This is a genomic window from Kocuria sp. CH-021 (assembly GCF_049716185.1).
GTDB lineage: Bacteria > Actinomycetota > Actinomycetes > Actinomycetales > Micrococcaceae > Kocuria > Kocuria cellulosilytica.
Genome location: NZ_JBNAFK010000008.1, coordinates 56,913 through 111,971 on the forward strand (window position 1 = coordinate 56,913; position 55,059 = coordinate 111,971).

The 55,059-nt window shown below is 73.2% G+C and carries 56 protein-coding genes (1 of these 56 cut by a window edge); 28 read left to right on the top strand and 28 right to left on the bottom strand.

The genetic code is table 11. The annotated features are described in order from the left end of the window. The 7 genes from rapZ to secG form a co-directional block, all read left to right on the top strand. A protein-coding gene (gene rapZ, locus ACPYN7_RS07795; RefSeq protein ID WP_058874525.1) for an RNase adapter RapZ crosses the window boundary here: on the top strand, positions 1-588 show its 3' portion. Its footprint begins 339 nt before the window's first position; only the last 588 of its 927 coding nucleotides appear in the window; its start codon lies beyond the left edge, outside the window; its stop codon occupies positions 586-588. Positions 589-619: 31 nt separating this feature from the next. Next, positions 620-1,687, top strand: coding sequence for a gluconeogenesis factor YvcK family protein (locus ACPYN7_RS07800; RefSeq protein WP_424347260.1), 1,068 nt, complete (start codon positions 620-622; stop codon positions 1,685-1,687). A 47-nt stretch (positions 1,688-1,734) separates the two neighbouring features. Beyond that, positions 1,735-2,715 carry a DNA-binding protein WhiA gene (gene whiA, locus ACPYN7_RS07805; protein ID WP_424347261.1) on the top strand — a complete coding sequence of 327 codons (981 nt, stop codon included), beginning with the start codon at positions 1,735-1,737 and terminating at the stop codon, positions 2,713-2,715. A 220-nt stretch (positions 2,716-2,935) separates the two neighbouring features. Next, on the top strand, positions 2,936-3,940 hold the full coding sequence (gene gap / locus ACPYN7_RS07810; protein ID WP_424347262.1) for a type I glyceraldehyde-3-phosphate dehydrogenase: 1,005 nt from the start codon (positions 2,936-2,938) through the stop codon (positions 3,938-3,940). A 40-nt stretch (positions 3,941-3,980) separates the two neighbouring features. Continuing rightward, complete coding sequence (locus ACPYN7_RS07815; RefSeq protein WP_424347263.1) at positions 3,981-5,204, top strand: phosphoglycerate kinase; 1,224 nt, start codon at positions 3,981-3,983, stop codon at positions 5,202-5,204. Positions 5,205-5,330: 126 nt separating this feature from the next. Next, positions 5,331-6,146 (top strand): triose-phosphate isomerase, encoded by an 816-nt coding sequence (gene tpiA / locus ACPYN7_RS07820; protein WP_058874530.1) that lies wholly within the window; start codon positions 5,331-5,333, stop codon positions 6,144-6,146. 69 nt (positions 6,147-6,215) lie between these two features. Then, positions 6,216-6,470: a preprotein translocase subunit SecG gene (gene secG, locus ACPYN7_RS07825; protein ID WP_058874531.1), complete on the top strand. Its 255-nt coding sequence runs from the start codon at positions 6,216-6,218 to the stop codon at positions 6,468-6,470. A gap of 119 nt (positions 6,471-6,589) precedes the next feature. Here the strand turns inward: secG and pgl are convergent, their stop codons facing one another. From pgl to tkt, 6 genes are all read right to left on the bottom strand, one after another. Beyond that, positions 6,590-7,339 carry a 6-phosphogluconolactonase gene (gene pgl / locus ACPYN7_RS07830; protein WP_424347264.1) on the bottom strand — a complete coding sequence of 250 codons (750 nt, stop codon included), beginning with the start codon at positions 7,337-7,339 and terminating at the stop codon, positions 6,590-6,592. Continuing rightward, a complete protein-coding gene (locus tag ACPYN7_RS07835) occupies positions 7,336-8,457 on the bottom strand; it encodes a glucose-6-phosphate dehydrogenase assembly protein OpcA (RefSeq protein ID WP_424347265.1) in 1,122 nt (373 codons plus the stop codon). Before ACPYN7_RS07835 ends, pgl begins: the two co-directional genes overlap by 4 nt. Beyond that, on the bottom strand, positions 8,454-9,965 hold the full coding sequence (zwf, locus tag ACPYN7_RS07840; RefSeq protein WP_424347345.1) for a glucose-6-phosphate dehydrogenase: 1,512 nt from the start codon (positions 9,963-9,965) through the stop codon (positions 8,454-8,456). The genes ACPYN7_RS07835 and zwf overlap by 4 nt, the downstream gene beginning before the upstream one ends. A 160-nt stretch (positions 9,966-10,125) precedes the next feature. Beyond that, positions 10,126-11,742, bottom strand: coding sequence for a glucose-6-phosphate isomerase (locus tag ACPYN7_RS07845; protein WP_424347266.1), 1,617 nt, complete (start codon positions 11,740-11,742; stop codon positions 10,126-10,128). 55 nt (positions 11,743-11,797) lie between these two features. Further along, positions 11,798-12,904, bottom strand: a complete 1,107-nt coding sequence (tal, locus tag ACPYN7_RS07850; RefSeq protein ID WP_424347267.1) for a transaldolase — start codon at positions 12,902-12,904, stop codon at positions 11,798-11,800. 82 nt (positions 12,905-12,986) lie between these two features. Then, a complete protein-coding gene (gene tkt, locus ACPYN7_RS07855; RefSeq protein WP_424347268.1) occupies positions 12,987-15,122 on the bottom strand; it encodes a transketolase in 2,136 nt (711 codons plus the stop codon). Positions 15,123-15,532: 410 nt separating this feature from the next. Here tkt and ACPYN7_RS07860 point away from each other — a divergent pair, with 410 nt between their 5' ends. Together ACPYN7_RS07860 and ACPYN7_RS07865 are read left to right on the top strand one after the other, a co-directional pair. Then, positions 15,533-16,429 (top strand): heme o synthase, encoded by an 897-nt coding sequence (locus ACPYN7_RS07860; protein ID WP_058874554.1) that lies wholly within the window; start codon positions 15,533-15,535, stop codon positions 16,427-16,429. 71 nt (positions 16,430-16,500) lie between these two features. Beyond that, entirely contained in the window at positions 16,501-17,418 is a 918-nt protein-coding gene (locus ACPYN7_RS07865; protein WP_424347269.1) for a dihydrodipicolinate synthase family protein, read from the top strand. A 19-nt stretch (positions 17,419-17,437) separates the two neighbouring features. Here ACPYN7_RS07865 and ACPYN7_RS07870 read toward each other — a convergent pair whose 3' ends face one another. The 3 genes from ACPYN7_RS07870 to ACPYN7_RS07880 form a co-directional block, all read right to left on the bottom strand. After that, positions 17,438-18,463: a COX15/CtaA family protein gene (locus ACPYN7_RS07870; protein WP_424347270.1), complete on the bottom strand. Its 1,026-nt coding sequence runs from the start codon at positions 18,461-18,463 to the stop codon at positions 17,438-17,440. A 122-nt stretch (positions 18,464-18,585) separates the two neighbouring features. After that, on the bottom strand, positions 18,586-19,368 hold the full coding sequence (locus ACPYN7_RS07875; RefSeq protein WP_424347271.1) for an ABC transporter permease: 783 nt from the start codon (positions 19,366-19,368) through the stop codon (positions 18,586-18,588). Beyond that, positions 19,365-20,372: an ABC transporter ATP-binding protein gene (locus ACPYN7_RS07880; RefSeq protein WP_424347272.1), complete on the bottom strand. Its 1,008-nt coding sequence runs from the start codon at positions 20,370-20,372 to the stop codon at positions 19,365-19,367. Before ACPYN7_RS07880 ends, ACPYN7_RS07875 begins: the two co-directional genes overlap by 4 nt. 274 nt (positions 20,373-20,646) lie before the next feature. Here ACPYN7_RS07880 and ACPYN7_RS07885 point away from each other — a divergent pair, with 274 nt between their 5' ends. The 7 genes from ACPYN7_RS07885 to ACPYN7_RS07915 all read left to right on the top strand — a co-directional run bounded on the left by ACPYN7_RS07885 (position 20,647) and on the right by ACPYN7_RS07915 (position 27,299). After that, on the top strand, positions 20,647-21,432 hold the full coding sequence (locus ACPYN7_RS07885) for a helix-turn-helix transcriptional regulator (RefSeq protein ID WP_424347273.1): 786 nt from the start codon (positions 20,647-20,649) through the stop codon (positions 21,430-21,432). Beyond that, positions 21,425-22,879 (top strand): Fe-S cluster assembly protein SufB, encoded by a 1,455-nt coding sequence (gene sufB, locus ACPYN7_RS07890; protein WP_368825465.1) that lies wholly within the window; start codon positions 21,425-21,427, stop codon positions 22,877-22,879. The genes ACPYN7_RS07885 and sufB overlap by 8 nt, the downstream gene beginning before the upstream one ends. Positions 22,880-23,045: 166 nt before the next feature. Beyond that, positions 23,046-24,245, top strand: coding sequence for a Fe-S cluster assembly protein SufD (sufD, locus tag ACPYN7_RS07895; protein WP_058874555.1), 1,200 nt, complete (start codon positions 23,046-23,048; stop codon positions 24,243-24,245). A gap of 60 nt (positions 24,246-24,305) precedes the next feature. Next, complete coding sequence (gene sufC, locus ACPYN7_RS07900) at positions 24,306-25,067, top strand: Fe-S cluster assembly ATPase SufC (RefSeq protein ID WP_058874543.1); 762 nt, start codon at positions 24,306-24,308, stop codon at positions 25,065-25,067. Between the two features lie 38 nt (positions 25,068-25,105). Further along, a complete protein-coding gene (locus ACPYN7_RS07905; protein WP_058874544.1) occupies positions 25,106-25,462 on the top strand; it encodes a metal-sulfur cluster assembly factor in 357 nt (118 codons plus the stop codon). Between the two features lie 168 nt (positions 25,463-25,630). Next, entirely contained in the window at positions 25,631-26,422 is a 792-nt protein-coding gene (locus ACPYN7_RS07910) for a ZIP family metal transporter (protein WP_058875045.1), read from the top strand. Between the two features lie 154 nt (positions 26,423-26,576). Further along, positions 26,577-27,299, top strand: a complete 723-nt coding sequence (locus ACPYN7_RS07915) for an NYN domain-containing protein (protein ID WP_424347274.1) — start codon at positions 26,577-26,579, stop codon at positions 27,297-27,299. 172 nt (positions 27,300-27,471) lie between these two features. On the opposite strand, the gene ypfJ is transcribed toward ACPYN7_RS07915, so the two are convergent. The 9 genes from ypfJ to ACPYN7_RS07960 all read right to left on the bottom strand — a co-directional run bounded on the left by ypfJ (position 27,472) and on the right by ACPYN7_RS07960 (position 36,155). Then, positions 27,472-28,386 carry a KPN_02809 family neutral zinc metallopeptidase gene (gene ypfJ / locus ACPYN7_RS07920; protein WP_424347275.1) on the bottom strand — a complete coding sequence of 305 codons (915 nt, stop codon included), beginning with the start codon at positions 28,384-28,386 and terminating at the stop codon, positions 27,472-27,474. Positions 28,387-28,428: 42 nt separating this feature from the next. Further along, positions 28,429-29,040 carry an energy-coupling factor transporter transmembrane component T family protein gene (locus ACPYN7_RS07925; protein WP_424347276.1) on the bottom strand — a complete coding sequence of 204 codons (612 nt, stop codon included), beginning with the start codon at positions 29,038-29,040 and terminating at the stop codon, positions 28,429-28,431. Then, positions 29,037-29,774 (bottom strand): energy-coupling factor ABC transporter ATP-binding protein, encoded by a 738-nt coding sequence (locus ACPYN7_RS07930; RefSeq protein WP_424347277.1) that lies wholly within the window; start codon positions 29,772-29,774, stop codon positions 29,037-29,039. The genes ACPYN7_RS07925 and ACPYN7_RS07930 overlap by 4 nt, the downstream gene beginning before the upstream one ends. 3 nt (positions 29,775-29,777) lie before the next feature. Further along, positions 29,778-30,401 carry a biotin transporter BioY gene (locus ACPYN7_RS07935; RefSeq protein WP_424347278.1) on the bottom strand — a complete coding sequence of 208 codons (624 nt, stop codon included), beginning with the start codon at positions 30,399-30,401 and terminating at the stop codon, positions 29,778-29,780. A 10-nt stretch (positions 30,402-30,411) separates the two neighbouring features. Further along, complete coding sequence (locus ACPYN7_RS07940) at positions 30,412-31,857, bottom strand: AI-2E family transporter (protein WP_082697188.1); 1,446 nt, start codon at positions 31,855-31,857, stop codon at positions 30,412-30,414. Positions 31,858-31,988: 131 nt separating this feature from the next. After that, positions 31,989-33,083, bottom strand: coding sequence for a zinc-dependent alcohol dehydrogenase (locus ACPYN7_RS07945; RefSeq protein ID WP_424347279.1), 1,095 nt, complete (start codon positions 33,081-33,083; stop codon positions 31,989-31,991). Beyond that, positions 33,080-34,057 carry a Gfo/Idh/MocA family protein gene (locus ACPYN7_RS07950; RefSeq protein WP_424347280.1) on the bottom strand — a complete coding sequence of 326 codons (978 nt, stop codon included), beginning with the start codon at positions 34,055-34,057 and terminating at the stop codon, positions 33,080-33,082. Before ACPYN7_RS07950 ends, ACPYN7_RS07945 begins: the two co-directional genes overlap by 4 nt. Then, positions 34,054-35,193, bottom strand: coding sequence for a glycosyltransferase (locus tag ACPYN7_RS07955; RefSeq protein ID WP_424347281.1), 1,140 nt, complete (start codon positions 35,191-35,193; stop codon positions 34,054-34,056). The genes ACPYN7_RS07950 and ACPYN7_RS07955 overlap by 4 nt, the downstream gene beginning before the upstream one ends. Continuing rightward, complete coding sequence (locus ACPYN7_RS07960; protein WP_424347282.1) at positions 35,190-36,155, bottom strand: glucosyl-3-phosphoglycerate synthase; 966 nt, start codon at positions 36,153-36,155, stop codon at positions 35,190-35,192. The genes ACPYN7_RS07955 and ACPYN7_RS07960 overlap by 4 nt, the downstream gene beginning before the upstream one ends. A 165-nt stretch (positions 36,156-36,320) precedes the next feature. Here ACPYN7_RS07960 and ACPYN7_RS07965 point away from each other — a divergent pair, with 165 nt between their 5' ends. Continuing rightward, on the top strand, positions 36,321-37,031 hold the full coding sequence (locus ACPYN7_RS07965; RefSeq protein WP_424347283.1) for a histidine phosphatase family protein: 711 nt from the start codon (positions 36,321-36,323) through the stop codon (positions 37,029-37,031). Positions 37,032-37,130: 99 nt separating this feature from the next. Next, the gene (locus ACPYN7_RS07970) at positions 37,131-38,729 is read left to right on the top strand and encodes an ABC-F family ATP-binding cassette domain-containing protein (protein WP_424347284.1); all 1,599 of its coding nucleotides are present in this window, start codon (positions 37,131-37,133) and stop codon (positions 38,727-38,729) included. Between the two features lie 21 nt (positions 38,730-38,750). On the opposite strand, the gene ACPYN7_RS07975 is transcribed toward ACPYN7_RS07970, so the two are convergent. Genes ACPYN7_RS07975 through ACPYN7_RS07985 form a run of 3 tightly spaced genes read right to left on the bottom strand, consistent with a single transcriptional unit; the run spans position 38,751 to position 40,563 of the window. Then, positions 38,751-39,737 (bottom strand): SURF1 family protein, encoded by a 987-nt coding sequence (locus tag ACPYN7_RS07975; protein WP_424347285.1) that lies wholly within the window; start codon positions 39,735-39,737, stop codon positions 38,751-38,753. Then, positions 39,734-40,012 (bottom strand): hypothetical protein, encoded by a 279-nt coding sequence (locus ACPYN7_RS07980; protein WP_082697186.1) that lies wholly within the window; start codon positions 40,010-40,012, stop codon positions 39,734-39,736. The genes ACPYN7_RS07975 and ACPYN7_RS07980 overlap by 4 nt, the downstream gene beginning before the upstream one ends. Positions 40,013-40,068: 56 nt before the next feature. Next, positions 40,069-40,563: a DUF3099 domain-containing protein gene (locus ACPYN7_RS07985; RefSeq protein ID WP_424347286.1), complete on the bottom strand. Its 495-nt coding sequence runs from the start codon at positions 40,561-40,563 to the stop codon at positions 40,069-40,071. Positions 40,564-40,737: 174 nt separating this feature from the next. Here ACPYN7_RS07985 and ACPYN7_RS07990 point away from each other — a divergent pair, with 174 nt between their 5' ends. The 3 genes from ACPYN7_RS07990 (at position 40,738) to ACPYN7_RS08000 (ending at position 43,071) form a co-directional block, all read left to right on the top strand. After that, complete coding sequence (locus tag ACPYN7_RS07990) at positions 40,738-41,466, top strand: beta-ketoacyl-ACP reductase (RefSeq protein WP_058875031.1); 729 nt, start codon at positions 40,738-40,740, stop codon at positions 41,464-41,466. 44 nt (positions 41,467-41,510) lie between these two features. Next, positions 41,511-42,269, top strand: a complete 759-nt coding sequence (locus tag ACPYN7_RS07995; protein WP_424347287.1) for an SDR family oxidoreductase — start codon at positions 41,511-41,513, stop codon at positions 42,267-42,269. 292 nt (positions 42,270-42,561) lie between these two features. Further along, the gene (locus ACPYN7_RS08000) at positions 42,562-43,071 is read left to right on the top strand and encodes an SRPBCC domain-containing protein (RefSeq protein ID WP_368825441.1); all 510 of its coding nucleotides are present in this window, start codon (positions 42,562-42,564) and stop codon (positions 43,069-43,071) included. Between the two features lie 43 nt (positions 43,072-43,114). Here ACPYN7_RS08000 and ACPYN7_RS08005 read toward each other — a convergent pair whose 3' ends face one another. Both ACPYN7_RS08005 and ACPYN7_RS08010 read right to left on the bottom strand, forming a co-directional pair. After that, entirely contained in the window at positions 43,115-43,507 is a 393-nt protein-coding gene (locus tag ACPYN7_RS08005; protein WP_424347288.1) for a VOC family protein, read from the bottom strand. A gap of 32 nt (positions 43,508-43,539) precedes the next feature. Beyond that, positions 43,540-43,956, bottom strand: a complete 417-nt coding sequence (locus tag ACPYN7_RS08010) for a VOC family protein (protein ID WP_058875027.1) — start codon at positions 43,954-43,956, stop codon at positions 43,540-43,542. 106 nt (positions 43,957-44,062) lie between these two features. Between ACPYN7_RS08010 and ACPYN7_RS08015 the strand changes: the two genes are divergently transcribed. Beyond that, the gene (locus tag ACPYN7_RS08015; protein ID WP_231738427.1) at positions 44,063-44,617 is read left to right on the top strand and encodes a dihydrofolate reductase family protein; all 555 of its coding nucleotides are present in this window, start codon (positions 44,063-44,065) and stop codon (positions 44,615-44,617) included. A gap of 111 nt (positions 44,618-44,728) precedes the next feature. Next, positions 44,729-46,153, top strand: coding sequence for an FAD-binding oxidoreductase (locus ACPYN7_RS08020; RefSeq protein WP_424347289.1), 1,425 nt, complete (start codon positions 44,729-44,731; stop codon positions 46,151-46,153). Positions 46,154-46,189: 36 nt separating this feature from the next. Here ACPYN7_RS08020 and ACPYN7_RS08025 read toward each other — a convergent pair whose 3' ends face one another. The 5 genes from ACPYN7_RS08025 to serB all read right to left on the bottom strand — a co-directional run bounded on the left by ACPYN7_RS08025 (position 46,190) and on the right by serB (position 50,923). After that, positions 46,190-46,948, bottom strand: a complete 759-nt coding sequence (locus ACPYN7_RS08025) for an amidohydrolase family protein (protein WP_424347290.1) — start codon at positions 46,946-46,948, stop codon at positions 46,190-46,192. Positions 46,949-47,062: 114 nt separating this feature from the next. Next, positions 47,063-47,338, bottom strand: coding sequence for a hypothetical protein (locus ACPYN7_RS08030; protein WP_424347291.1), 276 nt, complete (start codon positions 47,336-47,338; stop codon positions 47,063-47,065). Between the two features lie 42 nt (positions 47,339-47,380). After that, complete coding sequence (locus tag ACPYN7_RS08035) at positions 47,381-48,046, bottom strand: response regulator (protein ID WP_424347292.1); 666 nt, start codon at positions 48,044-48,046, stop codon at positions 47,381-47,383. Then, positions 48,043-49,836 (bottom strand): ATP-binding protein, encoded by a 1,794-nt coding sequence (locus tag ACPYN7_RS08040; RefSeq protein ID WP_424347293.1) that lies wholly within the window; start codon positions 49,834-49,836, stop codon positions 48,043-48,045. Before ACPYN7_RS08040 ends, ACPYN7_RS08035 begins: the two co-directional genes overlap by 4 nt. Positions 49,837-49,993: 157 nt before the next feature. Continuing rightward, on the bottom strand, positions 49,994-50,923 hold the full coding sequence (gene serB, locus ACPYN7_RS08045; protein WP_424347294.1) for a phosphoserine phosphatase SerB: 930 nt from the start codon (positions 50,921-50,923) through the stop codon (positions 49,994-49,996). A 91-nt stretch (positions 50,924-51,014) separates the two neighbouring features. Here serB and ACPYN7_RS08050 point away from each other — a divergent pair, with 91 nt between their 5' ends. From ACPYN7_RS08050 to ACPYN7_RS08070, 5 genes are all read left to right on the top strand, one after another. After that, positions 51,015-51,800, top strand: coding sequence for an ABC transporter ATP-binding protein (locus tag ACPYN7_RS08050; RefSeq protein ID WP_058875021.1), 786 nt, complete (start codon positions 51,015-51,017; stop codon positions 51,798-51,800). Between the two features lie 104 nt (positions 51,801-51,904). Beyond that, positions 51,905-52,741 (top strand): sulfite exporter TauE/SafE family protein, encoded by an 837-nt coding sequence (locus ACPYN7_RS08055; RefSeq protein ID WP_424347346.1) that lies wholly within the window; start codon positions 51,905-51,907, stop codon positions 52,739-52,741. Between the two features lie 166 nt (positions 52,742-52,907). Next, positions 52,908-53,729 (top strand): TrmH family RNA methyltransferase, encoded by an 822-nt coding sequence (locus tag ACPYN7_RS08060; protein ID WP_424347295.1) that lies wholly within the window; start codon positions 52,908-52,910, stop codon positions 53,727-53,729. Positions 53,730-53,934: 205 nt separating this feature from the next. Further along, complete coding sequence (locus ACPYN7_RS08065) at positions 53,935-54,480, top strand: AMIN-like domain-containing (lipo)protein (RefSeq protein WP_424347296.1); 546 nt, start codon at positions 53,935-53,937, stop codon at positions 54,478-54,480. A 227-nt stretch (positions 54,481-54,707) separates the two neighbouring features. Continuing rightward, a complete protein-coding gene (locus ACPYN7_RS08070; protein ID WP_058875018.1) occupies positions 54,708-54,968 on the top strand; it encodes a type B 50S ribosomal protein L31 in 261 nt (86 codons plus the stop codon). Positions 54,969-55,059: the final 91 nt, after the last annotated feature.

The window sequence follows — 55,059 nt, forward strand, 5'->3', positions numbered from 1 at the left end:
GCCGACGAGGTCCTGGTCTCCCGCTACGAGCACCAGCGCCGGCCCCACCCGCTGCAGGCCGGCGGACGGATCCTCGACGGCATCCGCGCCGAGCGCGCCCTGCTGACCGACCTGCGGGAGTCCGCCGACGTGGTCCTGGACACCTCCGGGTTCAACGTGCACGCGCTGTCCCGCGCCGTGGCCGACCTGTTCTCCACGAACGGGCCCGTGGTCCTGCGCCTGACCGTGCTCAGCTTCGGCTTCAAGTACGGTGTCCCCGCGGACGCGAACTACGTGGCCGACGTCCGGTTCATCCCGAACCCGCACTGGGTGCCGTCGCTGCGCCCCCGCACCGGCAAGGACGACGAGGTCCGGGACTACGTCTTCCAGGACGAGGGCCCCCGGCAGTTCGTGGACCGGTTCGTCGCCATGCTCGAACCCGTCTTCGCGGGATACCGTACGGAGAACAAGCACTACGCCACCATCGCGATCGGCTGCACGGGCGGGAAGCACCGCTCGGTGGCCATGAGCGAGGAGGTGGCCCGCAGGCTCGCCAAGCTGCCGCTCGTGACCGTCAGCATCCAGCACCGGGACATGGGCCGGGAGTGACCGGCTCGCCCTCATCCGCATTGGACCCCCGATGACCCTTCCTCCCACCGGCGCCTTCCCCCGGCTGCCCCTCAGCAGCGGCGCCGACGTCGACCCCCACCACTCCCCGGACCCCTCCCACCGGCGGCCCGGCGGGGACAGCCCGTCCGTGGCCGCCCTCGGCGGCGGGCACGGGCTCGCGGCGAACCTCGCCGCCCTGCGCCGGATCACCCCGCTGCTCACGGCGGTCGTGACGGTGGCCGACGACGGCGGCTCCTCCGGCCGGCTGCGCGACGAGCTCGGCGTCCTGCCCCCGGGGGACCTGCGGATGGCGCTGGCCGCGCTGTGCGACGACTCCGAGTGGGGCCGGACGTGGCGGGACGTCATGCAGCACCGCTTCAGCGCCTCGGACGGCCGCTCCACGACCCTCGACAACCACGCGCTGGGCAACCTGCTGATCGTCACGCTGTGGGAGCTGCTCGGGGACCCCGTGGCGGGCCTGGAGTGGGCGGGCGCCCTGCTGGGCGCCCGCGGCCGGGTGCTGCCGATGTCCACGGAGCCGCTGGTCATCGCCGGCGACGTCCCCCCGTCCGGCGGCGACTGCGCCCCGGGCACGCCCGGCGCGGGGCGCACCATCACCGGCCAGGCGCTCCTGGCCAAGCAGGCCGACGTGTGCAACGTCCGGCTCGTGCCCCCCGACGCCCCGGCGTGCCCGCAGGCGGTCGAGGCGGTCGGGCTCGCCGACTGGGTGATCATGGGGCCGGGCTCCTGGCACACCTCCGTGCTGCCGCACCTGCTGCTGCCCGAGCTGCGGGAGGCGATCTGCGGGTCCCGGGCACGGCGCTGCGTCACCCTGAACCTCTCGCCGGACACCGAGACCCGCGGCAAGACGGCCGCCGACCACCTGCGGGTCCTGCACGCCTACTGCCCCGAGCTCACCCTGGACGTCGTCCTCGCCGACCCCACGGCCACCGAGGACAGCGCGGACCTCGAGGAGGTGGCCCGCGGCCTGGGCGCCGAGGTCTTCTACGCCGACGTCCGGGCCCACCCCGGCACCGCCGTGCACAACACGCTCCGGCTCGCGGCCGCCTACCAGGAGATCTTCGAGCGCCACCGCTGAGCTCCGCACCCACATCGACCCCCCGACATCCCCAGGAAAGGAACCGCGTGGCCCTGACGTCATCGGTCAAGGAAGAACTGTCCCGTCTCGAGATCAAGAAGTCCTCGGAACGGCGCGCGGAGCTCTCCGCCCTGCTGCGCTTCGCGGGCGGGCTCCACATCGTCTCGGGACGCATCGTCGTCGAGGCGGAGGTGGACCTCGGCGCCACGGCGCACCGGGTGCGCCGCGCCGTGCACGAGGTCTTCGGCCACGAGAGCGAGATCGTGGTGGTCTCCGGCGGGGGACTGCGCCGCGGCAGCTCCTACGTGGTGCGCGTCGTCGAGGACGGCGAGGCCCTCGCCCGCCGCACGGGCCTGCTCGACTCGCGCGGGCGCCCCGTGCGCGGGCTCCCGCCCGCGGTGGTCAACGGGGCCGTGGCCGATGCCGAGGCCGTGCTGCGCGGGGCCTTCCTCGCCCACGGCTCCCTCACCGAGCCCGGCCGCTCCGCCGCGATGGAGTTCACCTGCCCCGGCCCCGAGGCCGCGCTCGCGCTCGTGGGCGCGGCCCGCCGGCTCGGCGTGCTCGCGAAGGCCCGCGAGGTGCGCGGCGTGGACCGCGTGGTGGTGCGGGACGGGGACGCGATCGCCGCGCTGCTCACCCGGATGGGCGCCCACCGCACGCTCCTGCAGTGGGAGGACCGGCGGATGCGCAAGGAGGTGCGCGCCACCGCCAACCGCCTCGCCAACTTCGACGACGCCAACCTCCGCCGCTCCGCGCAGGCCGCGGTGGCCGCCGGCGCCCGGGTCGAGCGCGCCCTGGAGATCCTCGGCGACGACGTCCCGGAGCACCTGCGGCAGGCGGGGGAGCTGCGCCTGGCCAACAAGCAGGCCAGCCTCGACGAGCTCGGCCGGCTCGCGGACCCCCCGCTCACCAAGGACGCCGTGGCCGGCCGGATCCGCCGGCTGCTGGCCATGGCGGACCGCCGGGCGGAGGAGCTGGACCTCCCCGGCACCGACGCCGGGGTCGCCGCGGAGACCCTGCCGTCCTGAGCCGGGCCCGGGGGCGCCCGCCGCGGCGCCTCCGGGCTCCCCGGAAAGCCACGACCCGGTCCGTGGGTTCCGGGGGTTCCATGTCCACCGATGTTGGTTTGTGTGGGTTTGGCGATGAATTGGGGATGAATCTTTCATGACCCCAAGACATCCCAGGGATAACCACGTAGAATGGTACGTGGTTCAACGATCCAGACCCCGACCAACACAGGAGAACCCAGTGACCATTCGAGTGGGCATCAACGGTTTCGGACGCATCGGACGCAACTTCCTCCGCGCGGCGCGCGAGCAGGGCGAGAACATCGAGGTCGTGGCCGTGAACGACCTCACGGACCCGGAGGCCCTGGTCCACCTCTTCAAGTACGACTCCATCATGGGCCGGTTCCCCGGCGAGGTGACCCTCGAGGGCGACACCATGCGCGTGGACGGCCACGAGGTCAAGTTCCTCGCCGAGCCCGACCCCGCCAAGCTGCCCTGGGGCGAGCTCGGCGTGGACGTCGTGGTCGAGTCGACCGGCCGCTTCACCAACGGCTCCAAGGCCAAGGCCCACCTGGACGGCGGCGCCAAGAAGGTCGTCCTGTCCGCCCCCGGCAAGGAGATCGACGGCACGTTCGTGCCCGGCGTCAACCTCGACGGCTACGACGCCGCGTCGATGAACATCGTCTCCGCGGCCTCCTGCACCACCAACTGCCTCGCGCCCATGGCGAAGGTCCTCAACGACGCGTTCGGCATCGAGCGCGGCCTGATGACCACGATCCACGCCTACACCGCGGACCAGAACCTGCAGGACGGCCCGCACAAGGACCTGCGCCGCGCCCGCGCCGCCGCCCTCAACATGGTGCCGACCACCACGGGTGCCGCCGCCGCCGTGGGCCTCGTCCTGCCCGAGCTCAAGGGCAAGCTGGACGGCTTCGCCGTGCGCGTGCCCGTGCCCACCGGCTCCGTCGTGGACCTCACCTTCGACGCCCAGCAGGAGGTCACCGTCGAGTCGGTCAACGCCGCCATGAAGGAGGCCGCCGAGGGCCCCATGAAGGGCATCGTCAAGTACACCGAGGACCCCATCGTCTCCTCGGACATCCAGGGCGACAGCATCTCCACGATCTTCGACGCCCCGCTGACGAAGGTCATCGGCAACCAGGTCAAGGTCATCGCCTGGTACGACAACGAGTGGGGCTACACCTCCCGTCTCGTCAACGTCGTCTCCCACGTCGGCGCGCAGCTCTGAGGCTCCGGCCCCGCACCGCCGCCGGGGTAGGGTGAGTGACATGGCTCATGCACTTGACGAACTGATCGCCGACGGCGTCGCCGGGCGCCGCGTCCTGGTCCGCTCCGACCTGAACGTCCCCCTGGACGGCTCCACCGTGACCGACGACGGACGCGTCCGCGCGTCCCTGCCGGTCCTGGCGAAGCTGGCCGAGGCCGGGGCCCGCGTCATCGTGATGGCGCACCTCGGCCGGCCCAAGGGGCAGGTCGACCCGAAGTACTCGATCGCGCCCGCCGCGCGGAGACTGGCCGAGCTGGCCGACTTCCCCGTGGTGGTCGCCACCGACGTCGTCGGGGAGGACGCGCAGGCCAAGGCCGAGGCTCTCTCCGACGGCGAGGTGCTCGTGCTCGAGAACGTGCGCTTCGACCCCCGCGAGACCGCGAAGGACGACGCCGAGCGCGGCGCCTTCGCGGACGAGCTCGCCGCCCTGACGGGCGAGAACGGGGCCTACGTCGACGACGCCTTCGGGGCGGTGCACCGGAAGCACGCCTCCGTGTTCGACATCGCGCACCGGCTCCCGGCCTACCTGGGCGACCTGGTCAAGCGGGAGCTGGACGTTCTCACGAAGGTCGTCCAGGACCCCGAGCGGCCCTTCGTGGTCGTCATGGGGGGCTCCAAGGTCTCCGACAAGCTCGCGGTCATCGAGAACCTCATCGGCAAGGCCGACTCGCTGCTCATCGGCGGCGGGATGGTCTTCACGTTCCTCGCCGCCCAGGGGCACTCCGTGGGCGGGTCCCTCCTGGAGAAGGAGCAGATCGGCACGGTCAAGGACTACCTCGAGAAGGCCGCCGCGGCCGGCACCGAGATCGTCCTGCCCGTGGACGTCGTCTACGCGGCGGAGTTCGCCGCGGACGCCGCGCACGAGGTGCGCCCGGTCGACGCCATCGAGGACGGCGAGATCGGCTCCTCGGGCCTCGGCCTGGACATCGGCCCCGAGTCCGCGAAGCTGTTCGCCGAGCGGATCAGCGGCGCGAAGACCGTGTTCTGGAACGGCCCCGCCGGCGTGTTCGAGATGGAGGCCTTCGCCGGAGGCACCCGGGCGGTGGCCGAGGCCGTCGTCGCCTCGGACGCGATGAGCGTGATCGGCGGCGGCGACTCCGCCTCGGCGGTCCGCAACCTCGGGTTCTCCGACGACCAGTTCGGGCACATCTCCACCGGCGGCGGCGCCTCCCTCGAGTTCATCGAGGGCAAGGAGCTGCCCGGGGTCGTGGCCCTGGGCGCCTGACCCGCACCCTCCACCACTGGATCAGGGGCGTCCCGGAGCGTCACGCCCCGGGGCGCCCCTGACGCCCAGCTCAGCACTGCCGAAACGCACGACGAGCGGCGCACCCGCCGCGGACAGGAGTTCCTGATGACCTCGCAGACCAACGGAGAGTTCGACCGCACGCCGCTGATCGCCGGCAACTGGAAGATGAACATGGACCACGCCCAGGCGATCACGCTGGTGCAGAAGCTCGCGTGGACCCTGAACGACGCCAAGCACGACTACTCCCGCGCCGAGGTGGCCGTCTTCCCGCCGTTCACCGACCTGCGCTCCGTGCAGAGCCTCGTGGACGGTGACGACCTGCGCGTGGTCTACGGCGCCCAGGACCTCTCCGACCAGGACTCCGGCGCCTACACCGGCGACATCTCCGGGCAGTTCCTGGCCAAGCTCGGCTGCACCTACGTGCTGGTGGGGCACTCCGAGCGCCGCACCGTCCACGGCGAGTCCGACGAGCTGTGCAACGCGAAGATCGCCGCCGCCCACCGCCACGGGCTGGTCCCGGTGCTGTGCGTCGGCGAGGGCCTCGAGGTCCGGCAGGCCGGCGAGCACGTCGCGTTCACCCTCGAGCAGCTGCGCGGCTCCATCGCCGGCCTCGAGGCGGACCGGGTGGCCGAGCTCGTGGTGGCCTACGAGCCCGTCTGGGCGATCGGCACCGGCGAGGTCGCCGGCCCCGAGGACGCCCAGGAGATGGCGGCCGCCATCCGCGCCGAGCTCGCCGGGCTCTACGACGCCGACACCGCGGCGAAGACCCGCATCCTCTACGGCGGCTCCGCCAAGGCGGCCAACGCCGGGTCGATCCTCAAGGGCAAGGACGTGGACGGCGTGCTCGTCGGCGGCGCCAGCCTGGACGCCGAGGAGTTTGCTAGCATTGCCAGGTTCGAGCAGCACCTCGTGACCGACTGATCACGACCCCCTGACCGTCCGCGCCGCCCGGGCGCGGCTGCTCGACGGACACCTCGAGGGAAGGCCCCAGTGGAAATTCTGCAGAACGTGCTCCTGGCCGTCATCGTGCTCACGAGCCTGCTGGCCGTCCTGCTCGTGCTCCTCAACAAGGGCAAGGGCGGAGGACTCTCCGACATGTTCGGCGGCGGCATGACCCAGTCCCTCAACACCTCCGGCGTGGCGCAGAAGAACCTGGTCCGCCTCACCACCGCCACGGCCGTGGTGTGGGCCCTGTGCATCGCGGCCTACGCGCTGACCATGCGCTTCGCCGAGACGGCCGTCTGACCCACCGCGTCACCGGACGACCCCGGGTTCCTCCCGGAGGCCACGGCCTCCGGGAGGAACCCGGGGTCGTCCGCGTCGGAGGGCGGCCCCTCGGCGGCCCCCGACCGGATCCGGCCCGGTCAGCCGTCGAGGGCGTCCCGCGTGACGAGCAGCAGCGTCTCCTCGGTCCCGCGCACCCCGGCGCCGGGCGTGCGCTCGAGCGGGGCGCCGCCGCGGACGGCCGCGACCGCCGCGGCCTTGTCCGCGCCGGCCACGAGGAACCAGACCCGCTGCGCGGCGTTGATCATCGGCAGCGTCATGGTCACCCGCTCCGGCGGGGGCTTGGGGGAGTCGTGCACCCCCAGCACGGTGGCGTCCTGCTCGTGCACGTGCGGCAACCCCGGGAACAGGGAGGCCACGTGGCCGTCGGGGCCCAGGCCCAGCAGGCAGAGGTCGAAGCGCGGGAAGGGCTCCGTCCGGTGCTGCGCGTCGGCCGCGGCCGCGAGCTCGCGCCGGTAGTCGAACGCGGCGTCCTCGGCGGTGCCGAAGTCGTCCGTGCTGCCCACGGGGTGCACCCGGTCCGGGTTCAGGCCCAGCGCCCCGCCCACGGCCCCGACGGCCTGCACGAAGTTGCGCTCCGGGCTGTCCTCGGCCACGAAGCGCTCGTCGGACCACCACACGTCGACGCGCGACCAGTCGACCTCGCCCCGGCGCGGGGAGGCGGCGAGGGCCGCGAGCACCGCGCCGCCCATGCTCCCTCCGGTGAGCACGAGGCCCGCCTCGCCCCGCTCCTCCTGCGCCTCGACGAGCACGTCCAGGACCCGCTCCGCGGTGTCCGCGGCGAGCGACTCCTTGTCCGGGTGGGCGACGGTCTCCAGCTCGGCGCTCATGCGCGCTCCTCCCCGGAGGCCGGGACGGAAGGATCGGCCGGCGGGGCCTCGGCGGCCCCGGTCAGCTCGGCGACCGTGCCGGCGGCGTCCTCGAGCGCCGGCGGCTGCGGCCGGTCGAGGGCCGGGCGGCCTCCGCCGTGGGCGGCCAGGAACCGTGCGGCGCCGGGGGTGTGCTCACCGGTGGTGTCGACCACCTGTGCGACGCGCACGTCCCGCAGCCCGCTGGTGATGACCTCGCCGTAGACCTCGTCCGGGTCCAGCCGGCGGAGCTCCTCGGCGACGCAGGCGTTGAGGTCCCGCACGGGCATGGCGATCTGCTGGTCCGGCTGACCGGGCTGCCGCAGCATCGCCACGGTCCGGCCCGGGCGCTCGAGCACGATCTCGCCGTCGTCCCGGACCAGGGTGACCCGGTCCAGGCGGCGCGGCCCGGCGTTGTTGACGAACGTCACCTCGGCGTCGAGCCGGGTGCCCAGCCAGATGCCGAGCAGCACCACGCTGGGGGAGCGGCCCGAGCCCTCGACGACGACCTCGCGCACGGGCGCGGGCTCCGCCTGGTCCAGGACCGCCGCCAGCTGGATCCGCCAGTTCGTCACCCTCGTCCACGCGAGGTCCGTGTCGCCGGGGACGTAGCGGTCGCTGAGCTCCGCGAGCGTCTCGAAGGCGTCGTCGCTGCGCGCGGCGTCCGTGATCCGCCGGTGGGCGATCCGGGCGATCGACGAGGTGTGCGGCGAGGGCGGCGGCACCTCGTGCGGCCACCACGCGACGATCGGCGCGTCCGGCAGCAGCAGCGCCGAGAACAGGGTCTCCGTGGGCTCGGCGAGCTCGCCGTAGCCGTGCAGCACGATGACCTCGGAGGCGCCCGCGTCACCGCCCATGCGCAGCTGGGCGTCGAGCCGGGTGCTCTCGGCCTGGGAGTGCGAGACGTGCACGAGGATCCGGCACGGGTGCTCGTGGCTCGCGAAGTTCGCGGCCTCCAGCGCCGCCTCGGAGTGCCCGGCCTGGGCGAGGATCACCAGCGTGAGGACCCGGCCGAGCGTCACGACGCCGTGCTGGTCCCGCAGCTGGTTGAGCTTCTTGTCGATGGCCGAGGTGGTGGTGTTCTCCATCGAAACGATCACGGTCGCCTCCAGACGCGTCCGTCGCGGGCCAGCAGCTCGTCGGCGCCGGCGGGTCCCCAGGACCCCGGCGCGTACGGCTCCGGCATGATCTGCTGCTGCTCCCAGCACTCCTCGAAGGGGTCGAGGATCCGCCAGGACAGCTCGACCTCCTCGTGGTCCGGGAACAGCGGTGGCTCCCCGAGCAGCACGTCGAGGATCAGGCGCTCGTAGGCCTCCGGGCTGGACTCGGTGAACGAGTGGCCGTAGCCGAAGTCCATGGTCACGTCCCGGATCTCCGACTGCGTCCCGGGCACCTTGGAGCCCAGCCGGATGGTCACGCCCTCGTCGGGCTGGATCCGGATCACGATGACGTTCTGCCCGAGGTCCTCGTGGCCGTTGTCCCCGAACAGCAGGTTGGGCGAGTTCTTGAACTGCACCGCGATCTCGGTGACCCGCCGGCCCAGGCGCTTGCCGGCCCGCAGGTAGAACGGCACGCCCGCCCACCGGCGGTTGTTGATGTCCAGGCGCAGCGCCGCGTAGGTCTCCGTCCGGGAGTCGGCGGGGATGTCCTGCTCCTCGAGGAAGGCGCGCACCCGCTCGCCGCCCTGCAGCCCGGACCCGTACTGGCCGAGCGAGGAGTGCGCCGCCAGGTCCTCGGGGACGACCACGGAGGCCAGCACCTTGGCCTTCTCCGCGCGCATGTGGTGGGCCTCGAAGGACAGCGGCTCCTCCATGGCGGTGAGGGCCAGCAGCTGCAGCAGGTGGTTCTGGATCACGTCGCGGGCCGCCCCCACGCCGTCGTAGTAGCCGGCGCGGGAGCCGATGCCGATGTCCTCGGCCATGGTGATCTGCACGTGGTCCACGAACTGGGCGTTCCACAGGGGCTCGAACATCTGGTTCGCGAAGCGCAGCGCCAGGATGTTCTGCACCGTCTCCTTGCCCAGGTAGTGGTCGATCCGGAAGACGGAGTCCGCCGGGAACACCCGCTCGACGATGGCGTTGAGCTCCGCCGCGGACTCGAGGTCGTGGCCGAAGGGCTTCTCGATGACCACGCGACGCCAGCCCGAGGCGTTCTCGTGCTGGGCAAGGCCGTGGTCGGCGAGCTGCTGGCAGACGGTCTCGAAGGCCTTGGGCGGGATCGAGAGGTAGAACGCGTGGTTGCCGCGCGTCCCCGAGTGCACGTCGAGCTCCTTGAGCGTCGACTTGAGCGCCTCGTAGGCCTTGTCCTCGTCGAACTCCCCGCGCACGAACCGGACGCCGGAGGCGAACTGGCGCCACACGTCCTCCTGGAACGGGGTGCGGGCGTGGGCCTCGACGGACTCGCGCACCACCTCCCGGAACTGCTCGTGCGACCAGTCGCGGCGGCCGAAGCCGACGAGCGCGAAGGACGGCGGCAGCAGCCCGCGGTTGACGAGGTCGTACATCGCCGGCAGCAGCTTCTTCTTCGCGAGGTCTCCCGTCACGCCGAAGAGCACGAGCGCCGACGGGGCGGCGACCCGGACGAGCCGCCTGTCCCTCGGGTCCCGCAGGGGATTGCGGGCGTTGTTGTCTGGCAACGGAACTCCTTCACGTTCGTGCGGGGCCGCGGCACCCACGGGGGCCTGCACGCACAACGGTCGGCGCGGGGGATCCCGCGCCGACCGTGGCGTGCTCCCAGTCTAGGACAGCGGTCGGGTCGCCCCGACCGGTTCAGCGGCCGAGGGCCTCGACGGCCTCCCGCAGCCGGGCCACGCCGGCGGCGCGGTCGGAGAGCCGCAGCCGCAGCACGGGCCGCCCGTGGTCGGCGAGGACCTGCGCGTCCCCGTCGGCCTGGGCCGAGATGAGCTCGCCGAAGCTGAACGGGCTGTCCGGGATGTCGAGGTCCGTCTCCGAGGCGGCGGTGATCTGCAGGTACACGCCCTCCGCCGGCCCGCCCTTGTGGTACTGGCCGGTGGAGTGCAGGAACCGCGGGCCCCAGCCGAACGTCACGGGGCGGCCGGTGGCGCGGGCCAGGACCGGGCGGATGCCCTCCAGGTCCGCCCACGCGAGCCGGTCGAAGTACGCCTGGACGGACAGGTAGCCCGTCTCCGGCAGCTGCGCGAGCAGCTTGGCCAGGGCGTCCTCCACCGTGCGCGTGCCGTCGAGCAGGTCCTGCGCCCCGCGGATCTCCACGGGCCCGTCCACGACGTCCGCGGCGGTGGGCTGCGGCTTGTCCTCGAGCAGGGCCCGGGTGGCGTTCTTGGCGGACTCCACGTCGGGCTGGTCGTAGGGGTTGATGCCGAGCAGCCGCCCGGCCGCCGCCGTGGCGACCTCCCACAGCATGAGCTGGGCGCCGAGCGAGCCCGAGACCCGCACCACGTCGCCCTCCGGGGCGTCCTCCTCGTCGACGCCCACGAGCTCCACGACCAGGACGTCGGCCGCGCCCGCGGAGGCCTCGGGGGCGTCCCCGGCGCCGACGACGACGGGCAGCACGCCCTTGCCCTCCTTGCCGGTGGACTCCGCGATCAGCTGCTCCGCCCAGTCGGCGAACCCGGCGATCCCGGAGCCCAGGTCCCGGAACACGAGCTTGTTCCGCAGGGGCTGCGTCCCGCCGAGCGCCGCGCCCAGGTGCAGGCCGGGGTTGTCCTCGGCGTCCTCGCGCAGCACCTCGCCGGCCTCGTCGGCGTCGTCGAGCAGGGCCCCGACGTCCACCCCGGCCAGGCCGGAGGGGACCAGGCCGAAGGCGGTGAGCGCGGAGAAGCGCCCGCCCACGGTCGGGTCGGCGGTGAAGACCCGGCGGTAGCCGGCCTCCCGGGCGGACGCCTCCATGGGCGAGCCGGGGTCGGTCACCACCACGATGCGCGAGGCGGCGTCGATGCCCGCGTCCTCGAACGCCCGGGCGAAGACCCGGCGCGCCGAGTCGGTCTCCACGGTGGAGCCGGACTTGGAGGAGACCACGATCGCGGTCCGCTCGAGGCGGTCGGCGAGGGCCGCGGCCACCATCTCCGGGTCCGTGGAGTCGAGCACGAACAGCTCCACGCCCGCGGTGCGGGTGATCACCTCGGGGGCGAGGGAGGAGCCTCCCATGCCCGCGAGCACGAACCGGTCCACCCCCTCGGCCGCGAACTCCTCGCGCAGGGCGACGATCTCGGCGACCAGCGGGCGGGAGACCTCCGCCGCCTCCACCCAGCCCAGCCGCTTGGCGGACTCGTCCTCGGCCGCGGGACCCCACAGGGTGGGATCCTGGGCGAAGAGCTTGGAGGCGAACCTGTCGCCCACCAGCGCGGGCACGTGCCGGTCGACGGCCTCGCGGGCCGCGCCGGAGGTCTGGACGGACAGGGAGCTCATGGGTTCTCCTTCGGGTCGGGCAGCACGGACGGAACTCGGGTCGGGACGGGCGGGCTCAGCGGGCGCCGTCGAGGGCGGCGCGCACGGTGTCGAGCAGCTCCGCCCAGGAGTCCTCGAACTTGGTGAGCCCCTCCGCCTCGAGCTTCTCGACGACCTCGTCGTAGGAGATCCCCACGCCGGCGATCTTGTCCAGGAGCTCGTTGGACTCCGCGTAGGCGCCGGTGACGGTGTCCCCGGTGACCTCGGCGTGGTCGAAGGTGGCCTCGAGGGTCTTCTCCGGCATGGTGTTGACCGTGTTGGGGGCCACCAGCCCGGTCACGTACAGGGTGTCCGGCAGGGACGGGTCCTTCACCCCGGTGGAGGCCCACAGCGGGCGCTGCGGGTTCGCCCCGGCCGCGGCCAGCCGCTCCCAGCGCTCGGTGTCCAGGGACTGTTCGTGGATCTGGTAGGCGAGGCGGGCGTTGGCCAGCCCGGCCTGGCTCTTGAGCGCCTTGGCCTCGTCGGTGCCGATCGCGTCGAGGCGCTTGTCGACCTCGGAGTCCACCCGGGAGACGAAGAAGGAGGCCACGGAGTGGATCCCGGCCAGGTCCTTGCCGTTCTCCAGGGCCTGCTCCAGGCCCAGCTGGTAGGCGTTGATGACCGCGCGGTAGCGCTCGAGGGAGAAGATCAGCGTCACGTTGACGGAGATCCCCTCGGCGATGGTCGCGGTGATCGAGGGCAGGCCCGCCTCGGTGGCCGGAATCTTGATCAGCGCGTTGTCCCGGTCGATGGTCTGGGACAGGCGCTGGGCCATGGCGGAGGTGGCGTCGGCGTCCTGGGCCAGGCGCGGGTCCACCTCGATGGACACCCGCCCGTCCACGCCCTGGGTGGTCTCGGCGATCGGGGCGAAGAGGTCGCAGGCCGCGCGGACGTCATCGGTGGTGATGGCCAGCACGGCCTCGTCCACGTCGGTTCCGGCGGCGGCGAGCTCCTTGACCTGGGCCTCGTAGGCGTCGTGCTTGGCCAGGGCGGCGGCGAAGATCGTGGGGTTCGTGGTCACGCCGACCACGTTCTTCTCGTCGATCAGCTGCTGCAGCCCGCCGGAGGTCAGGCGTTCGCGGGAGAGGTCGTCGAGCCAGATCGAGACGCCGGCGTCGGAGAGCTTCTGGGTGGGAGTGGTCATGTGCGTGTCAGTCCTCGTGCTCGGAGAAAGGTGCTCGGAGAAAGGTGCTCGGGGAAAATGGTCGGTCGGTGCGCGCCGCTGCTCAGCGGCTCGCCGGGGTGGAGGTCCGCGCCGCGGCGAGGGACTCCTGGGCGGCGGCGGTGACGGCCTCGGCCGTGATGCCGAACTCGCGGTAGAGGGTCTCGTAGTCGGCGGACTCCCCGAAGTGCTCCAGGGACACGGCTCGGCCGGCGTCGCCGATCAGGTCGCGCCAGGACATGGCGATCCCGGCCTCCACGGACACCCGGGCCCGGACCTCGGCCGGGAGCACGGACTCGCGGTAGTCGGCGTCCTGGGCGTCGAACCACTCCCGGCAGGGCATGGACACGACCCGGGCGGCCACGCCCTGGGCGGCGAGCTGGTTCCGGGCTTCCACGGCCAGGGCGACCTCGGAGCCGGTGCCGATGAGGATCACGTCCGGGGTGGACTCGGTGTCGGCCAGGACGTAGCCGCCGCGGGCCACACCCTCGGCGGAGGCGAACTTCTCGCCCTCCGCGTCCGGGTGCAGGTCGGTGCGGGCGAAGGTGGGCACGTTCTGGCGGGTCAGGGCGATCCCGGCCGGGCCGTGCCGGTTCTCCAGCATCGTCCGCCAGGCAACCGCGACCTCGTTGGCGTCGGCCGGGCGGACCACGTCCAGGCCGGGGATGGCGCGCAGGGAGGACAGCTGCTCCACCGGCTGGTGGGTGGGCCCGTCCTCGCCCAGGCCGATGGAGTCGTGGGTCCACACGTAGATCGAGGGGACCTTCATCAGCGCGCCCAGGCGCACGGCCGGGCGCTGGTAGTCGGAGAAGATCAGGAACGTCCCGGAGAACGCCCGGGTCTGCGAGGACATGGTGATGCCGTTGACGATCGCCGCCGCGGCGTGCTCACGGATCCCGAAGTGCAGCACCCGCCCGTAGGGGTTGCCGGTCCACTTCTCGGTGGAGCGGGCGGCGGGGATGAAGGAGGCCGCGGACTCGATGGTGGTGTTGTTGGACCCGGCCAGATCCGCGGAGCCGCCCCACAGCTCGGGGAAGGTCTCGGCGATGGCGTTGATCACCTTGCCGGAGGCCGAGCGGGTGGCCACGTCCTTGCCGGCCTCGAAGGTCGGGAAGGCCTCCGCATAGTTCTCGGGCAGCTCCTCGGCGCGGATCCGGTCGTAGAGCTCCGCCCGGTCGGGGTTGGCCTCCCGCCAGGCCTGGAAGTCCTGCTCCCACTGCGCCCGGACCTCGCCCATCGTGTCCTGGATGGAGCGGGTGTGGGCGAGGACCTCGTCGGCGACCTCGAAGGAGGCCTCGGGGTCGAAGCCGAGGATCTTCTTGGTCGCCGCGACCTCCTCGGCCCCGAGCTTGGAGCCGTGGATCCCCCCGGTGTTCTGCTTCTTCGGTGCGGGGTACCCGATGATGGTGCGCAGGGCGATCAGCGAGGGCTTGGTGGTCTCGGCCTTGGCGGCGCGGATCGCGGCGTAGAGCTCCTCGACGTCCTCGACGTAGTCCCCGGTCTTCGTCCAGTCCACCCGGGCCACGTGCCAGCCGTAGGCCTCGTAGCGGGCGGCGACGTCCTCGGTGAAGGCCACGTCGGTGTCGTCCTCGATGGAGATGTGGTTCTGGTCGTAGATCACCACGAGGTTGCCCAGCTCCTGCACCCCGGCCAGCGAGGACGCCTCGGAGGTGATCCCCTCCTGGAGGTCGCCGTCGGAGGCGATCACGTAGACCATGTGGTCGAAGACCGACTCCCCGGCGGCGGTGTCGGGGTCGAACATCCCGCGGGTGTAGCGCTGGGCGTAGGCGAAGCCCACGGCCGAGGCCAGGCCCTGGCCCAGCGGGCCGGTGGTGATCTCCACCCCGGTGGTGTGCCGGTACTCCGGGTGGCCCGGGGTCTTGGACCCCCAGGTCCGCAGGGACTTGATGTCCTCGAGCTCCATCCCGTAGCCGGAGAGGAACAGCTGCAGGTACAGGGTCAGGGAGGTGTGCCCGGGGGAGAGGATGAACCGGTCCCGGCCCGTCCACCGGTCATCACGCGGGTCGTGGCGCATCACCTTCTGGAACAAAAGGTACGCGGCCGGGGCCAGGGACATCGCGGTGCCCGGGTGGCCGTTGCCCACCTTCTCCACGGCGTCCGCGGCCAGCACCCGCACCGTGTCCACGGCACGCTGGTCCTGCTCGGTCCAAGTCAGCTTCTGATCGAGTTCGGTCGTCAAGGTTCGGGGCCCTTTCTGCTGGGAACCGCTGCCGTGCGCAGCGGGTGCCGGTTGCCGGCCGGCGGTTTGGGTCCAGCTTAGGTCACGCGCATTTCGGCCGTGTGACCGACGGCACCGGCCCCGGGGGTCCCGGGGCGCCCTTCCCGTCATGTCCGGAGCGGGAACGGGCGCCGCCACGCGCTATGCTGTATAGGACCTTCTTCCGCGCCCGCGAGCTGCCGCGCCGACCGCACCCTCGTGCCGGCGACGCACCGACTCCGGGCCGTCCTCGCGCACGGAGCCGGGGGAGAACCACCGCAACCGGGAGCAATGATTCTGTGAACTCACTCGAGACGTCGGGACCCGCAGGACGAACCGTCCTCGGCACCGGGCACACGGGTGTGGCGGTGGACCCCCGCCCCGAGGGACGGATGACGGCCTCCCGCAAGCTGCGGGCGTACGTGGCCCTGATGAAGCCGCGCATCATCGAGCTGCTGCTCGTGGCCACCGTGCCGACCATGATCTTCGCCCAGCAGGGCATGCCGAACCTGTGGCTCATCCTCAACACCCTCGTGGGCGGCACGCTCGCGGCGGGCGCGGCCGGCGCCTTCAACTGCTACATCGACCGGGAGGAGGACCGGGTGATGAAGCGCACGGCCAAGCGCCCGCTCGTCACCGGGGAGGTCACCGACCGCGAGGCCCTCGTCTTCGCGTGGTCGCTCACGGCCGTGTCCGTCGCCTGGCTCACCCTCGGCGTCAACGTGCTCGCCGGCGTCCTGGGCGCGGTGGCCATCTTCCTCTACGCGGTCTTCTACTCGATCGTGCTCAAGCGCCGCACCGCCCAGAACATCGTCTGGGGCGGGGTCGCGGGGTGCATGCCGGTGCTCATCGGGTGGGCCGCGGTCACGGGCGGCCTCGACTGGCCCGCGCTCGTGCTGTTCCTCTTCATCTTCCTGTGGACCCCGCCGCACTACTGGCCGCTGTCCATGAAGTACGCCGACGACTACTCCCGCGCCGGGGTCCCGATGCTGGGCGCCGTGGCCGGGGCCCGCACCGTGGGCAGCCAGGTGGTCCTCTACGCGTGGGCCACGGTGGTGTGCTCGCTGCTGCTGGTCCCCGTCGGCGGCGCCGGCTGGGTCTACGCGGTGACCGCGCTGGCCTCGGGCGCGTGGTTCGTGGGCCACAGCCACAAGCTGCACGCGCTGGCGGTGGCCGGCCGGCCCACGGACAAGCAGGCCATGTACGTCTTCCACGGCTCCATCGCCTACATCACCTTCGTGTTCCTGGCCCTCGCCGTGGACCCGTTCGTGGGCGGTCCCGTCCTCTGAGCCCGCGGGGTCCGGCCGGACCCTGGGCGGCCCCGTCCGGCCCGGGGACCCGCCGGACCTAGGATGGTTTCATGCTCAGCATGACCTTCACCGGGCTCGTCGCCTACCCCATCACCCCGTTCCAGCAGGGCGGCCGCCTGGACCTGGAGTCCTTCGAGCGCTATGTCGGCCGGCTGGTCCGCACGGGCGTGGACGCCGTGGTGGTCCTGGGCAGCTCGGGCAGCTTCGCCTACCTCTCCGGGGAGGAGCGGGCCGAGGTCGTGGGCGTCGCCGTGGAGGCCGCCCGCGGCTCCGGGGTGCCGGTGGGGGCGGGGATCTCCGCGATGACCACCCGGGAGGTCCTGGAGATGGCCTACGCCGCCGAGAACGGCGGGGCGGACGGGCTCGTGCTCAACCCGCTGTCCTACATCCCGCTCGTCTCCCAGGAGATCGCGGATCAGGTGGAGACGGTGGCGGCGTCCGTGTCCCTGCCGCTGTGCATCTACAACAACCCGACGACGACGGGCTTCACGTACCCCGTGGAGCTCGCCGCGGAGCTGTCCTGGCTGGAGAACGTCAACGCGTTCAAGGACACCGCGGACTCCCCGCAGGACCTCGCCGCCCGCCGGAGCCGGTTCGCCGAGCTCGCGGAGCCCGGGACGGCCCACGGGGTGAGCGGGGAGCGGCTGCTGCACGAGGCGGCGCCGGACGCCGCGGCCTGGCACTCCGGGATCGCCGCGGTCCTGCCGCGCCAGTACGCCGCCTTCCGCGCCGCCGTCGTCGCGGGCGACGACGGCGAGGTGCGCACGTGGCAGGCGGCGCTGACCCCGCTGATGGAGATCCTCCGGCAGGAACGGCCCCTGAGCTCTCTCTACGCCCTCGCCGAGGTGTGCGGTGTCACCACGGCCCCGCCGCGGCGACCCCTGCTGCCGATCCCCTCGGCCAGCCGGCAGCGCCTGGCCCAGGCGGTCGAGGAGCTGCTCGACGAGGCGCCCGACGAGCGCGTCTGACGGGCGCGCCTGACGGGCCTCAGCCGCGGGCCGGGGCCCCGGCAGAGCGGGCAGGGTCCGCACCCCGCAGCACCGGGTCCGGGGTGCGGGTGACCGCGAAGCCCTTCTCCACGGTGCGCGCGGTGGCCCAGATCAGCGCCGCGGAGCCCACCAGATGCAGCGCCACCGCCACGATCGGCACGCCGTTGAAGTACTGGTAGTAGCCGATGAGCGCCTGCAGGACCAGGACGGCCAGCAGGCCGTTGAGGCTCGAGGCCAGGGGGACGGGCCACCGGTGCCGGCGGGCGAGCACCATGCCCAGGACCACGGCCACCACGATCAGGTACACCGGCACCGCGTGGGCCCGGGTGATGAGGTACGCGTCGAAGGCGTGCCGGGCGGTGGAGTCGTCCCCGGCGTGCGGGCCGGTGCCGGTGACGAGGGTGCCCAGGTAGAGGATCAGCGCGCTGAGCACCGCCAGGCTCACCATGAGCACCCGCACCGTCCGGCGCTGCCCGTAGGCCTGGCCGGGCCGTTCCGCGTCCCGCACGGCGGGCAGCGAGCGCCGCCGGGTGCGGTTGACCAGCACGGTGGCCAGGGCGATCATCGCCCCGGAGATCAGGTAGTGGATCCCCACGATCCAGGGGTTGAGCCCGGTGAGCACGGTGATCCCGCCGACCACGGCCTGCAGCGGGATGCCGAGTCCCAGCAGCAGGGCGATCCGGAAGAGGTCGCGGTGCTCGTGGCGCAGCCGGAGCACCGCCAGGAACGTCAGCACCGCCACGGCGGCCAGCAGGAACGTCAGCAGCCGGTTGCCGAACTCGATGAGGCCGTGCATGCCCATCTCGGGGGTGTTCGTCCAGGACTCGTCCGTGCACCGGGGCCAGGTGGGACAGCCCAGCCCCGACCCGGTCAGCCGCACGAGCCCGCCGGTGAGGATGAGCACGGAGTTCGCGAGCAGCGACGCGACGGCGAGCCACCGCACCCACGGGGTGATCCGGGTCGGCAGCAGGACGCTGCCGCTCGCACGGACGTCGACGTCGCTGGGGTCGCTGGCGCGGTTCATGAATTCACTTCCGGACGGGGTCGGTGCGGTGGGATCTCGCCGCCCAGTTTATCCGGGCTCCCGGCCCCTCGTGTCCCGCCGGCCGGGTCCGCGGTCCGGGCGCCCGGTCCGGGGCCGGCGGCTCAGCTCCAGCGGAACCAGCGCACCGCCCCGGCCCAGGCGGCGGCGGCCCAGACGGCGAGCACCAGCACCGGCAGCGGCGTGGGCGCCCCGGTGAGGAACGTCTCGCGCAGGGCGGTGCCCAGCGCGCCCGAGGGGAGCAGCTCCACCGCCCAGGAGAACCCCGCCGGCAGCGTGCCGGCGGGGAAGAGGGTGCCGCCGACGGCGGCGAGCAGCACCCACACGAGATTGGTCACGGCGAGCGTCGCCTCGGCGCGCACCGTCCCGGCGAGCAGCAGCCCGAGCCCGGTGAACGCCGCGGCGCCGAGCAGCAGGACCGGCACGGAGAGGAGCACGGCGGCCGCGTCCGGGCGCCAGCCGAGGGCCACGCCGAGCGCGGCCACCAGCACGTACTGCACCACGAGCACGGCGACGATCGCCAGCAGCTTCCCGGCGATCAGTCCGCCGCGGCCCAGGGGAGTGGTGGAGAGGAAGCGCAGGACCCCGTAGCGGCGGTCGAAGCCGGTCTGGATGCCCTGCCCCGAGAACGCGTTGGAGAGCACGCACAGCGCCAGCACGCCGGGCACGGCGACGTCCACGCGGGCCGCGCCGGCCGGGACGGCGGCGTCGAGCAGGTCGGTGAGCGTCAGGGCCACGAGCGCCATGAGCGGCAGGATCAGCAGCAGCAGCAGCTGCTCCCCGTTGCGCAGCATCGCCAGGGTCTCGTAGCGGGCCTGCGCGGCCACCCGGCGCGTCAGGGAGGCGGGGGCCGGGTGCGCGGCGGTCGGCGGGGCGGGTGCGGTCATCGGATCTCCCGTCCGGAGATGTCGAGGAAGACGTCCTCGAGGGTGCGCGGCTGGAGGGACAGCGACTCGGGCATCGTGCCGGTGGTGGTGAACCACCGGGTCACGGCCTCGAGCATCGGGGGAGTGAGCGCGCCGGTGAGCGTCACGGTGCGGCCGGCGCGGCTGGTGCGGACGTCCTCGAAGCCGGGGCCGTCCCACGGGAACGGTCCCGCGCCGAGCTGCTCGGGGGCCAGCGTCAGCACGAGCACGGCGGGGGCGTCGGCGCCGGGGGCGACCAGCTCCGCCACGGATCCCTGGGCCATGACCCGGCCGTGGTCCACGATGTAGACCTGGTCGGCGAGGCGCTGGGCGTCGTCCAGGAGGTGCGTGGTGAGGATGATGCACACGCCCTCGCGGCGCAGCTGCTGGACGAGGTCGAAGACGATGTTGCGGGACTGCGGGTCCATCCCCGCCGAGGGCTCGTCGAGGAAGAGGACCTCCGGGTTCCCGGCCAGGGCCGCCGCCAGGGCCACACGCTGGCGCTGGCCGCCGGAGAGCCGGCGGACCACGGTGCGGTCGAAGCCGTTGATGCCGAGCAGCTCCACGAGCTCGTCCATGTCCCGGGGGCTGCGGTACAGGGACGCCACGTGCCGCAGCAGCTCCAGCGGGCGCACCGCCTGGGGGAGCCCGCCGTCCTGGAGCATCACGCCCACCCGGGCGCGCAGGTCGGGACCGGCCCGCCACGGGTCCTGGCCCAGCAGCCGCACCGTGCCCGCCGAGGGCCGCTGCAGCCCCTGGGCGCACTCCAGGGTGGTCGTCTTGCCCGCCCCGTTGGGCCCGAGCAGCGCCGTGATCTCGCCGTGCCGCGCCGTGAGGGAGAGGTCGTTGACGGCGTGCACCGCGTCGGCGCGGGTGGCCCCCGGCCCGCCGGGGCGCCGGGAGCGGCGGCGGCGGACGGGGAACTCCTTGACGAGGCGCTCGATCGACAGTGCGGGCGAGGACGCGGGGGGACTCTGGGCGGGCACCGGACCAGTGTAGTGCGGCGCGCCCGCGGATCCGCCCCCTTGGCCGCGCCGCCCCGGGAGGTTATTATGAGTAAGTCGTGATTTGGCCGGACCGACCGGTAAGGCTCCACTTACTGGTCAGGCCGGAATGAATTACGACATACTCCGGTTGTGTATTAAGAGCGCCCCGACCGGGTCGCACGCTGCACCACGAGAACTCCCACCTCGACATCCCCAGCTCGACATTTTCGACCTCGATGACCTCCACGTCGATCAGGAAGCGAACGGTTCACCCATGACCCAGACCACGGACGCCCGGAGCGGGACCCGCTCCGGCCCGCGGGCGGAGCAGGAGGAGAACACCCGCTCGCGCGTGCTCGGTGCCGTCCTCGAGCACGGCCCGGTCTCGGCCGCCGACCTCGGCGAGATGCTCGAACTGACCCCCGCCGCGGTGCGCCGCCACCTGGACGCCCTCGAGCAGCAGCACTTCATCGAGGTCACCATGGTCCGCCGCCCCAGCGGGGGCGCCGGGCGCCCGGCGCGCCGCTACGTCGTCGCACCCGAGGGCCACGCCAAGCTCGGCGACGACTACCTCGAGATCGCGACCGACGCGCTCGAGGCCATCCGCCGCATCGCGGGCCCCGACGCCGTGCGCTCCTTCATCCAGGACCGGGTGAACCGGCTGGAGGCGTCCTACCGCCCCGAGGTCGAGGCCGCCGGCGACGAGGTCGCCGAGCGCCTGCCCGTCCTGGTGCGGCTGCTCAGCCGGGACGGCTTCGCGGCCTCCACGAACGAGGTGGCCGTCGGCCGCGGGGAGTCCCGCACCATCGTCTCGGCGCAGCTGTGCCAGGGGCACTGCCCCGTGCGGGAGCTGGCCGCCCGCTACCCGCAGTTCTGCGAGCTGGAGACCGAGCTCATCGCCCGGCTGCTCGGCACGGACGTGCGCCGGCTCTCCACCCAGGCCGCCGGCGCGCACGTGTGCACCACGCACGTGCCCCTCGCCCGTCCCGCCGCGGCGCCCGCGGACCCGACCACAGGCCAGACCACAGACCAGACAACAGAGGAAGGCCGTCATGACTGAACAGATCGCCAGCGGCAACGACACTGTCATCGCCGACATCCTGGAGAAGAACCCGGAGCTCGAGGGCATCGGCACCTACGAGTACGGCTGGGCCGACTCCGACGTCGCCGGCGCCTCCGCGCGCCGCGGGGTCGACGAGGACGTCGTCCGGGACATCTCCGCGAAGAAGAGCGAACCGCAGTGGATGACCGACCTGCGGCTGAAGGGCCTGAAGTTCTTCGACCGCAAGCCCATGCCCACCTGGGGCGCGGACCTGTCCGGCATCGACTTCGACAACATCAAGTACTTCGTGCGCTCCACGGAGAAGCAGGCCGCCACCTGGGAGGACCTGCCCGAGGACATCCGCAACACCTACGAGAAGCTCGGCATCCCCGAGGCCGAGCGCGGCCGGCTCGTCTCCGGCGTCGCCGCCCAGTACGAGTCCGAGGTCGTCTACCACCAGATCCGCGAGGACCTGGAGGAACAGGGCGTCATCTTCCTCGACACCGACACCGCGCTCAAGGAGCACCCGGAGATCTTCGCCGAGTACTTCGGCACGGTCATCCCCGTGGGCGACAACAAGTTCGCGTCCCTGAACACGGCCGTGTGGTCCGGCGGCTCCTTCGTCTACGTCCCCAAGGGCGTGCACGTCGAGATCCCGCTGCAGGCCTACTTCCGGATCAACACGGAGAACATGGGCCAGTTCGAGCGGACGCTGATCATCGCGGACGAGGACTCCTACGTCCACTACATCGAGGGCTGCACCGCGCCGATCTACAAGACCGACTCGCTGCACTCCGCCGTGGTGGAGATCATCGTCAAGAAGAACGCCCGCGTGCGCTACACGACCATCCAGAACTGGTCGAACAACGTGTACAACCTCGTGACCAAGCGCGCGATCGCCCACGAGGGCGCCACCATGGAGTGGATCGACGGCAACATCGGCTCGAAGGTCACCCAGAAGTACCCGGCCGTCTACATGACCGGGGAGCACGCCCGCGGCGAGACCCTCTCGATCGCGTTCGCCGGCGAGGGACAGCACCAGGACACCGGTTCCAAGATGGTGCACATCGCCCCGAACACGTCGTCGTCGATCGTCTCGAAGTCCGTGGCCCGCAACGGCGGCCGCGCCGCCTACCGCGGTCTCGTGCAGGTCCGCGAGGGCGCGAAGGGCTCGAAGTCCAACGTGGTCTGCGACGCCCTGCTGGTGGACACGATCTCCCGCTCCGACACCTACCCGTACGTCGACATCCGCGAGGACGACGTCACCATGGGCCACGAGGCCACCGTCTCGCGCGTGTCCGAGGAGCAGCTGTTCTACCTCATGCAGCGCGGGATGGCCGAGGACGAGGCCATGGCGATGATCGTGCGCGGCTTCGTGGAGCCGATCGCCCGCGAACTCCCCATGGAGTACGCGCTCGAACTCAACCGCCTCATCGAACTGCAGATGGAAGGATCCGTTGGCTGACATGACCAAGCTGAACGAAACGATTCGCAACGCCACGGAGGCCGCCGCCTCCGCGGCCACCGCGGTGGCCGACAAGGCCGTCGGCGCGGCCAAGGACGCCTACGACAACCTGGGCGAGAAGGTCGACGGGGTCCCCACCGGGGACGCGCGCGTCGCCATCCCGGGCATGGACGTGGAGGGCGAGACGCTCTCCGCGGAGCACTCGAAGACCGAGACGCTCGTGCGGCACACCGCCCACGGCGACATCTCCGGCGTGCCCGACTCCTCCCGTGCCGGTCGGCGCACGTCCTACGACGTCGCCGACTTCCCGAAGCTCACGGGCAAGGAGGAGGACTTCCGGTTCACCCCGCTGAAGCGCCTCAAGGGACTGCACGCCGACGCCCTCACCGGCCCGGCGCCCGCGGTGACCGTCGACTCGGACACCGTGCGCGTCGAGACCGTGGGGCGCGACGACGCCCGCATCGGCAGCGCCGGCGTCCCCGAGGACCGGCTCTCCGCCAACGCGTGGAGCAGCGTGGCCGAGGCCACCGTGCTGACCGTGCCGCAGGAGGCCGAGGTGACCGAGCCGGTCGTCGTCGACATCCACGGCACCGACGCCGCCCCGGCCGCCCAGCACCTCGTGATCGACGCCCAGCCGTTCTCCAAGGCCCTCGTGGTCCTGCGCCACCACGGCTCCGCCGTGCTCTCGCAGAACGTCGAGTTCCGGGTCGCCGACTCCGCGAACCTGACCGTGGTGACCCTCCAGGAGTGGGACGACGACGCCGTGCACGCCTCCTCCCAGCAGGCGCGCCTCGGGAAGTCGGCCACGTTCAAGCACGTGCTCGTCTCCCTGGGCGGCGACCTGGTGCGCGTCACCCCCTCCACCCGGTTCGACGCCCCGGGCGGCTCCGTGGAGATGTACGGGCTGACCTTCGTGGACGCCGGCCAGCACCTGGAGTCCCGGCTGTTCGTGGACCACTCCCAGCCGAACTGCACCTCGCGGGTGACCTACAAGTCCGCGCTGCAGGGCGAGAACGCGCACGGGGTGTGGGTCGGCGACGTCCTCATCCGCGCCACCGCGGAGGGCACCGACACCTACGAGCTCAACCGCAACCTCATCCTCAACGACGGTCCGCGGATGGACTCCGTGCCGAACCTGGAGATCGAGACCGGCCTGATCGCCGGTGCCGGCCACGCCTCCACCACGGGTCAGCTGGACGACGAGCACCTGTACTACCTCATGTCCCGCGGCATTCCCGAGGACGAGGCGCGGCGGCTCGTGGTCCGCGGGTTCCTCTTCGAGATCATCCAGCAGATCGGTGTCCCGGACATCGAGGAGCGGCTGCGCGGGGCCGTCCAGGACGAGCTCGCCTCCGCGAACTACTGACCCCCTCCCGCACCGCACCCTTTACGACCACAGACTTTTTCGACCACAGGAGAACCATCCATGGCAACTCTCGAGATCAAGGACCTGCACGCGTCCGTCGTGCTCGACGACGAGACCACCAAGCCGATCCTCAAGGGCGTGAACCTCACGATCCGCTCCGGTGAGGTCCACGCCATCATGGGCCCCAACGGCTCCGGCAAGTCCACGCTGGCCTCCACCATCGCCGGCCACCCCAAGTACGTCGTCGACTCCGGCGAGGTGCTCCTGGACGGCGAGAACGTCCTGGAGATGTCCGTGGACGAGCGCGCCCGTGCCGGGCTCTTCCTGGCCATGCAGTACCCGGTGGAGATCCCCGGCGTGACGACCTCCAACTTCCTGCGCACGGCCAAGACCGCGATCGACGGGGAGGCCCCCTCCCTGCGCACGTGGACCAAGGACGTCAAGGCGGCCATGGAGCAGCTGAAGATCAGCCCCGACATGATCCAGCGCAACGTCAACGAGGGCTTCTCCGGCGGCGAGAAGAAGCGCCACGAGATCCTCCAGCTCGAGCTGCTCAAGCCGAAGATCGCCCTCCTGGACGAGACCGACTCCGGCCTCGACGTGGACGCGCTCAAGGTCGTCTCCGAGGGCGTCAACCGCGCCCTGGAGACCAACGACATGGGCATCATGCTCATCACCCACTACACCCGCATCCTGCGCTACATCAAGCCGCAGTTCGTGCACGTGTTCCACGACGGCCGCGTGGTGGACGAGGGCGGTCCCGAGCTCGCCGACCGGCTCGAGAACGAGGGCTACGACCGCTACCTGGCCCCGGCCAAGTAGGCGGAGCCGACCCACCAGCTTTCGAAAGGAGGCCAGCGATGGCCGACACCCCTGCTGAGACCACCGCCGATCCCGCGGCCGCGGGCCGGCCCTCCGCCGAGGAGGTCGAGGAGGCGCTCAAGAACGTCATCGACCCCGAGCTCGGCGTCAACATCGTGGACCTGGGCCTGCTCTACGGCTCCAAGTGGGCCGAGGACGGCGCCCTGATCCTCGACATGACCCTCACCACGGCCGCGTGCCCGCTGCAGGACGTCATCGAGGAGCAGTGCGCGCAGAACCTCGACCCGATGGTGGACGAGTGGCGCGTCAACTGGGTCTGGATGCCGCCGTGGGGTCCCGAGCGGATCACCGAGGACGGCCGCGACCAGATGCGGGCCCTGGGCTTCAACATCTGAGCGGCTCGTCCCCGCACCACGGCGGCGGCCCGCCCACCTCGCACCGAGGCGGGCGGGCCGTCGTCGTCGTCGTCGTGCCGGCCCTGTCAGTTCCCGTGCCCCGACATCTCCATCAGTAACCTTCCGGATTGTGGGTGCAGAACCGGGTCTCGCTCCTACACTGCCGTCATGGGCCAGACCGTGCTCTTCGGGATCGTCGCCTCCAGCGCCCTCGTCATCGGGGCGCTGGTCGGAGTGCGCTTCGAGCTGCCCAAGCGCGTGCTCGCCATCCTGCTGTCCTTCGCCGCCGGCGCCCTCATCACCGCGCTGGCCTTCGAGCTGTTCGAGGACGCCTACGAGCGCGGCGGCCTGCCGCTGGCCGTCGTCGGGCTGTTCGCCGGCGCCGTGGTCTTCACGGCTCTGAGCGCCCTCCTGGACCGCTGGGCGCAGCCGGGCCCCCGGGCCGAGGACGCCGAGAAGCAGGAGGGCAGCGCCAAGCTGGACACCGATGCCGCCGCGGACCGGAAGGCGCCGACGGCGGCCTCCGCGAGCGGCGGGGCCGGGCTCGCCCTGCTGGCCGCCGTCACCCTCGACGGCGTGCCCGAGAACGTGGCCCTGGGCGTCTCCCTCACCGAGGGGACGGGCGGGCTGGCGCTGCTCGCGGCCATCTTCGTGTCCAACCTGCCCGAGTCCCTGGTCGGCGCCGCCTCGATGCGCGAACAGGGGATGTCCCGGGGCAAGGCCGTGCTGCTCTGGACGGTCTGCGGCGTGCTCCTGGTGCTGGCCGTGCTGGTCGGCGCCGGCCCGCTGGCCGGCAGTGATCCCGAGACGATCTCCCTGCCGCTGGCCTTCGCCGCCGGCGCCGTGATCGCGTCCCTGGCCGACACCCTGATGCCGGAGGCGTACGAGCACGGCGGCCCGGCGGTGGCCCTGAGCACCGCGTCGGGCTTCGCGCTGTCCTTCGCCCTGTCCCTCGCCTGAGCACCCCGCTCGTGAGCGTTCTGCTCCTGAGTCCCCTGCACGGGAGCACCTTGTCCTGTGCGCCCTGCTCCGGAGCACCCCGTGCGGGTCCTCGAGGTCGTCCTGCCGCGCGTCCCAGGGAACGCCCGGACCCCGTCCGTGGCAGAGTCGAGGCGTGAACACCGACGAAAAGCGCATCGCCCTGCTCATCGACGCCGACAATGCCCCGGCGGCCAAGATCGACGTGGTCCTCGCCGAGGTGGCCCGCCACGGCGCCGCGAACGTCCGGCGCGCCTACGGCAACTGGAAGAGCCCGCACCTGCAGCAGTGGGAGGCGGTGCTGCACGCGTACGCGATCCGCCCGATCCAGCAGTTCGCCTACAGCACCGGCAAGAACGCCTCGGACATGGCCATGGTGATCGACGCCATGGACCTCCTCTACGCCGGATCGGTCGACGGCTTCGCGATCGTCTCCAGCGACGCCGACTTCACGCCGCTGGTCATGCGGATCCTCACGGACGGGCACAAGGTCTACGGCTTCGGCCAGCGGCAGACCCCGGAACCGTTCATCAACGCCTGCTCGCAGTTCACCTACGCGGAGAGCCTGGGGGAACCCGCCGAGGAGAAGCCCGGGGAGGCGCCGGCGGCCGCCCCGCAGCAGGCGCTGCGCGGGGACGCGCGGCTGGTCCGGATGCTGCGCAGCGCGGTGGACGCCGCCAGCGGCGACGACGGCTGGGCGCACCTCGGCGCGGTCGGCCAGCAGATCGGCAACCAGGCCTCCTTCGACTCCCGCAACTACGGGTACCGCAAGCTCAGCGACCTCATCGAGGCCACCGGGCTCTTCGACGTCCGCCGGCAGAACCCGGGGGTCCAGGTGCGGGACAGCCGTCGCCGCTGACCCGCGACGGTGCACCCGTCTCGGCAACCCGAGGTGGATGCACTGTCATCACGCCGACCACCGTCGATTCCCCCGGGATCTCGCAGATCCCCCGGATCGATCGGGGGGAGATGCGAGCTCCTGGGGGACTCGGCGCAGGGAGGCCCAGGGTGGCACTGGGCGTGTGCGAGGGTCAGCGGGAGAGGGCCGGCGGGGCGTTCAGGTCGCGGGCGCTGAAGGTGTCGCAGGCGTCGAGGTCGCCGGTGCGGTAGCCCGCGTAGAACCACAGCTGCCGCTGGGTCGAGGCGCCGTGGGTGAAGTTCTCGGGGCTGACCCGGCCCTGGGTGGTCTCCTGGATGCGGTCGTCGCCGATGGCGGAGGCTGCGTCCAGGGCCTGGTCGAGCTCCTGCTGGGAGATGTCGCCCAGGTCCACGGCCCCGGAGGAGTCCCCGGCGGCGCCGCCAGCCCACAGCCCGGCCAGGCAGTCGGCCTGCAGCTCGACGCGCACGGCCCCGGACTCCGGGCCCTGCGGATCCTGCTGGGCGTAGCCGAGCGTGCCGATCTGGTTCTGGATGTGGTGGCCGAACTCGTGGGCGAGCACGTACTCCTCGGCCAGCGGGCCGCCCTCGGCGCCGAACTGGGTCTGCAGCTCGTCGAAGAACGCGATGTCCAGGTAGGCGGTCTCGTCGGCGGGGCAGTAGAACGGGCCCACGGCCGAGGTCGCGGCACCGCAGCCGGTGTTGGTCTGCCCCTCGAACAGCTGCACGCCGGGCATCACGTACTGCTCACCCGTGGCCTGCGGCAGGTAGTCCGTCCAGAACTGGTCGAGGCTCTGTGCGGTGGCGATCATCCGGCAGTCGGTGTACTGGTTCGCGTCCGCACCCGTCCGGCAGCGCTCCGCCCGCTCCTGCTCCACGGCCGTCTGCGAGCCGGTGTCCTGCCCGCCCCCGCCGGTGATGGCGTCGATGCCGTCCTGGCCGAAGAGCAGGCCCACGACCAGCAGCAGCAGGCCGCCGCCGAGCCCGCCGCCCACGGCGATCCCGCGTCCGCGCCCGCCGCCGCTGCCGACGCGCGAGGCGTCCAGCTGAGAACTGTCGTCGAAGCTCATGGCTGAAGTGTAAGCCGTCTGATCATGGTCGCGGCGCTGCGTTCAGTCGAAGCCGCGGGCGGCGAGGGCCTGGCCGGTGCGCTCGGCGTAGGCGACCGTGGCGATCACCGCCGGGGTGACCAGCCGCACGGGATTAGGACGCAGGCCACGGGCCCGCACGGCGTCCCGGAGCTCGCCCACGGCCCCCACGATGAAGGGGATCGAGCGCAGCATCAGGGAGATCGCCAGGCCGATGCGCTCAGGGTCCGCCCCGACCAGCCGCACCGGCGAGCACAGCCACACCACGCCGTCGAGCAGCTCCGGCAGGGGCGTGGTGTGCATCAGCACCCGGGTGACCACGAGGAAGACGACGATGGTCAGCACCACGTCCGCGGCCTGGGCCGCCCCGGCGGTGAGCACATGGTAGACGGCCAGGAGGACCAGCACGGGCAGGGCCGGCGCGAGCCCGCGCCACCACTCCCGGGCGCCGATGCCCGCGGCGGAGCCCGCGACCAGCAGGACCACGGTCAGCGCGGTCGGCACCGGCCACGAGGGGGACAGCACCACGGCCAGGGTGACGGCGACGATGCCGAGGCCCTTCGCCCACAGCGGGGCGCGGTGCAGCGGACCCGTGCCGGGGGAGTAGCTGCCGAAGAGGTCCGGCCCCCGGCTCACGGGCGGAGCTCCTGCGGGAAGCCCTGGGCGCACCACTGCTCGTAGGCCGGCAGGACAGCCTCGGGCGGACCGTCCGCGACGAGGCCCCCTTCGTGCAGGACCAGTACGCGGGGTGCGGTCGCGGCCAGGCCGAGGTCGTGCGTGGCGATGACCAGCTGGTGCGGGAGGCCGTCGAGCAGCCGGATGAGCCGTCCCCGGTTGCGCAGGTCGAGCAGGGTCGTGGGCTCGTCGAGGACGAGCACCGCGGGCTCGACGGCCAGGACCGCCGCGAACGCCGCCAGCTGGCGCTCCCCGCCGGAGAGGTCGTAGATGCTGTGCTCGGCGCGGTGGCCGATGCCCACGCGCTCGAGCAGCTCGAGCGCGGCGCTCCGTCGTCGTCCCCGGGGCACGCCGGCCCCGCGCAGGGACAGCTCGACGTCCTCGACCGGGGTCGGCATCACCAGCTGGGAGAGTGGGTCGGTGAACACGAAGCCCACCTGCCGCCGGGCCGCGCGCACGTCCCGGGCCACGTCCGTGCCGTGCACGGTGACCGTGCCCGACGACGGGCGGGCCAGGCCGTTGAACAGCCGCAGGAGCGTGGACTTGCCGGACCCGTTGAGCCCGACCACGGCCACCCGCTGCTCGTCCAGGCGCACGTCCAGGTCCTTGAGCAGGGTCAGCTCACCGGAGGTGGTGGGGGCCGTGACGGTGACGCGGGAGCACACGAGGGGCGCGGCCCCGGGGGTACCGGGCACGGGTCAGCGCGTGCCCGCGATCCGGGGGAACGCCTTGTGCACGCCCACGGCGATGACCGCGGCGAGCACCACCTTGACGAGGTCGCCGGGCCAGAACACGAGGTCGGCGAGGAACGCGTCCTGGAAGGGCAGGCGCGCGTTGGCCACCAGGCCGAGGATCCCGCCGATCCGGATCACCACGAAACCGGCCAGGGCCGCGGCCACGAGCCGCAGGGTGTAGGCGCCGGTGCGCTCGTAGCGGGCGTTGGTGGCGCCGCCGTCGTTGGCGCGGCGGGACGGGATCAGCCACTGGGCCACGTAGCCGGCCGCGGCCGCGGCGAAGGGGAAGGCCAGGACGTAGCCCGCCGAGGGGCCGGCGAGCACGCCGAGCCCGCCGCGGAAGCCGGCGAAGACCGGGACGCCGATGAGGCCGACCAGGACGTAGAGCGCCACCGCGAGGAGCCCACGGGTCCCGCCCAGGACCAGCCCGGTCAGGAACACGGCGAGGGTCTGCAGGGTCAGGGGCACCCCGGCCGAGCCGAGGGGGATCCCGGGGAGCACGGACAGGGCGGCGGTGAGCGCCGCGAACACGGCGATGTTCGCGAGGTCCTCGGCGGTGATGGCGCGGCGGCGTTCGACGTTGGTCATGGCTCCCAGACTAGGGCTTGCGGGCACCGGCGGCGGAACCGGTGCCCTTTCCGTCGGCGGGCCGGTCGCCGTCGTCGTCCTGCCGGGCGGCGTCGCGCTCCGTGGACCCGAAGCGGCCGCCCAGGGTCTGCTGGTAGCGCATCCGCTGGTACCGCCAGCGCTCGGCCATCGTGGCCTTGGACTCGACGCGGTCCGCGGGGTTCACGGGGTCCGGTCCGAGCACCGGGTCGTCGCCGACCTGGTAGCGGCTGGACCAGACCTGGATGACGGCCCAGGCGACGGCGGTGTACGGCACGGCCAGGATGGCGCCGAAGATGCCGCCGACCAGGGTGCCGACGGTCAGCGCGAGCAGCACCATGAGCGCGTGCAGGCTGAGCGTGCGGCCCATAACCACGGGCTGGAGGATGTTGCCCTCGATCTGGTTCACCACGATGATCCAGCCGACCACGGCCAGGGCGATGACCGGGCCGTTGGTCACGAGTGCGACGAGGGCCGCGATGATTCCCGCGACGGTCGCCCCGACCACGGGGATGAAAGCAGTGACGAACACGAGCACCGCCAGCGGCACGGCCAGCGGCACACCGAAGACCAGCAGGAACGCGCCGATGAGCACGGCGTCCACGAGGGCGACGAAGGCGGTGCCGCGGACGTAGCCGCCGAGGACCTGCGCGCCGCGGTCCACGGACTCGGCCAGCTTGGCCCGGCGCTCGCCGCGGAACCAGCGCAGCGCGAAGTTCCACATCTTCTCCCCGTCCTTGAGGAAGAAGAAGAGGATGACGATCATCAGGACGAGCCCGGTGACGAACGAGGCCGCTGCGGAGAGCCCGCTCAGGGCACTGCCGGCGAAGCTGCCGCTGGTGACGAAGTCGGTGGCCCGGCGCACGGCGGAGTCGATGCTGGCCGTGTCCAGGGGAAGCGGTGTGGACTCCAGGAGCCGGCGCAGCTCGTTCCAGCCCTCCGAGGCCTGCGAGGTCAGGGTGTCCCACTGGTTGCGCACCGTGAGCACGATGCCCGTGATCACGCCGCCGAGCAGCAGGAGGATGCCGAGGAACGCCGTGAGGGTCGCCAGCAGGTTCGACCAGCCCTTGCGCTCGAGCCACTTCACGACCGGCCCCACCGCGGAGGCGAGGATCAGGGCGACCATCGCGGCGATGACCACGACCTTGATCCGCAGCAGGATCCAGACGAGTCCGACCACCACGGCGGCCACGAGCAGCGTCTGGGCGGCGCGGGAACCGGCCCGGCCCAGCGAGTCCGCCCACGGCCCGACCGCGGGGGCCAGCGCCTGGGTGGTCTCCTCGAAGCCGGCCGGCTCGACCCCGGGGCCCGTCGCGGGGACCGTGCTGGTGCCGGGGTCGAGCTTGCCGCCGAGGACGCTCTCGGCGTGCAGCGGGGCGGCCGACGAGCCTCCGCCGGAGTGCTGAGGAGGATGTTCCGGTCGGGACGACGTGGCCATGCAGGGCTCCTCGGGGAAGGTGGCGGTCGGGGGTGCGGTCGTGCGACGACGACGGCGCTCGCCCCAACCCTAAGGCGGCTGTCGGAAGGGTGTCCACCGGACGGCGGCGCCCGGAGCCGCATCGGGACCGGTCAGGAGCGGCCGTCCACCTCGAACACGGCGGTCAGGACGTGCCGGCGGCGGGCCGCGACGTCGTGCATCAGCGCCGGGGCGTCGTCGAAGCCCACCACGTCGCTGATGAGGTGCTCCCGGACCTCCCCGGCGTGGGCGTCCAGGAGCCGGATCGTCTCCGCGGAGAGCCGGGCGCGGTCCCAGGTGTGGGCCAGCCCGCGCGGCACCCGCCCGATCTGCGCGCAGCGCAGGCTCAGCCCGTTGTGGTGGAACTCCTCGCCCAGCCGCACCGCGTCCGCGCCCTCGGTGTAGAACGCCAGGTCGATCACGCTGCCCTGGGGTCGGACCGCCCGCAGCGCGGCGTGCAGGGCCCCGGGCTTGCCGCGGCACTGGAACACCACGTCCGCCCCGTGCTCGCCCGGGCCGTGGCGCCAGCGGGTCTTGAGCACCCGCCCCGGATCGTCGTCGAGGTCCAGGGGGAGGAAGCCCAGGCGTTCCGCGACCGCCCGCCGGCGCGGGTCGGAGTCGGCCACGGCCACCTCCCGGGCCCCGAGCGCGCGGGCGAACAGCCCGGTGACCAGGCCCACGGGGCCGGCCCCGGTGACGAGGACGAGCCGTCCGGCCACCCCGTCGCCCAGCCCGCGCACCGGCCCGGCGTCGGCGGCCGCGTGCAGCAGCCCGTTGGCGCAGATGGGGCCGAAGTGGGCCACGAAGACGCCCAGCAGCGGGTCGAGCGCGGCGGGCAGCGGCACGAGGTGCTCGCTCAGGGGATCGGCGACGTGGGCGGTGGCGTGGCCGTAGGCGGTGGCGAGGACGTCGCCGGCCCGGAAGGCGGGGGTGCGGGACTCCGCCACCCGGGCGACCTCCATGTAGCCCAGCCGGCGCACGGGATAGCCCTGCTCGGGGACGCCGGAGCGGAACAGGCCCAGCTCGGTGTCGTGCCGGGAGTGCAGCCCGGGGTGGTCCCCCTTGACGAAGGCCAGCTCCGTGCCCGCCGACAGGCCGGTGACCAGGGTCTCCAGGAGCAGCCCGCCCTCCGGCACCCCCGGCAGTTCCTCCTCGGCGATCTCGATCCGGCCGCGGGCGGGGACCACGAGGTTGCGCCGGGCGCTCATCCGCGGTCCTCCAGGGGGACCGCCCGGCCCGTCCGGGCCGACTGCGCGATGGCGCAGGCGAGCCGGTGCGTGCGCAGCGCCTCGCCGTAGGGCGCCCGGGTGGCCTCCCGCTCACCGCGCACCGCCTCCAGGAACTCGCGGTCCACCGCGATCCTCGGGTCCTCCGCCGGGGCATGCTCGGTGCGCTCCGCCGGCCAGAAGGCCGTCAGCCCCTCCTCGGCGAGCTCGAGGACCAGGCCGCGGCTGACCGTGTGCAGCGCGGCGCGGTGCTTGACGGCCAGCGCGGAGGTCGCCGCGAGGGTCGCCACGGCCCCGGAGCGGAAGCGCACGGTGGCAGCAGTGGCGTCGTCCACGTCGCCGTCCTCCGGGCCCGTGCCGTCCGGGGTGCCGCGGACCCCGGCGGCGTAGACCTCGACGGCCTCGCCCAGCAGGAACCGGGCCGTGTCCAGCACGTGCGTCAGCTGCTCGACGACCTGCCCGCCCGACCGGTCCGTCCGGGCCCACCACGGCACCGGCGGGCGCTTGTCCAGCCAGTAGCCGTTGGCCAGCAGCGGCGGGGCGTCCGCGAGCAGGTCCCGGGCCAGCACGGCGGTGTCCAGGCAGCGCCAGTGGTAGCCGGTGCCCGTGACGACCCCGGTCTCCTCGACCAGCCGGCCGATGCCCTCGGCGACGTCCAGGCCCAGCCCCACGGGCTTCTCCACGAACAGCGCCTTGCCGCGCTCGAGCGCGGCGTGCTCGGCCGGCCCGTGGGCGAACGGGGGCACGCAGACGTAGACGGCGTCGGCCTCCACCGCGTCGAGGGCCTGCTGCGGGTCGGTGAAGCACGGGACGTCGAGCTCGGCGGCGAGGGCCTCGGCGGCGGGCCGGTGCGCGTCGGTCACGCTGACCACGCGGGCGCCGCCCAGCCGGTGCAGCACGTCGACGTGGCGCCGGGCCACGGAGCCGGCCCCCACGAGGGCGATCCTGAGCGTCATGCGGGGTTCTCCTCCAGCAGCCGGTGGTACAGGTCCAGGTAGCTCCGGGCCATGCCCGCCGGCGTCCACTGCTCGGCGGCCTCCCGGCAGGCCTGCGGGTCCAGGCGGTCCAGCTCGTGCAGGTGCCGGACCAGCTCGTCCTCCTCCGCGGCCAGGAAGCCCGTCCGCCCGTGCTCGACGAGCGAGGGCAGCACCCCGCGCGGCGTCCCGACGACGGGCACGCCGCGGGCCAGCGCCTCGACGACGCCGGTGGCGCCCGGCTCGGCCCAGCGGATGGGGCACAGCAGCGCCCGGGACGAGCGCAGCAGCCGTTCCTTGCGCTCGCCGGCCACACCGCCCACCCAGGTCACCGCCGCGCCGTCGACCAGGGGCCGCACCTCGTCCAGCCAGTACCGGACGTCCGGGTGGGCGCGCAGCGCCTCGTCGCCGTCGGCGAGCCGGCGCTCCAGCTCCTGCGGGTCGTCGATCCCGGCGACGGGGCCGGCCAGGACGAGGGGCACCCCCGCCCGGCGGCAGACCCGGGCCGCCACGTCCTGCGCCTTGTCGGCGGTGATCCGCGCCAGGACCAGCACGTGCTCGCCCGGGGCCGCCTGCACCTCGAGCGGCGGCGGCGCCGCCAGCGGGACCACGCCCATCGTCTGCCGGCGCAGAGCGGCGGGGGCCCGCTCGAGCTGGGAGGCGGAGACCGCGGCGAAGCGCACGCGCCCGCGGCCGTCGAAGGCGGAGTAGAACTCCGGGTGCTTGCGCAGGTCCCAGTGCAGGGTCTGCAGGGTCGGCGGGGCGGCCGTCCCCATGGCGCCGAGCACGGACGGGCCCACGACCTCCAGGTGGTCGTGCACCACGTCCCAGCGGTCCCGGTCCCGCAGGGCGTCCACGAGGCCCTGCATGTGGGCGTGGGCGATGCCCGAGACCCGGTTGTAGGGCATCGCGATGGAGCGGAACGCCGGCTCCGGCAGGGGCCGCAGGTGCTCGTCCGCCTCGAGGGTGCTGGGCCCGACGGTGGCCAGCGTGACGTGCGCCCCCGCCCGCCGCAGCTCCGGCACCAGGGTGGCGACCACCGTCTCGATCCCGCCGTAGCCGGACGGCGGCACGGGCAGCCAGGGGCCCGCGTTCACGAGCACCCGCAGCCCGCTCATGCGACGCGGACCGGCTGCGCCCGGTACTCGGGCACCTCCGCCATCGGCGGGCGCTCGCGGACGATGATCTCGTGGGTCTCGGCCAGGAAGCGTTCTCCCTGCCGCAGGAACTGGGTGAGGTGCCCGCTCTCGCCCGCGACCGGCGCCTCGCAGCGCAGCCGCGCCTGGACCGTGAGCTGGATCTGGGCGGCCATCCGGGCCAGGGCCGCGTCCGGGGAGTTGCGGTGCGAGCGCACGCCGAGGTCCACCTGGGCCATGGCGTCCAGGCCCACGGCCTCCAGGACGTCGATGAGCATCGCGATCTCCACCCCGTACCCGGAGACGAAGGGCACCCGTTCCAGCAGCTCCCGGCGCCCGGCGTACTCCCCGGCCAGCGGCTGGACGAGGCCCGCCAACTGCGGCCAGAACAGGTTGAGCAGCGGCCGGGCCACGAGCTCCGTGACCCGTCCGCCGCCGGCGGGCAGGACGGTGGTGCCGTCCTGCAGCGGGCGGTCGTAGCAGCTCTTCACGAACTGCACCCCGGGCTCGGTCAGCAGCGGGCCCAGCAGCCCCACGGCGAACTGCGGGTCGAACTCCCGCAGATCCGCGTCGACGAACGCGAGCACGTCCCCGGTGGTCACGGCCAGGGACTTCCACAGCGCCTCGCCCTTGCCGGGGACGTTGCCGTGGGCGGGCAGGATCTCGTCCTGCCGGTGGACCCTGGCACCGGCCGCCGCGGCGACCGCCCCGGTGCCGTCCGTCGAGTCCGAGTCGATGACGACCAGCTCGTCGATCAGCGCCACGTCCTCCATGAGCTCGCGCCGCAGGGCGGCGACGATCCGGCCCACGGTCTCGGCCTCGTTGCGGGCCGGCAGCACCACGCTGACCGTGGTCCCGCGCTTGCGGCGGCACAGCTGCTCCGCGGACCACTGCCTGCGGTGGTAGCTGCGGGCGGCGAACCACTCCTGGACGTCCTGTCGCATGCTGCTCGCTTCCGAGGATGAGGAATACTGGAAGGTGACTGATCAGTTGCCGTCGGACACTACCGAGCGACGGGCCCGGCGAGAAGAGGCGGCGAGGAGTCGCTCGAATGTGTCGCGGCCGCCGGGCCGCCGGGCCGGCGGCCGTGACGTCGAGGAGAGGCAGGGATGGACCAGCTGGGAAGCTCCCGGACACCGGCGCGCCGCCGCCTGGTGCTGTGGCGCCACGGGCGCACGGCGTGGAACGTCGAGAACCGCGCCCAAGGACAGGCCGACATCCCGCTCGACCCCGTCGGGCGCGGGCAGGCCCGCGCCGCCGCCCCGGCGCTGGCCTCCTTCGAGCCGGCGTTCGTGTGGTCGAGCGATCTGCAGCGGGCCCGGCACACCGCCCGGGAGCTCGCGTCCCTGACCGGGCTCGAGGTGCGGCTGGACGCCCGGCTGCGCGAGTACGACGTGGGCATCCGCCAGGGCACCACCTTCGCCGAGTTCCGCGAGAGCCACCCCGAGGTCTACGCCCGGTTCTTCTCCCAGGAGGACTACCGGGTGCCCGGCGCCGAGCTGCCCTCCGAGGTCGACGAGCGGATGTCCGCCGTGCTCGCCGACGCCGTCGCGGCGCTCGACGAGGGCCGCACCGGCGTGCTGGTGGGCCACGGCGCGGCCCTGCGCAGCGGACTGGCGGCCTTCCTCGGGGTCCCGCCCCGGCTGCGGGACATGTTCGCCGGGATGGCCAACTGCGCGTGGACCGTGCTGCAGGAGCACCCGCACCGCGGCTGGCAGGTCGCCGACTACAACGCCCGCACCCTCCCGGGCGTCTCCTCGGCGCTCGCGGACGAGATGCCGGCCCACCACGTGAGCAAGAACGCGGAACCGGCCGGCTGATCGGGGTGCCGCCGCGGAACGCGGACCGGTAGGATGGACAGGTTGCCCGGTCAGGGCGCCCACCCCTCTCTCCGCACTCCCTTCCGAAAGGCCTCCTCCGTGATCACTGTCCAGAACCTCGAACTGCGTGCCGGTGCGCGGCTGCTCATGGACGAGGTCAACTTCCGCGTGGACAGGGGGGACAAGATCGGCCTCGTCGGCCGCAACGGCGCCGGGAAGACGACGATGACCAAGGTCCTCGCGGGGGAGACCCTGCCCGCGGCGGGGACGGTCACGCGCACCGGGGCCATCGGCTACCTCCCGCAGGACCCGAAGGTCGACGACATGGACCAGCTGGCCCGTGACCGCATCCTCTCGGCCCGCAACCTCGCGGGCGTCGTCGCCCGCCTGCGCCAGGCCGAGCAGGACATGGCCTCCGAGGACGAGGCCGTGCGCAACAAGGCCATGCGCGGCTACGACCGGCTCGAGTCGGAGTTCCTCGCCGGCGGCGGCTACGCCGCGGAGTCCGAGGCCGCGACGATCACGTCCAACCTGGACCTGCCCGAGCGCATCCTCGGCCAGCCGCTGCGCACGCTCTCCGGCGGTCAGCGCCGCCGCGTGGAGCTGGCGCGCATCCTGTTCTCGGACGCCGACATCATGCTCCTCGACGAGCCCACCAACCACCTGGACGCCGACTCCGTGGTGTGGCTGCGGGACTTCCTGAAGAACTTCGCGGGCGGTCTGCTGGTGATCAGCCACGACGTGGAGCTGATGGAGATGGTGGTCAACAAGGTCCTGTACCTGGACGCCAACCGCTGCGTCATCGACCTGTACAACATGGGCTGGAAGAACTACCTGCTCCAGCGCGAGCAGGACGCCCACCGCCGCAAGCGCGAGTACGCCAACGCGGAGAAGAAGGCCACCGCCCTGATGGACCAGGCCAACAAGATGCGCGCCAAGGCCAGCAAGGCCGTGGCCGCCCAGCAGATGATCAAGCGCGCCGAGCGGCTCATGAACGGGCTCGAGGGCGAGCGGCAGGCGGACAAGGTCGCGAACATCCGCTTCCCGAAGCCCGCGGACTGCGGCAAGACCCCGCTGACCGCCCGGGACCTGTCCAAGTCCTACGGCTCGCTCGAGATCTTCAACGACGTGGACCTGGCCATCGACCGCGGCTCCCGGGTGGTCATCCTCGGGTTCAACGGCGCCGGCAAGACCACGCTGCTGCGGATGCTCGCGGGCGAGGCCCAGCCGGACACCGGCGAGGTGGTCCCCGGGCACGGGCTCAAGCTCGGCTACTTCGCCCAGGAGCACGACACCCTGGACCCGGACCGGACGGTGCTGGAGAACATGCGCTCCGCGGCCCCCGACCTCGCCGACACGGAGGTGCGCAACGTCCTGGGCTCCTTCCTGTTCCAGGGCGACGACGTCTCCAAGCCCGCCGGGGTGCTCTCCGGCGGGGAGAAGACCCGCCTGGCGCTGGCGACCCTCGTGGCCTCCTCCGCCAACGTGCTGCTGCTCGACGAGCCGACCAACAACCTGGACCCGGCCTCCCGCCGGGAGATCCTCAACGCGCTGCGCACCTACGAGGGCGCGGTCGTGCTCGTCTCCCACGACGAGGGCGCGGTCGAGGCGCTGGACCCCGAGCGCGTGGTGATCCTGCCCGACGGCACCGAGGACCTGTGGAGCCAGGAGTACCAGGACCTCATCTCCCTGGCCTGAGCCGGGCGGCGCCGCCCGGGCTCAGTCGCGGGCGGCGGTGGTGCGCTCGCGCTCCAGGGCGTCCAGGAGGGCGTCCTCCTCGTCCTCCCACGTGGGGCGGGAGCGCTTGCGCTGCGGCTTGGGCCGCATGAGCGACTTGAGGTGGGCCGGCATGTCGTCGGCCATCTCCATCTGACGCACCACGAGCTCCTCGTCGCCCTCGCCGATGTAGTTGCCCTCCGCGTCGTAGAACCGCGAGAGCCGGCGCTCCATCTCCTCGGCGTACTGGCGGTCCCAGGCGTCGTTGCGGGCCTGCTGGCGGGCGGCGTAGCCGTAGGCCACGAAGAACAGGGCCGCGAACGCGTACCACTGCAGCGAGTAGGACAGGTGCGGCCCGGAGTCGATCTCCGGCTCGGGGGCCGGGGCCGGGGCCACCGGGGGCGCCGGGTCCTCGGCGAAGACCTCGCCGTAGGCCTCCGTGCCGACCGGCACGCCCCAGCGCTCGCGCAGCTCCTCGAGGTCGATCGAGGCGATCTGCCCCGCCGGGGCGCCGCGGCTGACGGCCGGCTCCCCGGGCTGGAGGCGGGCGGTGACCGTCACCTCGCCGGTGGGCGGGGCGGGCACGGCGTCCGGCATCCCGTTGGCCGCCTCGCCGGTGGGGATCCAGCCGCGGTCGAGGACCACCACGTCCCCGTCCTGGGTGCGGAACGGGACGAGGACCTCGTAGCCGACGCGTCCGTCCTGCGGCCGGTTGCGGACCAGGACCTGGTCCTCCGGCAGGTAGCGGCCGGTCAGCCGCACGGGGTGCCAGGTGAGGCGCTCGTCGTGGGCGGCGAACTGCGCGGCGGCCTCGGCACCGGTGAGGGGCTCGGCGCGGTAGTTCTGCGTGATCTTGGTGTTCTCGCCGACGAGGTGCTCGTTGCGGTCCATCTGCCAGCCGCCCAGATACACGGAGAGCACGGCGGCGGCGCAGGCGAGGAGGAAGAAGCCCAGCCACTTGCCGCTGAGCAGGAAGCGGTAGTCGTTCATCCCCGCGGCTCCTGTGCGGGGCCCGCGCCGTCCAGCGGCACGGTATCCTTCCAGAAGCCGCGCGCGCCGAGGAACTGCTCGAGGTCGCCGCGGTGCTCCGGGCACGCCAGCCAGATCTTGCGCCGCTCCGGGTCGTGCAGGCGCGGATTGTTCCAGCGGATCTGCCACGCGGCGTCCGCGCGGCAGCCCTTGCGCGAGCACTGGGGGGTGTCGGGCCCCGCCGGGGGAGTGTCGGCGCCTCGCGGGGACAGCGATCCGAGCAGGTCGAACTCCACGGCGGTCGTGCTCCTCAGGGTCTGCGGTCGGGGTCCCGGGACGGCCGGCGGCGGGCTCAGGCCGCGCCGCGGCGCCGGGTGGTGTCGTCCTCGACAGTAGCGGAGGAAGCCGGGTCCCCGCTGGGAGCGGCCGTGCTCCCGGTGCCCGGCGGGGTGGTGCCGTCCTCCCCGTGGCCGGGCACGAACTCGCCCTCCAGGACGAAGCCGATCGCGAGCGGCTCCGCCGGCGGCGCCGGTTCGGGGGCGGCCGCCAGCGCGGGCGCGCCCGGCGGCTCGTAGTAGTGGCTGGTCCGGGTGGAGCGGTCGTTGCTGTTGGCCAGCAGGACCGCCATCCAGGGCAGGATCGCCACGCCCAGGATCGCGACGCCGCGGACCCAGATGTTGTCCACCACCACGAACACGACGAGGCACACGATGCGCAGGCCCATCTGGATGCTGTAGACCTTCATCCGGTGGCCCATGTCCTGGGTGTGCGGCTCGGCGGTGGCGGTGATGGAGTGGACGTCGTCCTGGCCGGCGGTCTCGCCGGTCGTGAGATAGCGCTTGCTCATGGTCCTCCCAACAGACGATCAATTGTCTCACCGGGGTCCGACATCGCGAAGACCGTCCCCGGGTGCCACCGGCGGCCCGCCCGCCCCGACCGGTACCATTGGGGGGATCTCCGCGCGGGCCCCCGATCCTCGCCCGCCGCCGTCCGGCGACCCACGACCGAAAGGCCCTTCCCCATGGCAGACGAGCAGCGCAGCCCGGCACCCCGCACCGTCCTCGTGACCGGCGGCAACCGCGGGATCGGACGGGCCATCGCGCAGGCGTTCCGTGACGCCGGTGACCACGTGGCCGTCACCTACCGCTCCGGCGAGGCGCCCGAGGGCTTCTTCGCGGTGCAGGCCGACGTCACCGACTCCGCCTCGATCGACGCCGCCTACAAGGCCGTGGAGGCCGAGTTCGGTCCGGTCGAGGTGGTCGTGGCCAACGCCGGGATCACGCGGGACACCCTGCTGCTGCGGATGAAGGAGCAGGACTTCCAGGACGTCGTGGACACGAACCTCACCGGGGCGTTCCGCGTGGTGCAGCGCGCCGCCAAGGGCTTCATGCGCCTCAAGCGCGGGCGCGTGGTCCTCATCTCCTCCGTGGTCGGGCTCTACGGCTCGCCCGGACAGGTCAACTACGCCGCGTCCAAGGCCGGACTGGTCGGCATCGCCCGCTCCATCACCCGTGAGCTGGGCGGGCGCAACGTGACCGCCAACGTCGTCGCCCCCGGGTTCATCAACACCGAGATGACCGCGGCCCTGCCCGAGGACACCCAGAAGGACTACCTCGCCTCCATCCCCGCCGGCCGCTTCGCCGAGCCGGAGGAGGTCGCCGCCGTGGTGCGCTGGATCGCCTCCGACGAGGCGAAGTACATCTCCGGCGCCGTCATCCCCGTGGACGGCGGCCTCGGCATGGGCCACTGAGCCCCGCCACCCTCGATCCCCGCACGTTCCACCGAAGGAGCACCATGAGTTCACTTGCAGGCAAGACCGCGGTCGTCACCGGGTCCTCGCGCGGCGTCGGCGCCGACACCGCCAAGCTGCTGGCCGCCCAGGGCGCCAACGTCGTCGTCAACTACCGGCAGAAGGCGCCCCGCGCCAACAAGGTCGTCAAGGAGATCGAGGCGGCCGGCGGGAAGGCCGTCGCCGTGCAGGCCGACATGACGCAGCCCGAGGACGTCCGCAACCTCTTCGCCCGGGCCGTGGAGGCCTTCGGCGGGGTGGACGTGCTCGTGCTCAACGCCTCCGGCGGCATGGAGACGGACCTCGGCGAGGACTACGCCCTCAAGCTCAACCGGGACGCGCAGGCCGACACCCTCACCGCGGGCCTCGAGCACCTGCCCGAGGGCGGGCGCGTGGTCTTCGTGACCAGCCACCAGGCGCACTTCATCAACGACGTCGAGACCATGCCCGAGTACGTGGAGGTCGCGCGGTCCAAGCGCGCCGGCGAGGACGCCCTCACCGCCCGCATCCCTGAGCTGACCGATAAGGGCATCACCTTCGTGGTGGTCTCCGGCGACATGATCGAGGGCACCGTGACCGCGACCCTGCTCAACCGGGCCCGCCCGGGAGCGCTCGAGGAGCGGCGCGAGGCCGCCGGCAAGCTCTACTCCGTGCAGGAGTTCGCCGAGGAGATCGCCCGGATGGTCACCGCGGACGTCCCCACGGGGCACGTCGAGCTCGTCGGCGGCGCCGACGACTTCCTGGCGAAGGCCGGGCGCAAGTAGACCGGCGACGACGGCGGGGCGGGCACCTTCCCGGGTGGCCGCCCCGCCGTCGCCGCTTCCCGCCGACCGCGTCGCCGTGGAGCGGCGCGCGTGCCGGGGCGCACGACCGGTCCGCAGTGCCGGTCCGCAGTGCCGGTTCCCGGGGCCGGCTCCTGCTCGCCGGTGCGGAACCGACCGCAATGTGACGCCGCCCACCGGCCGCAGGTGCTATTGATGGACCACACGGCGCGGGGCCGTCGGCGCCTCGGCCACGAGCACCTCCGCGCGGTGCGGAGCCGAGCGAGGAGCCACCATGACCCCACGGCCCACAGGACGACTCGATCCGGGCGGCCACCTCGTGCTCGCCCGCACGTTCCGGGCCTCGGCCGAGGAGATCTGGGCCGCGGTGACGGACGCCGAGCGGCTCGCCCGCTGGTACGGGACGTGGCGCGGGGACCCGGCCTCGGGCCGGGTCGAGCTGCTCATGACCGCCGAGGACTGGGACCGGCCCGAGCCCCTGCTGATCCGCCGGTGCGAGCCGCCGCAGCACCTGGCGCTCACGCTCGGCACGGCGGCCGACGCCTGGCGCGTGGACCTCGACGTCGTGGACTACGGCGGGACGACCGTCCTGCAGCTCACCCACCGGTATCCCGACCCCGACGAGGTGGAGTCGGTCGGGCCCGGCTGGGAGTACTACCTGGACCGGCTGGTCGCCGCCGAGACCGGGGGCAGCCCGGACGCCGTCGACTTCGCACGCGACTACCACCCCGCGATGTCCGGGCACTACCGGCCGCTCGCCGAGCAGCTGCGGGCCCGGGCCTGACCGCGGCCGGCGCGCTCGGGGCCCGCGCTCACCCCCGGGTCCCTCACCCGGGGGTCGGGCTCGCGATCTGGATGAGGTTGCCGCACGTGTCGTCGAGCACCGCGGTGGTGTACGGACCGGCGACCGTGGGCTCCTGGACGAAGTGCACGCCGCGCTCGCGCAGGCGCTCGTACTCCGCCTGCACGTCCTTGACGCCGAAGCTGGTGAACGGGATGCCGTCGGCCACGAGCGCGGCCTTGAACGGCCCCACGGCGGGGTGCTCCGAGGGCTCGAGCACCAGCTCGACGCCCTCGGGCGCCTGGGGCGAGACCACGGTGAGCCACCGGGCGCCACCGGCGGGGATGTCGTGCTTGACCATGAAGCCGAGCTTGCCGGTGTAGAACAGCAGGGCCTGCTGCTGGTCGTCGACGAAGACGCTGGTGTGGGTGATCCGCATGGGACGGTCCTCCTCGGGTCGGACGGGGTCGTTCAGGAGTCGGCGCCGCCGACGCTGAACATCCAGTGGGTGCCGAAGCGGTCGGTGCACATCCCGAACAGGCCGCCCCAGGGCGCCTCCTCGAGCGGCATCGTGACGGTCCCGCCCGCGGTCAGCGTCTCCCACCAGCCGCGCATCAGGGCCTCGTCGTCGCCGCTCAGGGAGACCGCGACGTTGTCCCCGACCGTCAGCGCCATGCTGTCCGGGGTGTCGGAGGCCATCAGGACCATGCCGGCGTCCGTGGTGAGCATCGCGTGCATGACCTTGTCCTGCTCCGCGGGGTCGTCGCTGGCCCCGTACTCGCTGAAGCGGCTCACCGACAGCTCCCCGCCGAACACGGAGCGGTAGAACGTCATCGCCTCCTCGGCGGTGTCCCGGAACGAGAGGTAGGGATTGAGCAGCATGGGCATGGTCCGGCCTCCGCGTCGATCGGTCGATGTCCTCATCATGGCCCCGTCCGTGCCGCGGGGGAAGAGTCCCTGGGAAGCCGCCGCCGGGGTGCGTAACCTGGTGCGCATGAGCAGAACGCAGTACTACGTGGCGGCCAGCGCCGACGGGTACATCGCCGACCGGGAGAACCACCTCGACTGGTTGCTGCAGTACGGTTTCGAGGCCTACCAGGAGCACTACGACGCCTTCCTGGCCGACGTCGGGGCGCTCGCGATGGGGGCGAGCACGTACGAGTTCGTGCTCGGCCAGGGGGACTGGGCCTACGGCGACCTGCCGGTGTGGGTGTTCACCCACCGGGAGCTGCCGAGGATCGAGGGCGCGAACCTGCTCTTCGTCAGCGGGCCCGTGACGCTGCACGCCGAGGCGCTGACGGCCTCCGCGGGCGGGCGGAACCTGTGGGTGGTGGGCGGTGGCCGGCTCGCGGCCCAGTTCGCGGACGCCGGGCTGCTCGACGAGCTGTGGCTGACGTACATGCCCGTCGTCCTGGGCGGAGGCCACCCGGTGCTGCCGACCGAGGCCGCGCGCGACCTGCGGCTGCAGCGCACCACCCACTTCGAGGGCGGCGCCGTGGAGCTGCGCTACGTGCTGCAGGGCCCGGACCGGCAGGTGTGGCCCGAGTAGGCGCGACTTCTTGCCGGTCCCGGCACCGCGGACTACACTTCCCGCCACGGCACCGGCGGCCGATCCGCCGCTCCACCGGGGCCCGAAGGCCCCTCGTCGCAGGAACCCGCCATGAGCACCCAGAGCCCGGTCACGGGTGACCGCGCACGCGACCGAGCCCTGCGCCAGTTCGCGGAGCACCTCACCGGGGTCCTCATCGGACCGCAGGACCCCGGGTACGACGACGCACGACGGCTGTGGAACGGAATGGTCGACGTCCGTCCCCGCGCTGTCGCCCGCGCCGGGGCCGTCGCCGACGTCGACCCCTGCCTGGCCGCCGCCCGGCGCACCGGCCTGCCGCTGGCCGTGCGCGGCGGCGGGCACAGCATCGCCGGGCACAGCACGGTCGCGGACGGCCTCGTTCTGGACCTCGGCGGCCTGACCGGCGTGGCGGTGGATCCCGTCGCGCGCCTCGTGACCGCCCAGCCGGGAGCCACCCTCGCCCACGTGGACCGGGCGACCGCCCCGCACGGCCTCGCCGTGCCGCTCGGCGTGGTCGGCGGCACCGGGGTCGCCGGGCTCACGCTCGGCGGCGGCATCGGGTGGCTGACTCGCACCCACGGCCTGACCCTCGACAACCTGGTCTCCGCGGAGGTCGTCACCGCCGCGGGGGAGCACCTGCACGTCGACCGGACCGAGCACCCGGACCTCTTCTGGGGACTGCGCGGCGGGGGCGGCAACTTCGGCGTGGTCACCTCCTTCGCGCTCCGGGCCCACCCGCTGGCGTCCCCCGTCCTGGCGGGTGGCCTCGTCTACCGCCGCCCGAAGTGGGAGCGGGCGCTCGCGGCCTTCGAGGCGTGGACGCGGGAGCTCCCGGACGAGATGAACACCATCGTGTCCTTCGTGGTCCTCCCGCCGGAGTACGGGCTCGGGCACGAGGTGCTCATGACCGTCGGTCTCGCCTGGGCCTCGCCGCAGCACGGGCGCGGCCTGGAGCTCGTCGAGCGGCTGCGCGCGGCGGCGCCGCCCGACCTGGAGACCGTGGGCCCGGTGCCCTGGACCTCCTGGCAGACCGCGAAGGACCCGGTCTTCCCGGTGGGCTCCCGGGGGTACTGGAAGAACGTGGCCTTCAGCCGGCTGGACGAGGAGGTCGTCGCCGCCCTGGTGGCCGTGGCCTCGGAGATCACCTGGGTGGGCAGCGGCATCAACCTGCACTGCCTCCGCGGCGCCTTCGGCCGGGTGCCCGAGGACGCGACGGCGTGGCCCAGCCGGGCCGCACGGTTCTGGCTGAACGTCTTCGGCTTCTGGCGCGACCCGGCCTTCGACGTCCGGCTCACGGCGTACGCCCGGCGGGTGCACGCGGCCCTGGGGCCGTTCGCGGAGCAGGGCCAGTACGTCAATTTCCTGGGGGCGGAGCAGGGCGGCGACCCGGGGGCGGCGGCGCGGGAGGCCTACGGGCGCGCCAAGCACGAGCGGCTGGTCGAGCTGAAGAACCGCTACGACCCGGACAACGTGTTCCGCGGCAACCACAACGTCGTCCCGACGTCGTCCCGCTGATCCCGGCCGGGGTCCGGGGCCCGTGGTGCCGGGCGGTCAGACCGCCGCGGAGGCGCGCGGCAGCCCGTACCAGGCGGCCGCGTTGTCGTGCAGCACGGACGCCGCGGCCTCCGCGCCCAGGGTCTGCACGACCAGGCCGACGTCCTCGTCCCGGAACGGGCGCTCCGCCCGGGTGCTGGGCAGGTCGGTGCCGAAGAGCAGCGCCGACGGGTCGGCGGCGTGGATCCGGCGCAGCGCGTCCGGCACGTCGAGGTCGACGCGGCCGAAGCCGGTGGCCTTGACCTTCACCCCGTGCCCGACGAGCTCGAGCAGCAGGGGCAGCCCGGCCGCGCTCATGCCGAGATGGTCCACGCCCGTCCGCGGCAGCCGCCGCAGCACGGGGGCGAGGTGCTCCAGGGCCGCGGCGTCCAGGTAGAACTCGGCGTGCCACCCGGCGAGCTCGTGCACCCGCCGGGCCAGCCGCTCGATGCCGGCGGGGTCCGCGTCCGTGCCGCGGCGGAGGGCGAAGCGCACGGCCCGCACCCCGGCCCGGTGGAGCTCGCGCACCTGCTCGTCCGTGACGCCGGGCGGCAGTTGGGTCACCCCGGCGAAGCCCGGGCCGAGCTCCGCCAGCGCCGCGCGGAGGAAGGCCTGGTCGTGGCCCTGGAACGAGCCGCTCACCACCGCCCCGCCCACCACGCCCAGTCCCCGGACCCGCCGCCGGTAGTCCTCGGCCGTGAAGCACGGGGGCACGTAGCCCTGGTTCGGCACCAGGGGGAACCGCGGGTCGATCACGTGCAGGTGGGCGTCGATCACGTGTCGTCCTCCTCGGCTCGCCGCGAGGTCGTCCGCCGGGAGCGGAGCGCTGCTGCCACGGAGTCGACCCTACGCGGGGGCCACGGGGCGCAGGGGGCGCGGCGGGCCGTGCGGTCACTCCTCGTACGGGGGCCACAGGCTGGTCCCCAGCCTGACTTCCAGGCGGGCGACCGTGTACCCGTCCGGCCAGACGTGACCGTCCAGGATCCGCGACAGCGCGGTGTGGTCGACGCCGGCGAGCGCCCCGACCTCGCGCAGGGGCCGGGAGCCCACGGCCGCCCGCAGGTTCACCGCGAACAGCCTCGCCCGTTCCGCCACCGGGTCGTCGCAGATCTCGTCCGGCCAGGAGAGGCAGTGGTCCTGTGGTTCCGGTCGTACCCTGCTGGCCATGGCGTGCAGTCTAGGGACCGGCCCTGAGCATGAACCTGGTGCTCAGGGAGCGGGCGGACCGTAGCGGTGCTCGGGGCGGCCGGTGCTCCCGTAGCGGAGCTGGATCTCGACCGAGCCGTCCTCGGCCAGCGCGGAGAGGTAGCGCTGGGCGGTGGCCCGGGAGATGCCGACCTTGCGGGCGATCTCCGCGGCCGGGAGCGGGGCCCCGGGCTCCAGGGCCGCCAGGACGGAGGCCTCCGTCGCGGACCGGGTGCGCTCGCCGGGGGAGGAGGTCTCGCCGGGGTGCAGGGCGTGCAGGGCGCGGTCCACGGTCTCCTGCGTCAGCGCGTCCCGGTCGGCGAGCAACCGGCGGTACCGGGCGTAGGCCCGCAGGGTGCGGGCCAGCCGCTCGTTCGGGAACGGCTTGATGAGATAGGCCAGGGCGCCGCGGCGGACGGCGGTCCGCACGGAGGCGGGGTCGGCCGCCGCGGTGAGCATGATGACGTCGACGTCGAGGGCCCGGAGCAGGTCCAGCCCGAGCGCGTCCGGCAGGTAGACGTCCAGCAGGACGAGGTCGGGCTGGTGGGCGTGGACGGTGCGCATGGCCTGCTCGGCGGTGCCCACGGGGGTGAGCGCGGTGAAGCCCGGCACGGCGTTCACGAAGCCCGCGTGCAGCCGGCCCACGTGGAAGTCGTCGTCGACCACGAGGACCACCAGGTCGTCGCTCATCCTGCACCTCCTGCTGCGCCGGCGGACGGTTCCCCGCGGACGTCGGCCACGGGCTCGCGGACCACGGTACCGGGCAGGCGGGCGCAGAAGACGGCTCCCGGCCCGCCGGGGTGGCCCGGATCGGCCACCCACACGTCCCCGCCGCGCCGGCGGGCCAGCTCCCGGCTCAGGGACAGCCCGAAGCCCTGGCCGTGGACGTCGGGCAGCACGTCGAAGCGCGCTCCGCCGCCGTCCCCGGAGCCGCCGGACGGGACGGCGGTGGACCAGCCCTGGGCGAAGATCGGCTCGGGGTCCGGCACGGGCAGTCCGTCGCCGGAGTCGGCCACCACGAGGTGCAGCGTGCCCTCCCCGCCGGTCCAGTCGTCGAGCAGCTCGACCTCGACCCAGCGCTCCTCCGTCGCGCCCTGGACCGCGGCGCGGACGGCGTTGTCCACGAGACTGCCGATCACGGTGGTGACGTCCTGCGGGTCCGTGATCCGGCCGCGGACCAGGGTGTCCGCGCCGATGCGCAGGCTCACGCCGCGCTCGGCCGCCTCGACGCTCTTGGCCCCGAGGAAAGCCTGCAGATAGGGGTCCCGCAGCAGCTCGGCCCGCTCGGCCGGATAGCTCAGGGGCCCGGTCTCGGTCACCTCGGACACGTACCGGCGGGCCTCCTCGGCGTCGCCGATCGCCAGCAGCCCGGAGATGGTGTGCAGCCGGTTGGCGAACTCGTGGCGCTGGGCGCGCAGGGCGGTGCTGAGAGCTCCGACGGCGTCGAGCTGGCGGGTCAGGGACTGCAGCTCGGTGCGGTCCCTGACCAGCACCACCCAGCCGAGCGGGGGCGATCCCGGGCCGGCGGGCCGGACGGCGCGGGCCGAGAGGATGAGCACGTGCCGTCCGACGACCTGCTCCACCGCGGGGGAGGCGGGGGTCGCCGCGGCGAGCAGGGCGGCGAAGGACGCCGGCAGCCCCGCCTCGGCCAGCGGGGTCCCCACCAGCCGGGAGGGCTCCGCCACGCCCAGCAGCCGTGCGGCCTCGGCGTTGACCACCGTGATGCGGTGCTCGGGCGAGACGCCGATGACGCCCTCGTCGACCCCGCGCAGCACCGCCTCCTGGTCCTGGGCGAGCGCGACGATCTCCTCGGGCTCCAGACCGAGGGTGAGCCGCTTGAGCCGGCGCGCGATCGCCGCGGAGGCGGCCGCGCCGAGGCCCAGGGCGCCGAGGGCGGTGGCCGCCACGGGAGTGATGTCCTGCCGGAGGCTGGCCAGCACGTCCTCGCGGGAGATCCCCACGCTCACCGCGCCCACCACCGCCGAGTCCGAGCCGGGGGCGTACACCGGGACCTTGGCCCGGGCCGAGTGGCCCAGGGTGCCGCGCTCCTGGCTGGTGACCTCCCGCCCGGCCAGCGCCTCGGTGGGGTCCGTGCTCACGGGCAGGCCCAGCAGCTCGGGGGTGGGGTGGGAGAGCCGGAGCCCGCTGTCGTCGGTGATCACCACGAAGAGGGACTCCGTGCGGCGGCGGACCTCCTCGGCGGAGGACTGCAGGGAACCCCGGGCCAGCACGTCCGGGTCGAGGTCCTCGGGGCCGGCCGGGGCCAGGTCGGCCACGCCCGCGCGGACGTCGTCGGTGGCGGCCACGGCCCGGGCGATGGACAGGGCCTGGTGCTCGGCGTCCCGGCCCAGGCGCTCGTAGGTCAGCCAGCCGTAGACGCCCCCGCACAGGGCCACGACGACCGTCACCACGGCGAGGTGCAGCAGCATCATCCGGGCCAGGAAGCCGGGGCGCTGCCGGAGCGCACCGGGTACCGTCACTGTCTCTCCTCGGGGCCGGGCGTGGTCTCGTGCGCGACCGCCGCGTGTGCTGCACCCCACTCTACGGGCCGGGGTGCGGCCCGGGTCCCGACCCCGATGGTCCTCCCGGGCGGCCCCGGGCGGCGACCCCGGGTGCGGGGGCGGAGGCCCCGGCGGGTCAGAGGTCCGCGAAGAAGCGGACGGCGTCCAGGTTCGGCAGGTTGATCTGGGCGTCGGCGGCCGCGCGCAGGGCGGGCTTGGCGTTGAAGGCCACGCCGAGTCCGGCGGCCGTGACCATGTCGATGTCGTTGGCGCCGTCGCCCACGGCGATGACGTCCTCGGGGGCGACGCCCAGCTCCCCGGCCCAGGTCCGCAGGCTGCGCTCCTTGACGGTGCGGTCCACGACCTCCCCGAGCACCCTGCCGGTGAGCTTCCCGTCGGCGACCTCCAGCGTGTTGGCGGTGTGCCGGGTGAGCCGCAGCCGTTCCGCGAGCGGGGTGAGGACCTCCAGGAAGCCTCCCGAGACGGCCGCCACGGCGTGCCCCTCCCGCAGGAACGCCTTGACGAGCACGTCCGCGCCGGGGGAGAGCCGCACGGCGGCCGAGACCTCGTCGAGCACGGACGCGGGCAGCCCCGCGAGGGCCTCGACCCGCGCGTGCAGGGACTGGGCGAAGTCCAGCTCCCCGCGCATGGCCGCCTCGGTCACGGCGGCGACCTCCGCCTCGCGCCCCGCGTGGGCCGCGAGCATGTCGACGACCTCCTGCTGGATCAGCGTGGAGTCCACGTCCATGACGAGCAGCTTCTTGCGCTCCGGGTCGAACAGGGTGGTCGGCACCACGTTGACGTCCACCCCCGGCAGCATCTGCTCCAGCGGGTCCGGGCGCAGGGCCGCGAGCAGGGCGGTGGCGTCCGATCCGGCCACGTGGGCGGTGAAGGCGTTGTAGCCGGGGACCCCCGAGTCGTGCCCGGCGGAGCCGGGACCGGTGACCCGCACGCCGGAGAACCGCTCGACCTCGGCGCCGGCGTCCTGCACCAGGGCGAGGATGCGCTCACGGGCCTCCGGGTCCGGATTCTGGGCGAACGCGATCACGGCGAGGTGGGTGGTCATGCGGCCAGTGTATCCGGGCCCCCGGACGCACCGGCCCGACGACGGGCGCCGGGGCGGGAACCGCCGCCGCCGGTGCCCTACAGTGGCCGGTATGAGTGCTGTGGTGGAGATGGTGGACGTCAGTGTGGTCCGTGGCCGGAAGACGCTGCTGGAGTCCGTGGACTGGGTCGTCAACGAGGGCGAGCGGTGGGTCGTGCTGGGCCCCAACGGGGCCGGCAAGACCACGCTGCTGTCCATCGCCGCCGCCCGGCTGCACCCCACCCGGGGAATGGTGGACATCCTCGACGAGATCCTCGGCGCGGTGGACGTCTTCGAGCTGCGCCCCCGGATCGGCCTGAGCTCCACGGTGCTCGCCGCCCAGATCCCCGAGGCGGAGACCGTGCGCAACTGCGTGGTCACGGCCGCCTACGGCGTGACCGGGCGGTGGATCGAGAGCTACGACGACGCCGACGAGGCCCAGGCGCAGGAGCTCATGGCCGCGTGGGGCATCGACCACCTGGCCGAGCGCCGGTTCGGGTCCCTGTCCGAGGGGGAGCGCAAGCGCGTGCTCGTCGCCCGGGCCCTGATGACCGACCCCGAGCTGCTGCTCCTGGACGAGCCGGCGGCCGGCCTCGACGTGGGCGGCCGGGAGGACCTGGTGGCACGGCTGGACGAGCTGGCCCGGGACGAGGCGTCCCCGGCCGTCGTCATGGTCACCCACCACCTGGAGGAGGTGCCCGACGCCTTCACCCACGCGCTGCTGCTGCGCGAGGGACGGGTGGTCGCCTCCGGGCCCGTCCGCCAGGTCATGACGCAGAAGAACCTCTCCGAGACGTTCGGGCTGCCCCTCAAGCTCGTGCAGGTCGGCAACCGCTACGCGGCGTTCGCCCGGTCCTGACCTGCTCCGTGGCCGCGTTCCCCTCCGTGCTCCTGTCCGCGCCCCCGCTCGTGCCCCGGTCCGCGGGCGGCGCCGGCGAGTTCGTCACCGGTCTCCTCGCCGACCTGCCCTTCGAGGGCTGGCAGGTGGGCCTGATCCTCCTCGCGGGGGTGTGGGCCGGACTCATCAACACCATCGTGGGCTCCGGGACCCTCGTGACCTTCCCCGTGCTGGTCACCATGGGCGTGCCGCCGGTGACCGCCTCGATGTCCAACGCGATGGGCCTGATCGCCGGCAACCTCACGGGCGCCTGGCACTACCGCCACGAGCTCAAGGGCGTCGAGCGGACCCTCCTGAAGCTCGTGCCGTTCTCGGTGGCCGGCGGCGTCATCGGGGCGGCGCTGCTGCTGCACCTGCCCGAGTCCGTGTTCGGATACGCGGCGCCGGCCCTGATCGTCGTCGCCCTCCTGTTCGTGATCTTCCAGCCGCGGCTCCAGGCGCTGGTGCGCCGCCGCAAGGACAACCAGGCCGAGGCCGCCGCCGCGGCGGCGCGGGCGCGCGGGGAGACCCCGAGGCCCCTCGACCCGGACCGGGCACCGCAGCCGGCGTCCCTGTACGCCCTGGTCTTCCTGGCCGGCGTCTACGGCGGCTACTTCGTGGCCGCCCAGGGAGTGCTCCTGCTCGGCATCCTCGGCGTGTTCCTGCTCGCCTCCCTGCAGGCCGCCAACGCCGTCAAGGTGGTGCTCGTGGCCCTCGTCAACATCGTGGCCGCGGTCTCCTACGTCCTGTTCGCCCTCGACCGGATCAACTGGTGGGTCGTGCTGCTCATCGCCGTGAGCTCCACCGCGGGCTCCTGGGCCGGCGCCAAGATCGGCCGCCGGCTCTCCCCGGTGGTGCTGCGCACCGTGATCGTGGTGCTGGGCGTCGTGGCCCTCGTCAACCTGGTGTCCCGGCTGATCTGAGGGCGGCCGCGGGCCCCGGCACCGTGCGGAGCCCGCGCGGCCGCCCACGTCCGGGCGGGAGCAGGTCCCGGGGACGGCACCGGCTACGATCGGGGCGACGCCGCCCCGACCAGGGTGCCGGCCACAGGGCCGCACGCCCACGCTCCCGCCGACCCGAAGAGACCCCGTGACCGACTTCCCCCACCTGATCCGCCTCGAGAGCGCCGACGACCCCCGGGTCGCCGACTACGCCCGCCTGACCGACGTCAAGCTGCGGCGCAGGCTCGAGCCCGAGCGCGGCATGTACATCGCCGAGTCCTCCAAGGTGCTCCGCCGGGCCCTCGCGGCGGGGCACGTGCCCCGCTCCTTCTTCATGGCGGACAAGTGGCTGGAGGACCTCGCGGACGTGCTGGTGGCGCACCCGGACGTGCCCCTGTACGTCGGCGCGGACGAGGTGCTCGAGCAGATCACGGGCTTCCACCTGCACCGCGGGGCGATCGCGGCCATGCAGCGCCCGGAGCCCGTGGAGCTGGAACGGCTCCTGGCGTCGTCGCGGCGGATCGCCGTCCTCGAGGACATCGTGGACCACACCAACGTCGGGGCGATCTTCCGCTCGGCCGCCGCGCTCGACGTCGACGCCGTGCTGGTCACCCCCCGCTGTGCCGACCCCCTGTACCGCCGGGCCATCCGGGTCTCCATGGGCACCGTGTTCCAGGTCCCGTGGACCCGGCTGCAGCACTGGACCGCCGATCTGCAGCGGATCAAGGACGCCGGCTTCACCACGGCGGCGCTCGCCCTCGGCGACGACTCGCTCACCCTCCAGGAGCTGTCCGCCCGCCGGGACGAGAAGCTGGCGCTGGTCCTCGGCACCGAGGGGGACGGGCTGAGCGCGGCCACCGTCCACCACGCGGACCTCACCGTCCGGATCCCGATGTCCCACGGTGTGGACTCCCTCAACGTGGCCGCCGCCTCGGCCGTGGCGTTCTGGGAGACCCGGCCCGCCCGGTGACGACCGGGCCGCCGGGGAGGCCCCGGCACGGCTCCTCGTGCGCGACGGCCCCGGCGGCCGCAGCGGGTCACAGTTCGGGCGTCGATCACCCTCCGACCAGTGCTGTTGGCATCCGTGAAGTCTATTCTGGGAGGGTCTGCGAGGCCCGGTCCGAGAAACCGCGGCACCAGCCGGCGTCCGGGCGCAGAGGAACAGCAGGTGTGTCATGAAGAAGCTGATCTCGTGGCTGGCGGTCCTGGTGCTGGCCACGGGGCTGGGGCTGATCGTCCCCGGCAGCGCCTCCGCCGCGGCGCCGTACTGCGGCATCCGGTGGGGGTCCACCCCGGAGTACTCGGAGGTGTACACGGGCGATGTGATCACCGGCGTGCGTTCCGGCCGGCACGCGTGCTTCGACCGTCTGGTCGTCGACCTCCGCGGGGACGACGTCCCGGGGTATCGCGTGGCGTACACCGCCGTCACCGAGCAGGGTTCGGGACGGGCGGTCCCCCTGCGCGGAGCGGCCGATCTGCGGATCATCGTCCACGCACCCGCCTACAAGGACGGCAGGGCCACCTACCTCCCGAAGAACCGGCGGGAGGTGGTGGACGTCAGCGGGTACCGGACGTTCCGCCAGGTGGCCTGGGCCGGCAGCTTCGAGGGGCAGACCACCATCGGCCTCGGCGTGCGCGCGCGGCTGCCGTTCCGGGTCTTCGTGCTGGACGGCCCGGGGAACGGCTCCCGGCTCGTGGTCGACGTCGCGCACCGGTGGTGAGCCGGTCCCAGCACCGGGAACCGCCGGGCGAGGGGCCCGGCACGTGCCGAGCCCCTCGCCCGGCCCGCACGGGCGTGAATTCCCGCCGGGGATCCGGTACGCTGGACCGCTGGTGCCCGATGCCCCCGCCCTTCTCGAACCGCGCGGACGGACGACGACGGCGCACCGCCCACCGAGCGAAACCGTGGCTGGCAAAATCCAGGCACCAACGAAAAGGTTTGAACCCCATGAAGACTGACATCCACCCGGACTACCACCCGGTCCTCTTCCGCGACCTGGCCTCCGGCAAGACCATCCTGACCCGGTCCACCGCCACCTCGCAGAAGACCGAGACGTGGGAGGACGGCAACGAGTACCCGATCATCGAGGTCGAGATCTCCTCGGAGTCCCACCCGTTCTACACCGGCAAGCAGCGCATCATGGACTCCGCCGGTCGCGTGGAGCGCTTCAACGCCCGCTTCAAGAACTTCGGCAAGTCCAGCAGCTGACGTTCGTCCCGCTCGCGGGGCACAGCACCATCGCGCGCAGGCCCGGACCGCACAGGTCCGGGCCTGCGTCGTCCCCGGGGGCCCGGGCGTA

Excerpts from the sequence above, each read along its gene's own strand:
- ACPYN7_RS07800 (WP_424347260.1), top strand. The coding sequence starts at position 620 with ATGACCCTTCCTCCCACCGGCGCCTTCCCCCGGCTGCCCCTCAGCAGC.
- ACPYN7_RS07815 (WP_424347263.1), top strand. The coding sequence starts at position 3,981 with ATGGCTCATGCACTTGACGAACTGATCGCCGACGGCGTCGCCGGGCGC.
- tpiA (WP_058874530.1), top strand. The coding sequence starts at position 5,331 with ATGACCTCGCAGACCAACGGAGAGTTCGACCGCACGCCGCTGATCGCC.
- pgl (WP_424347264.1), bottom strand. The coding sequence starts at position 7,339 with ATGAGCGCCGAGCTGGAGACCGTCGCCCACCCGGACAAGGAGTCGCTC.
- ACPYN7_RS07845 (WP_424347266.1), bottom strand. The coding sequence starts at position 11,742 with ATGAGCTCCCTGTCCGTCCAGACCTCCGGCGCGGCCCGCGAGGCCGTC.
- tal (WP_424347267.1), bottom strand. The coding sequence starts at position 12,904 with ATGACCACTCCCACCCAGAAGCTCTCCGACGCCGGCGTCTCGATCTGG.
- ACPYN7_RS07860 (WP_058874554.1), top strand. The coding sequence starts at position 15,533 with ATGACGGCCTCCCGCAAGCTGCGGGCGTACGTGGCCCTGATGAAGCCG.
- ACPYN7_RS07865 (WP_424347269.1), top strand. The coding sequence starts at position 16,501 with ATGCTCAGCATGACCTTCACCGGGCTCGTCGCCTACCCCATCACCCCG.
- ACPYN7_RS07870 (WP_424347270.1), bottom strand. The coding sequence starts at position 18,463 with ATGAACCGCGCCAGCGACCCCAGCGACGTCGACGTCCGTGCGAGCGGC.
- ACPYN7_RS07875 (WP_424347271.1), bottom strand. The coding sequence starts at position 19,368 with ATGACCGCACCCGCCCCGCCGACCGCCGCGCACCCGGCCCCCGCCTCC.
- ACPYN7_RS07885 (WP_424347273.1), top strand. The coding sequence starts at position 20,647 with ATGACCCAGACCACGGACGCCCGGAGCGGGACCCGCTCCGGCCCGCGG.
- sufB (WP_368825465.1), top strand. The coding sequence starts at position 21,425 with ATGACTGAACAGATCGCCAGCGGCAACGACACTGTCATCGCCGACATC.
- sufD (WP_058874555.1), top strand. The coding sequence starts at position 23,046 with ATGGACGTGGAGGGCGAGACGCTCTCCGCGGAGCACTCGAAGACCGAG.
- sufC (WP_058874543.1), top strand. The coding sequence starts at position 24,306 with ATGGCAACTCTCGAGATCAAGGACCTGCACGCGTCCGTCGTGCTCGAC.
- ACPYN7_RS07905 (WP_058874544.1), top strand. The coding sequence starts at position 25,106 with ATGGCCGACACCCCTGCTGAGACCACCGCCGATCCCGCGGCCGCGGGC.
- ACPYN7_RS07910 (WP_058875045.1), top strand. The coding sequence starts at position 25,631 with ATGGGCCAGACCGTGCTCTTCGGGATCGTCGCCTCCAGCGCCCTCGTC.
- ypfJ (WP_424347275.1), bottom strand. The coding sequence starts at position 28,386 with ATGAGCTTCGACGACAGTTCTCAGCTGGACGCCTCGCGCGTCGGCAGC.
- ACPYN7_RS07935 (WP_424347278.1), bottom strand. The coding sequence starts at position 30,401 with ATGACCAACGTCGAACGCCGCCGCGCCATCACCGCCGAGGACCTCGCG.
- ACPYN7_RS07940 (WP_082697188.1), bottom strand. The coding sequence starts at position 31,857 with ATGGCCACGTCGTCCCGACCGGAACATCCTCCTCAGCACTCCGGCGGA.
- ACPYN7_RS07945 (WP_424347279.1), bottom strand. The coding sequence starts at position 33,083 with ATGAGCGCCCGGCGCAACCTCGTGGTCCCCGCCCGCGGCCGGATCGAG.
- ACPYN7_RS07950 (WP_424347280.1), bottom strand. The coding sequence starts at position 34,057 with ATGACGCTCAGGATCGCCCTCGTGGGGGCCGGCTCCGTGGCCCGGCGC.
- ACPYN7_RS07955 (WP_424347281.1), bottom strand. The coding sequence starts at position 35,193 with ATGAGCGGGCTGCGGGTGCTCGTGAACGCGGGCCCCTGGCTGCCCGTG.
- ACPYN7_RS07960 (WP_424347282.1), bottom strand. The coding sequence starts at position 36,155 with ATGCGACAGGACGTCCAGGAGTGGTTCGCCGCCCGCAGCTACCACCGC.
- ACPYN7_RS07965 (WP_424347283.1), top strand. The coding sequence starts at position 36,321 with ATGGACCAGCTGGGAAGCTCCCGGACACCGGCGCGCCGCCGCCTGGTG.
- ACPYN7_RS07975 (WP_424347285.1), bottom strand. The coding sequence starts at position 39,737 with ATGAACGACTACCGCTTCCTGCTCAGCGGCAAGTGGCTGGGCTTCTTC.
- ACPYN7_RS07985 (WP_424347286.1), bottom strand. The coding sequence starts at position 40,563 with ATGAGCAAGCGCTATCTCACGACCGGCGAGACCGCCGGCCAGGACGAC.
- ACPYN7_RS07990 (WP_058875031.1), top strand. The coding sequence starts at position 40,738 with ATGGCAGACGAGCAGCGCAGCCCGGCACCCCGCACCGTCCTCGTGACC.
- ACPYN7_RS07995 (WP_424347287.1), top strand. The coding sequence starts at position 41,511 with ATGAGTTCACTTGCAGGCAAGACCGCGGTCGTCACCGGGTCCTCGCGC.
- ACPYN7_RS08000 (WP_368825441.1), top strand. The coding sequence starts at position 42,562 with ATGACCCCACGGCCCACAGGACGACTCGATCCGGGCGGCCACCTCGTG.
- ACPYN7_RS08005 (WP_424347288.1), bottom strand. The coding sequence starts at position 43,507 with ATGCGGATCACCCACACCAGCGTCTTCGTCGACGACCAGCAGCAGGCC.
- ACPYN7_RS08010 (WP_058875027.1), bottom strand. The coding sequence starts at position 43,956 with ATGCCCATGCTGCTCAATCCCTACCTCTCGTTCCGGGACACCGCCGAG.
- ACPYN7_RS08015 (WP_231738427.1), top strand. The coding sequence starts at position 44,063 with ATGAGCAGAACGCAGTACTACGTGGCGGCCAGCGCCGACGGGTACATC.
- ACPYN7_RS08020 (WP_424347289.1), top strand. The coding sequence starts at position 44,729 with ATGAGCACCCAGAGCCCGGTCACGGGTGACCGCGCACGCGACCGAGCC.
- ACPYN7_RS08030 (WP_424347291.1), bottom strand. The coding sequence starts at position 47,338 with ATGGCCAGCAGGGTACGACCGGAACCACAGGACCACTGCCTCTCCTGG.
- ACPYN7_RS08035 (WP_424347292.1), bottom strand. The coding sequence starts at position 48,046 with ATGAGCGACGACCTGGTGGTCCTCGTGGTCGACGACGACTTCCACGTG.
- serB (WP_424347294.1), bottom strand. The coding sequence starts at position 50,923 with ATGACCACCCACCTCGCCGTGATCGCGTTCGCCCAGAATCCGGACCCG.
- ACPYN7_RS08050 (WP_058875021.1), top strand. The coding sequence starts at position 51,015 with ATGAGTGCTGTGGTGGAGATGGTGGACGTCAGTGTGGTCCGTGGCCGG.
- ACPYN7_RS08065 (WP_424347296.1), top strand. The coding sequence starts at position 53,935 with ATGAAGAAGCTGATCTCGTGGCTGGCGGTCCTGGTGCTGGCCACGGGG.
- ACPYN7_RS08070 (WP_058875018.1), top strand. The coding sequence starts at position 54,708 with ATGAAGACTGACATCCACCCGGACTACCACCCGGTCCTCTTCCGCGAC.